Consider the following 57,671-nt stretch of genomic DNA (forward strand, 5'->3'; position numbering starts at 1 on the left):
AATGTATTAATGACATCGGGATTAATGAAATATTTTCAAGAAAAGAAATATTTTTTGACAGAGATTTGAGATATCGTCTTAGTCAATATGGTATCAAAATTAAAAAGATGTCAAAAACATTGAGTAAAAGCAAGGCACATGTTATAAAACCCGTCTTCGAAAAAGCGCTTGAAGACGCAAGTTTTTTAACAAAATTAAAGGTAGTGGAAGAAAAAAAAGCCAAGACTAAGAAAAAAAGAGAAAAATTCTTTTTCATTCCTGCTGGGCTATTTTTCTCTACAACGGAAGTGGTAGAGTTTGCGTTGGAGGAAATAGAATTAAACGGACAATATGGAACTTGTGTTTCCAAACTTCATTCCTTTGAGAAAAGGAGGCAGATAGTAAGGGAACAAGTTTTCAAAGCCCCTCTCCAAAACTAAATTTAATTTAAGTGTTTAATTTTAGGCACCGTCTATTTCTATTGACAGTGCCTCTTTTATTATTCTTTTATAAATTACTCATTTCCTTGACAACCCATCCCTTATTTTGCTACTCTTAAGGTAAATAATTTAAAATATCCCTATGACAGATTATTCACCGGCTGTTGATCAGTTAATTACCCGCTTAATGAAAGAACAGGGTATTGATGACACTGATTCATCGGCTAAAGAAAAGTTTCGCGAGGAAACTATGGATAGGATTAATAATTATATCCTAAACAGAATTCCAGACGATCGTTTAATTGAATTTGAAACTCTACTCCAAGAAAATGTTCCAGACCGTATTTCCGCTTTTTTGGAAGAAGTTTTATCTGGTTCAGAGTCCGAGTTGGGCTGGACCGCTTAGTTTAATTATTATTTAACCCCTCCTATATGTTTGAAAAAATCAATAACCTGTTCGGCAATAATAAGCAAGAGCAGGGATCTTTTGAAAGAGAAGCTGTAACTGAAAGAATTCTTAATAAACACGGAAAAGAGCTTTTTTCCAATTTTGCTGAAATGGATAAAAAACGTCGGGAAGCAATGGACAGTATTTAGTTGCCGTAATCTTAAAGCCTTTTTGATTTTTAAACATTAGAAATATTAAAATAAATGCGCCAAACGGTTGGCGCATTTATTTTTATTAATTTGTTTATTTTATCTGATTCTTGCCTTTACTTATACTTCTCATTAAAACCCTCTGTTTTAAGTTCAATCTTTTTAAAGAGAGGCTCAGCTTCTTTGATCTTTATCATTTTAACGATATTTTGTAATTCTCCTTCTTTAGGCCATTGTCTTTTTTCTTCGGTTTCTAGGCTAAGCATTGTACTTAAAAGATCTGCGGTTTTAGGTATAAGAGGAGCTATTAGGATATTAAGGGTTACTACAGCGGTTAAGGCACCAACCAGGACTTTATCTGCAGCTTTTGGATCGGTTTTCCTAAGTTGCCAGGGGGCGGTATCGCTTAAATATTTATTGGCATAAGCAGAGAGTTCAAGTACTTTTTCCCCATAAGCTTTAAATTTGCAATTAATCATGAGTTGTTTAGCTTCAATAAGGGTTTGTTCACAAAGCTTAACTACTTTTTCATCGGCTTGGGTTTCTTTTAGATCAAGATCTTGGGCTAATTTAAGAGAACGGAAGATAAAATTACCGAGGTTGGCAATTAAAAGATTATTGGTTTTGGCGATAAAGTCATCCCAGTTAAAGTCACTGTCTTTGTTTTCAGGCATAATAAGACAAAGATAAAAGCGGATAAGATCAAGATCAAAGTCAAGTAGCATTTTCTTGGGGTCCAAAGTAACTCCAAAACTTTTGGAAAAAGCTTGGTCATTAAGAGTTAAAAATTGGTTAATGGCTGGCATATCTGGTAAGTGTAATTTTTCGTCATAACTATGGAGTTGTCCTGGCCAAAAAAGAGCATGGAAAACTAAATTATCTTTACCGGCAAAGTAGTAGTGCTTAGCTTCCTGGTCATACCAAAAATCTTTCCACTTTTCACTGTTTCCGGTTTCTTCTTCACTCCATTTAATGGAAGCAGATAAATAACCAATTACCGCTTCAAACCAAACATAGATTCTTTTATGATCTGTGCCCGCTATTCTCAGCTCTTTGGGTAGTCTGTCTTTTGGAATAGGTACGCCCCAGTCTAAATCTCTGGTAATAGCCCTTGGTTTAAGACCTTCATTAAGCCATTGAGCTGCTTCGTTATATACCCAATCTCTCCAGGGAGCTTTTTTATCTTTTAGATAATCTTTTAAAAAGTCATTAAGTTTAGGCCAGTTAAAGAAATAATGTTCGGTGGTTTTCATCCCAACAGGTTGTTTAGTCATTTTACTTACCGGATTAATTAATTCGCCTTGTGATAAAACAGAACCGCATTCATCGCATTGATCGCTTCTGGCTTCTTTGTCTCCGCATTTGGGGCATTCTCCTTCTACGTAACGGTCTGGTAAGAATCTGTTTTCGCTTTCCGAATAATATTGCTCTGAAGATTCGGTATAGATAAAACCCTTTTTAGCCAAAGTAATAAAAACATCTTGAACAACCCTAAGATGAACCGGGTTGTCTGTTTTAGTGTAAAGATCAAAACTAAGGTTAAGTTCTTTAAAAAGCGCTTCATGTTTGGGGTGATATTCATTAACCACTTCTTCGGGCGTCATGTTTCTTTTATCTGCTTCAATGGTAATGGGTGTGCCAAAACAGTCTGAACCAGAGACCATTAAGACCTCCGCACCTGTTAGGCGATAGAAACGAGCCAAAAAGTCGGCTGGCAGAAGATAACCCGCCAAGTGTCCAAAGTGGATATTACCGTTAACATAAGGCCAAGCCACCCCGATAAAAACCTTTTTAGGTAAAGAAGGTACAGAAGGTAAAGAATCTTCAGTTTGATTATTATTCATAATTATTATTTATTGCTTAAAAGTCATTAACCACACACTCTCTTATACTCTATATAACACTCTATTAACACCTTATCATATACTGTTTGATTTTAGCTTGTTTTTGGAAAAAATTCAAGATTAAGGGTTTTGGTTTTTTAGTTTAGTTTTTTTAAGTTTTTTAATTTTTAAAAAAGTATGATACAGTAAATTTATATGAATCATTCACCTTGGCTTAAACAGCTTAATTCGAAAAGAAAATATGTTCGTTTAACCGGTAAGGCTAGGGCCGAGGCGGTAATTGTTGGAGCCGGTATTGCCGGTATTACCACTGCTTATTATCTTTTAACCAAGACAGATAAGCAAGTTATTATTTTAGAAGCGGATCGTTTAGCTCATGGCGCTACCGGACATAACGCCGGACAAGTAACCAGTTATCTTGAAAGACCTTTTGTGCAGCTGGTGGAAGACTTTGGTCTTAAGTTGGCTTGTGAAGGAGTTGCTTCTATTGAACATGCCTGGAATTTACTTGAAGAAATACTTGAAGAAACTTCTTTGCCAGTACCTTTTTATCATTGTCATGGTTATGCCGGTTACAGTACCCTAGAACAACTTCTTTTACGACTTGATGAAGAGTCTTTAAGACGAAAAGGAGGTCTGGCGGCTCGTGAATGGTTAATTATTGATGACCCCGCTATATTATTACGTATCCCGGATGACCTTTTAGCTTTTTGCCGAATAGTATCACGCCAAGACATTAAAGATGTTTTGGAAACCGATTCAGACCTTTATATAGCTGCCAAAGCTTCTCGTAAGGGTTGTCTTAATAGCGCTTTGTTCTGTGAGCAACTGGTGTCTTGGTTTGATCATCATTACCCTAATCGTTTTGCGCTATTTGAAAAGACTCCAGTTAACTCGGTTGATTTATCTCATAATGAAGCTATTTGCCAAACAGACCAAGGAGAAGTTATCGCCGAACGTGTTATTTTATGCACCAACGGTTTTGAAAATATTAAACTTAAGAATCATGACGGGCTGGATATAGACGGACGTTTTCATGAAAAGCTTTATGGTACTATTGGGTATATGGCCGGTTATCATACAAAGGAGAATAGACCACCGGCGGCTTTAAGTTATTTTGAAGAAAAATCACAAGAGGCTCTTGATCCTTATATATATTTAACCAGGCGCCCAACTGATTACAAGGAGCCAGGAGCTCGGGGAGAGAATTTAGTTTGTCTCGGGGGACCGGAGGTAAGCTTGGGAGAAAAGACTTCTTATAACAGGCATGAACATGGTTATCCAGAATGGGCAGCTAAAGAAATTGATGAGTTTATGAAAAGAACCTATCGTAATTATCCTAAAGACATGGATTTTGATTACATCTGGCACGGTTTAATGGGTTATACGGTTAACGGAGTAAGACTAGTTGGCTTTGAGCCTTGTAATCATCGTTTGCTTTATAATTTAGGTTGTAACGGAGTGGGTATTTTACCCTCTATTTTTGGGGCAGAAAGAATCTCTAAATTAATCAAAGGAGAAGTTCTCCCAATCTCAATTTTTGATCCCCAGGATCAAAGATGTTTATTGCCGGAGACTTAGTAAATTAATTTTTAGATTGATCGTGTTATAATAAATAAACACCTCAGAACGTTGAGGTGTTTATTTTTTATTTTACCCTTCTCCGTTTTGTTGTCTCCATAGAGCCGCGTAAAGATTTTTTTCTTGTAGTAGAGATTCATGATTACCGGCTTCGGCTAAATGACCTTTTTCAAGAACATAGATTCTATCTGAGTGTAGGATAGTGGAAAGCCTATGGGCTATTTGGATAATAATTAAATCAGGTCTGGCTTTGGCAATATCTTTAATGGTATCTATAATCGCTTGCTCTGTTATACTATCTAAGCTGGAAGTAGCTTCATCAAAGATTATTAGGCTAGGTTGTCTTAAAAGAGCTCTGGCAATGGCTAGGCGTTGTTTTTCTCCACCAGAGATCTTTAGCCCACCCTCACCGATACGGGTTTCAAGACCTTTGTCTCCACGTTCTGTTAGACTCATGGCGGAGGCTTGCTTTAAGGCAGCTAGACACTCTTGGTCTGAGGCTTCTGGGTTAACAAAGAGAAGGTTTTCTTTAATGGTGCCGGCAAAAAGTTGGGTGTCTTGTGAAACATAGCTAATCTTTTGTTTAAAAGATTCAAGCTTAATCGTTTGCATATCCAGGCCATTAATCATAATTTGCCCGCTACTGGGGTTATACAGACCCAAAAGGAGCTTAATTAAGCTTGTCTTCCCAGCACCTGATGGACCCACAAAAGAGATATTTTGGCCGGAGTTAATGGATAGGGAAATATCTGATAAAGCTTCTTCTTTGGCGGAGCTATATGAAAAACCGACATTTTTAAACTCCAAAGAGGAAATTTTATCTATCTCTTTATCTCTACCCTCGGTCTTTTCTGGCTCCATTTTTAAGATCTCATCTAAGACTTCGTTACTGGCTTTAGCTTCTTGATATTGCGAGGCTACGTTACTTAATTCATATAGGGGGTTAAAGATAAAGAAAGAGTAGAAGAGTAAGCTAAAGAATTGTCCTAAGCTGATAGACTCGGTAAACATCAGCCAAAGCATTAAAAAGAGTAGGCCGCTACGGCAAAGATTAATCAAACTACCCTGGATAAAGCTTAAGGTACGAACCAGTTTTATCTTTTTTAACTCCAACTCAAGAATCTCTAAATTAACTTTATTAAGTCTCTCGGTTTCTTGGTTCTCTAAGCCTAAACTTTTAACTAACTCCACGTTACGCAGAGTCTCAGTGGTGGAACCCGCTAAAGCGCCCATGTGTGAAACAATGGCTTGTTGGGCGGCTTTGATCTTTTTACTGATCAAAAAAGTTAAGCTACCCAAAGAGGGAAGTAGTAAAAAGAAAGCCAGAAAAATCGCCCAATGGACAATGGCGGAGTAAATAAGTACAAAGATTAATCCCACCATGGCTACAAAGACAATATTTATTGCCCCAGTAATAATCGCCTGATTATCTAATCTGGCTTTTTGTATTTTTTGCAGAATCTCTCCGGATTTTTGATCCTCAAAGACAAAGTATGGCAGTCCAAGAGAATGTTTAATGGCTCTAGCATACAAAGAGGTACCAATATGTTGGGTAACAAAACTTACGTAATAGTCCTGGAAGTTTTTGGCAATACGAGAAATTAAGGCTATAATGACAGAAGCTAAGAGTAAGAGCATTACGCCTTGTAAGAATTCAGCTCGGGATAGCTCGCCCACTCGGGTAGCGTAATTATCTATTAAGAGACGAAAGATTTGCGGATCCAATAAAGAAAATACCTGGTTGATGGTAGCTAAACCAAGAATCAGGACTAATTTCTTTTTATGCATCTTAAGGTAATTAAAGGTTAGTTTCATATAATAGTTGATGTAAAAATATTAAGAAAATAATAAAATTAAATGTTTAACAGGGTTTTTTATTAAACTTTTTTTATTAAATTTCGGATGAGGTAAATATAGGCTAAACCAGGATGTTTGTCCAGTATTTTTGTTCATCTGTTCATATATGGAAAATTGATATACTTTATGATATAATGATAATATGTAAAAGTTATTATTATATAAGGCTTAATCAGTTATCTTATGAAAATATTATCAATTAAAGCCCGAGAGATTTTGGATAGCCGAGGTTATCCCACAGTGGAAGCTGAGGTTATTTTGGAGAATGGTTTAAAGGCTAAGGCCTCGGTACCTTCCGGTGCCTCTACCGGTACCTATGAAGCCCTGGAGCTACGAGATGGTCGCCTTGAACGTTTTGCCGGCAGAGGCATCTTGAAGGCTATTAAGAACCTAGAAGGCCCAATAGCCCAAGCTCTTGCGGGCATGTCGGTCTTTGAACAGGAGAATCTGGATCAGGCTATGCTTGAATTAGACGGTACGGATAATAAAGAGAAATTGGGAGCTAACGCAATTTTAGCTGTCTCTTTAGCCTGTGCCAGAGCTGCTTCTTTAGCTAGACAACAACCTCTTTATCTTTATCTTTCTGAGCTTGCCGGACAAAGAGTAAAAAGAGAAGTTGAAATTATTCCCTTAATGAATGTTTTAAACGGTGGAGCTCATGCCGGTTGGACGACAGATATCCAAGAATATATGTTGGTGCCAAAGGGAGCAAAAACTTTTGCGGAAAAACTTCGTTCAGGAGTTGAAATCTATTATGCCTTAAAAGAAATTATTAAAGAAAACGGTTATGGCACTAACCTCGGGGATGAAGGTGGTTTTGCGCCAGAAGTTAAAGACAATGAAGAGCCTTTTAAGATGATATTATCTGCCATTGAAAAAGCTGGTTATAAGGCTGGGGAGGAAGTTAGTTTAGCTATTGATGCCGCTGCTTCAGAGTGGCATCGTAATGGACAGTATCATCTTAACAAGCAGGGGATAATGGACGCTGGTCGTTTAATGGATTGGTATGGTGATTTAATTAAAAAGTACCCGCTTATTTCTTTGGAAGATCCTTTTGGCGAAGACGATTGGAGCGCCTGGACTGAGTTTATGGAAAAAGTTAAAGATAAGGTTATGGTTGTTGGGGACGATCTTTATGTTACCAATGTTTCAAGAATTGAAAGAGGTTTGCAAGCCAAGGCCACTTCGGCGGTTTTAATTAAACCTAACCAAATAGGCACAGTAACTGAAACTCTTAAGGCTATAGCCCTTGCCAGACAAAGCGGACAAAAGATAGTTATTTCTCATCGTAGTGGAGAAACCAATGATGACTATATTGCCGACTTGGCGGTAGCTGTTCAGGCGGACTACCTTAAAGCCGGTGCTCCAGCCAGGGGAGAAAGAGTAGCTAAATATAACCGGTTGATGGAGATAGAAGAAGAGTTGGCTGAATAGGAATATATTATATAAGCACCTTAGTAAGAATATTAGTTATAATTATATTTTTAGCTAAGTTCTAGTCTAGATTTAACTTAGTAAAATCAATGTCATAAACCCGCCAAGCGCTTGGCGGGTTTATTGTTTTAAGACTTTAAGATACTTAAATTTTATTGATTTTTTTAAATATCCAAATTCTCCACCTTTTGGGCGTGAGTTTGGATAAAGTGTTTACGAGGAGCTACATCGCCACCCATTAAGGTTTCAAAAATTTCATTGGCCTTAACTCCGTCTTCAATGGTTACCACCTTAGTTAATCTAGTTTTTGGATCCATCGTAGTCTCCCAAAGCTGTCCCGGGTTCATTTCTCCAAGACCCTTATAGCGCTGGATACCAATCTTTTTAACAGTTGGAGTTTCTTTACCCTTTCCTTTACCTTTTGTTGTATCTTTTTCTTGAGCTTCTTCACCTTCTTCTGTTTTTTCCTCATCTTCTTTTTCTTTATCGCCATCATTATCTTCAGTATTTCCTTCAATCTCTTCAATGTTTTCTACAACTTCACCGCCCATTTCGGTTATAATGGAATTCTTTTCTTCATCAGAATAGGCATAGCGGATATTTGAGCCTTGTTTAAGTTGGTATAAAGGCGGTTGGGCGATATAAAGATGTCCGGCCATAATTAGATCATGAAAATGCCTAAAGAAGAGAGTTAACAATAGGGTACGAATATGGGCTCCGTCTACGTCGGCGTCGGTCATGATAATAATACGGTGATAGCGTAGCTTGGTAATATCAAACTGTTCTTGGATATTAGTACCTAAAGCGATAACCAAATTTTTTATTTCATTATTAGCTAACATTTTATCTAACCTAGCCCTTTCCACGTTAAGAATTTTACCACGCAATGGCAAAATTGCTTGGAAACTTCTATCTCGGCCTTGTTTAGCACTACCGCCGGCCGAGTCTCCCTCTACTATATATAGTTCGGAGTCTTCGGGATTACGACTTGAACAATCTGCTAGTTTACCGGGCAGAGTCATACCCTCCAAAGCACCTTTTCTTAAAATAGAAGCTCTGGCTGTGCGGGCGGCCATGCGGGCTTGGGCTGAGAGAAAACATTTAGCAATAATAGCTTCAGCTTCTTTAGGGTTTTCTTCCAAAAAGGTAGCTAAGGCTTCGCTCACCACTTGCTCAACATAGGTTTTCATTTCTGCGTTACCTAATTTGTCTTTAGTTTGTCCTTCAAATTGCGGATTAGGTAGTTTAACACTAATTACGGCGGTTAAACCTTCACGTACGTCCTCACCAGTTAGGTTCTCATCTTTTTCTTTTAAGAGATTTTTAGAGCGAGCATAGTTGTTCAGGGTACGAGTTAGGGCACCTCTAAAACCGATCAAATGTGAACCGCCACCTGGGTTGATAATATTATTGGCAAAAGTCAGAACATTTTCATTAAAGCCGTCATTATATTGCAGGGCTGTTTCTACTCGGCTATCATTAATGACTTTATCTACATAAAAAATAGTTTCATTTTTAACGCTATAGTTTCTATGCATAGAACGGATATAGGTTTGGATACCGCTTTCAAAATGAAAGGTGTGTTCTTTGGGGGTATGATCTTTACGATTATCATAAAGGCGAATGGTAATACCCTTGTTAAGATAAGCTTGTTGTCTTAGGCGATCCATAATTTTACCCCAATTATATTCAAGGTCTTCAAATATCTCGGAATCAGCCTGAAAGGTAATAGCTGTGCCGTTCTTTTTGGTTTTACCAACAGGCGCTACTTTTTTAACAGGTATACCTCTTTTATATTCTTGAACCCAAATTTGTCCGTCTTTATATACCTCGGCTTTAAGATAAGAGCTTAAGGCGTTAACTACGCTAGCTCCTACGCCATGTAAACCCCCTGAGACTTTATAGCCTCCACCACCGAATTTACCACCAGCGTGTAGAGTGGTCATAATGGTCTCTAAAGCAGAGACCTTGGTGGCCTTATGAATATCTACAGGAATACCTCGTCCGTTGTCGTTCACCCTTACCATATTGTCTGGCAAAAGCTCAACGGTTATTTCGCTAGCGTGTCCAGCCATGGCTTCGTCGATACCATTATCAACGATTTCCCAAATCAAATGGTGCAGTCCACTTGAAGAAGTGGAACCAATATACATACCCGGTCTTTTACGAACCGGATCAAGACCTTCCAAAACGGTAATGGAAGTGGCGTCATAAGCTTGAGGATTTTTCTTAGGAGTTTTGGCCATAGGAAATTTATTTGGTTAATTATTTTTTCTTTATTTTTCTTTAACACTAGATGAGATAAAATTTAATCTAAGATTTAATGATTAAACTCTTTTGGCGAAAAATAAAGGAGGCGGCAGAAAGCTTAAGCCTCAGCTTTATTTTAGCAAAGATTTTTGCTTTAAGCAAGCTTTTAAGTAGCCTTGTATGGCTCTTTTTAAGAGCTTTTTACTTGCTCCAATCGGCCTATTGTGGTATATTGGAGGTATGTTTATAGAGAAAAAAACCGAACATGAACTTCGTCCGGAAGGGGGACTGCCTTCTTATTCGGCCAAAGATCCTTGGTACGGTAAGAGAAAGAAAATTCTAATTTTTGGTATAGCTATTTTGGCTGTCATGCTAATGGCTGGTTTTTGGTTAATGGCTTTAATGAAAAACGACTCGGAAGATCTTTTACCGAGTGATGCTGAAGAGCAGGGTGTTTTACCCGGCACCCTTGAGCCTTCTGAAGACTCCCAAAATAATAATGGGCAGGGTAATTCAGATATTAAAGCTGAAAGTATTTTATTTGGAGATTATTACGAGCCTTTTGATGAACCGCTTGAGCTTAACTTAAATCCAGTAGAATTACCGCTTAATGTTAAGACTGATGTGGCTAATTATCATGAAGTAGCTAGACGGATTAATCTTGATCCAGTGATTGATAACCTTAATAGGGACGGTTTTGCGGTTTTGGATAATCAATTACCAGGTGATGATTTTTTTGCGCTATACAGGGAATTAGGTTCTCGTTCTTTACCTTATCTTATTACTTCTGACTTCTTAGTTTATTACCATCAAAATGTTTTAAAAAATACCTATAAACAAGTGGAAGCTTTTTTCTTTTATGAAACCCTTTGGTCTTTTAATAAAACCTTATTTGATCAAGCTAATGCTCGTTATCTGGCTCGTTTAAATCAGGTTGGACAAGTTAATGATCCGCTTTTAGAAGCTGCTAGACTGGAAGCCGCTTATTTTGCCACTGCTTTATCTGTGCTATCTCCCAAGGAAGGACAAATTAATCCCAATGAAGACCTTAATGATAATCGGACTTTTCGTCCCAGCGAAGTTCGTCGTTTTACTTTTGAGATTCCGGCTTATTTGGAAGGCGATGTTAGACAGGAATTGTCTTTAATCGCTTCTGCTTCTTCTTCTGAAAAATCTCCGGTTTTACTTTACCAAAGAAATTATCGTGATTTTATTGTTCCTCCTCAGTATTCGTCTAATGCTAAATTACGTAATGCCTATTTGGCTATTCGTTGGCAAGCTTCTTTGTTCCCAATGTTTTATCAAGATGAAGATTGCAGTGAGTGTCTTTTAGATAGAGATGATTGGGTGATTAATCAGACGGCGGCTTATTTGCTTTCGGCTGATATTGCATCCGACCAATTTTTAAAAAACGAGTGGGCCAAGATTTACAAGGTAGTGGCTTGGTTTGGTGGACTGCGTAGTGATTTGACTTATTTGCATTATGAAGAAGCTCGCCATAAACTTTTTCCAGAAGAAACACCAGAGGATATTTTTGCTGAAGATGTTTTTTCCAAACTACTCTCTTTAAGAGAAGAGCTTAAAGCTAAACAATTTGGCCGGGCTGAAGGCTCTTTATCCCGAAGTGGAGTTGATCAGTTGGGTATGCGTCTTTTACAAAGCGCTTATTGGCCGAGTGAATATCTTTTTAGTCGCTTAACTTTTGCTGAAGTAGGCGAACATTTAACCACTGACCCTAGTAAAGCTAATTTTTTAACGGCCTGTCGGTTAGCAGAATCACTTTTTCGTTGTCGCGGTATAGGTTATGATTTACTAGCCTTAGTGGCTGAGAAAGATTTGGAGAGCGCTTGGTTAAAAGACAATATGTCTTATCGTTTATATTCTCAAAGACAAAATGAGCTTAAAAATGAACTTTCTTTGTTTAATAAATATAGTTGGTATGGTAATAATTTTTGGACAACCCTTTCTTTGGCTGGTTCATTAGTTAATGGAGAAGAGCTTTTCCCTTACCAAAAAAATATTCGCTGGCATGAAAGATTAGCTTCTAGCGCCTTAGCTTCCTTATCTAACCTTGCCTCTTCGGCCGATCTTTGGCAAGTAGATAGAGAAGCTGTGGGTGGATTGGAGATTGTCGGAGGTCAAGATGATTGGCTTTATGTTGAGACTAATCTTGATTTTATAGAAGAGCTGGCGGCTACCACTAAGATGGTTCATCGGGCGTTGGTTGATCTTGGGGTAGTTAGGGAAAATGATCCCGAACTTAGTGAGCTTTATAATCAATTAATGACAGTTAGAAGAGTGGCCAGGGCACAGATGAGCGGTGAAGAGCCTGAGGTCGGAGATTTACAGGCCTTAGCTGATTTGGTTAGCAAGTATAGAGTAACGGAAAGTCGCAGTGGTTTAGTTAAACAAGAATTTATTAATCCTTCGGATAGTAGTGTGCATGTTGTTAACCAAAATATAAAACCCTTGCGCCTGCTTTTATCTTTGCATAAAAGGGATGATAGAATAATTTTAAATGTCGGGCCAATTTTCTCTTATAGAGAAATAGTGCCTTAGAGTTTTAATTATTTGATTTAATTTATGAGTTTTAATAAATCATCAATTAGGGAGTCTCCTGAAAAAAAGCAAGATTCTGACCATTCTTTAGGTAGTGAGGTTTCGGATAGACAGCTTAATTTCAGTCTATGGTTTATCCGTCATCAAGCTCGCTTATGGATGGGAGTTTTAGTTATTTTATTAGTCGTTGGAGCTTCTACTTTGGGTTATTCTTTATTTAAATTCGGTCATTATCTTATTTTTGGGCTAGGAGAAGATCAGCGCTTACAATTTGAGTTGTCTTCTTCTCCTAATCCATCGTTTGATAGACAAAATTTTTTTGATAACTTTTATTATTCTCCGGTAACAGTAATTGCCTTTGATTCAGAAAAATCTGATCTGGTGGCCTCAGTCGGTAATGAAAACAGTCGCTCGGTGGCTCGTTTTAATTATCGTTTTGAATATAACGGAGAAAGATTAGATGGAGGAGAGAGCTTTGTCTTACCAGGAGAAACAAAATATTTAATTTCCCTAGCTCAGCCCCTTAGTAGCTTGGCGGGAGTTGAGTTGATTATTGAAGATCTTCGTTTTCAAAATTTAAGCCCAAGACTTATTCCTGATTGGCAACAATATCGTCTTGACAGACTTGATTTTTTAATTGAAAAACCAACTTTTGTACCTGGTTCGGCTAATCCTTTATCTGAAAGAGTTAATTTAAGCGAGGTTCGTTTTAATATCAGTAACCAAACAGCTTACGGTTATCGCAATGTACCTTTATTGATAGTTTTAAAAAGGCAAGGTGAAACAGTGGGGGTTAACAGGCATTATTTAAGTGATTTTTATTCCGGGCAATCAAGAGCTGTTACTTTGGTTTGGCCAGGTAGACTTACGGCAGTTGATCAGATTGAGGTTTTGCCTGATCTTGATATTTTTGATGAGAATGTTTATTTGCGTTATTTTGCCCGTTAAATATGCGACGTTTACTACTTTTTTTTCGTAAGATAGATTGGCTCTTTATCGGGCCGATTGTTATATTGATCAGTTTCGGTTTATCTGAGATTTACAGCATGGGCCTGGGACAAGGACAGGGTTCTTTTATTGAAAGACAGTTAATCTTTGCCGGTTTTGGTTTACTGGTATTTTTTATTTTGGCTGGTTTGGATTATCATCATGTTTCTTCTTATCATGGTTATCTTTATCTGGGAGCGCTTTTTCTTTTACTAGCGGTTTTATTTTTTGGGCAGACAATTAGCGGAACTAAGGGTTGGTTTGGTTTTTTCGGTTTAGGAATCCAGCCAGTGGAGTTTGCCAAACTGGCTTTATTGATTTTCTTGGCTCGTTATTTTTCTAAAGTTTCTCCAAACAACAGACCGCTTAAGCATTTATTTATTACCGGTGGAGCTGCGGCTTCTTTGATTTTTCTGGTTCTTTTACAGCCTGATTTTGGTTCAGCCATGGTTTTATTCTTCCTGTGGTTTTTGATGATTATAGCGGCTGGTTTTAAATTTAAATACATTTTAAGTCTTATTTTAATCGGACTTTTGCTTTTTAGCATAGCTTGGCAGTTTTCTTTTAAAGATTATCAGAAACAAAGAGTTATGACTTTTTTAAGCCCAGCTTCCTCTTCGGCTGATTATAATGTTAGGCAAGCAATTATTGCGGTGGGTGCCGGTGGTCTTTATGGCAGGGGACTGGGTTTTGGTTCACAGTCTCAGTTACGTTTCTTACCAGAGGCTAATACTGACTTTATTTTTGCGGTTATTGCCGAAGAATTGGGCTTTATTGGAGTGTTAGTGGTTTTAGCTTGTTTTGGCCTTATTTTCTATCGTTTAGCTTCATCTGTTCCTAGAATACGTAGTTATTTCGGCTCTTTGGTAATTGTTGGTGGGGCTGGCTTGATTTTTTTACAAATGTTTGTTAATATAGGCATGAACATGGGAATTTTGCCAGTGGTTGGTTTACCCCTGCCGTTTGTCAGCTACGGAGGCAGTTCCTTGATTACTGGTTTGGCTATGGCCGGCATTATGCAAAGTATCATGATGCGAGCCACCACCAAACGCTAGGGCTTTGTCCCTTATTTTATTTATTAGAAAAATATATATGTCAGAGGCTATTGTTTTATCCGCCGAATTAAGAAAAGAGCGGGTTACTGATAAGAAAGATTTTATTCCGGCCGTAGTCTACGGTTCAGGTATGGAAAATACTTCTTTAGTTCTTAAGAGAAATGATTTTGAAAAAGTTTTTGCCCAAAGTGGAGAATCCGGACTTTTATCTTTGCAGATAGAAGGTGGTAAAACCGTACCGGTGATTGTTAAAGATTTTCAAGCTGATCCGGTTAAGCACCGTATTATGCATGTGGACTTTTTCATGGTTAACATGAAAGAAAAAGTTATAGCTGAAGTAAATTTGGATTTTGTTGGAGAAGCACCAGCCGCCAAAACTTATGGAGGTATTGTGATTAAAAGTCGCGATACGGTGGAAATTGAATGTTTACCAAATGATTTAATGCAGAAAATGGAAGTTGATTTATCTGTTTTGGAAAATCTTGGAGATGCCATTTATCTTAAAGATCTTAAGTTACCAGACGGAGTTAATATTATTGGTGAAGCTGAGGAGGTTATTGCTAACGTTGTAGAGCCTCGTAAGATTGTTGAAACAGCTGAGGTTACGGAAACTACTACATCTGAGAAAGAAGAGAAAGAGGAAGGTGATAAAAAAGAGGAAGAGACTAAGGAATAACAAGATAATAAGACAGTGTTGTATAATAAAAAACCCGCTTTAGCGGGTTTTTTGTTTAAAACTCTATTTTTACCAATCTAATTTTTCCAGCCAGATCTTTTTTCCATTCTATCTTTTTAGAGCCTTCTTCTTTGGCTATTTTAATAAGAGGATTTTTTTGTCTGGGATTTATTTCACATAAGACAATAATCTTCTGATTATTTTCTTCTTTATTCTTTTTAATTATTTTAACTTTTTTTGGCTCTTTTAACTTTTTAAATTCTTTAAAATCTTTAAGCTCTTTGATCTCTTTAAAGAGTCGGCGGTAAATATCCAATCCATTGTAACCTCCGTCCAGGGCAATTACCGGCTCTTTTTTAATACTTGGCTCTTTGGCTATTTCTTTGGGCGTTAGGTAAGGCAAGTTAGCGGTAATAATGAGATTTTTTTGCAATAAACTTTTTGGTAGTTTTTTTAAAAGATCACTTTTTATGAAGGTGATATTTTTTACTTTGTTTAATTTGGCGTTTTTTTTGGCAACAGACAAAGCCTTAGTTGAGATATCTAAAGCAAGGGTTGTTATTTTAGCGTATTTACAAAGCGATATAGCCAGGCAACCAGAGCCAGTGCCTATGTCAATTAAGTATAAGGGGTGTTTTGGTTGTTCTTTTTTTAGGTTTTTAATTTCTTGCCAAGCTTCTTCTACTAACAATTCACTCTCCGGACGGGGAACTAGAACGTTAGAGTTAACTAAAAATTTCAGCCCATAGAATTCTTTTTCTCCGCTTAAATAAGCTAAGGGAGTATGCTCTTTTCTTTTTTTAACTAATTTAAAAAAAGATTGTAGCTGCCTTGCGCTTATTCTTTTTTCGGGATAAGAGATAATTTTTATTCTGTTTGTTTTAAGAGTTAAGGCCATTAACAACTCGGCTTCCCAAAAGGGTTTTTCCAGCCCGGCATTTTTAAGGTCTAGGGAAGCTTTCTGGAGAGCTTCTTTAACAGTTAGGGCTATGGAGAATTTTTTAAGCCTTGGCATTGCTTTGATCAAAATATTCTCTAAGCGAGATAATGATATCATCTAAATTTCCCTCTAAAAGCGAGTTAATGGAGTGCCAGCTTTGTTTAATGCGATGATCGGTGATACGGTCTTGGGGGAAGTTATAGGTGCGGATTTTATCGCTTCTGTCGCCTGAACCGACTTGTTCTTTACGAGAGGCGGATTCTTCGGCTCTTTTTTTATCTTCAGCTTGTTGTAGTAACCTTGAACGAAGAACCTGCATGGCTTTTTCCTTATTTTGGTGTTGGGATTTTTGGTCTTGGCAAGAAACTATTAGGCCGGTGGGGATATGTAATATTCGGATAGCCGAATAAGTGGTATTAACGCTTTGCCCCCCTGGTCCTGAAGAACAAAAAGTATCTATGCGGATATCGCTTGCTTTAATTTCAATATCCACTTCTTCAGCTTCCGGGAGTACCGCGACGGTAACGGTGGAGGTGTGTACTCGGCCAGCCTTTTCGGTTTCCGGAACTCTTTGGACGCGGTGGGTGCCACCTTCGTATTTAAGTCTTCCATAGACGCCGGAGCCTTCTACCGAGAAAATAATTTCTTTATAACCCCCTAAACCTATTTGGCTGGAATCTAAAATATCTACTTTCCAGTTTTGTTTTTCAGCATATCTTGAGTACATACGAAAAAGTTCAGCCGCAAAGAGAGCAGATTCATCACCACCTGTACCGGCCCTAATTTCCATAATGGCGCTTTTTTTATCCAAAGGGTTAGCTGGAAAGAGTTCTTCTTTAATTTCGGTCTTTAAGCGATTAATATCTTTTTCTAGCTCAAGATTTTCTTTTTCGGCCATTAAGCCAAGCTCTTCGTCTTGGCCTTCTTTAATCATTAGTTGGTTAGCTGCTAAATCTTTTTCCGCTTTTTGGAGTTTATCAATAAGGTTAATGGCATACTTAAGAGAAGCGTGCTTTTTGGCCGCTGCGTTAAGCTTAGAACGATCTGCCTGAACTTCGGGCTTAATCATTTCCTCTTCAAGCTCTTTAAGTTGTTGTTTAATCTCTTCGTACATAATGGTTATATTATAGCAGTAAAAACAAAAACCCGACACCTTTTAGTTCGGCGACCTAAAGTCGCCCAACAGGATGTCGGGTTTTAGAAAAGCTACTTTTTGTCCTTAGTGTCCGTGTTTTCAGCTTTAGTCGCTTTAACGGCTTTAGCTTTGGTATCAGGAGACTTTTTAACGGCCTTGGCAGCCCGTTTAGCGGTTTTACCGCGGACGGATTTAAGATCAGACTTGGCCTTAACCTTAGCTTCAAATTTTTCAACACGACGAGCCGTATCAACAAATTTTTGTTTACCAGTATAAAAAGGGTGGCAACTTGAACAAAGTTCAACTTGCAGTTCCGGCATGGTTGAACCAGCCATAACAACAGCTCCGCAAGCACAGGTAATCTTAACTTCCGGATGATAAGTTGGATGAATGTCTTGTTTCATAAAGAAAATCACAATAATAATAACTTAGTTGATTTTATCATAAGAGGGTGGGGATGTCAATAGTTTGTATTAGTCCAGGTAATCTTCGCGATTCATTTTTATTTTTCTTGTATAATACTTTTAAATTGTTTAATTATTATGTCCTCGCCCTTTTTGTTAACAATTTTTAGGGCCTTTTGATAATCAGGGTGCTTGGGATTTAATAAAGATTTAGATTTTTCCTTAGATAGTATTTCCGGCAAAATAACTTTAAGTAAGGCATAAACTATTATATGATTCTGGGTTAGCCTACTTTCTTCTTTATATTCTTTTCTTATAGTCTTCCAGTATTTTTCTATATTTTTATTATTTTCTTTGTCCGCTACAAATCTATGAATAATTTCATGAATGATTATTTCAATGAATTCATCATCACTTAATTTTTTACCATTCTTTTTGGTGGTTGATATTATTAAAGGGTATGACATTGCGTTAAGTCCTCCACCAAAAACACAGGCCTCAAGATCTCTTGGAATATTTATACCAGTATTTTTTATTACTAGTTTAAAGATTTTGTTGTTTTTATTATTTTTATTCCAGAGTTTTTCCCAGTTTTTTATTTTATTCTTAACCTCTTTAATTGAAGGATATTTTGTTAGTTTTTTATCAGCAAAAAGTTGTCGCCTTTCTTGGTCTAAGGGATAAGCGTATTTAAAGTATAGTTTTGGTATTTTCATATTAGTAGTATCTTGAGGAAGACTTGAGTTTTATCTGCTTTTAAATATAATAATATATAATAATAAAAAATAATGTAATTGTCAAAGAATTTTCAGTCTAAATGTTATAAAGTCAGTAATAATTAAAAAATAAAAAACAGACCCAGGGGTCTGTTATGAATATCTTAAGGTTAACTTTTTAAACTCTCAATTCTCTGGATTTTCATTTCCTCCAAGGATATTAAATATCTTTGGAGCTCTTTTTCAAGTTTAATTAATTTTTTTCCCGTAAATTCTTTTAAGGCTTCGATCCCTCCGTGGTAATATTCTCTTTCCAGTTGATCTATATGAAGTTGGGGAATCCTGGCGTAGTCTTCCTTCATTTTGTTAAAACTATCATCAATTTTTTTCACCTTATTCATTAGATGTTCATTATTTTGGTTTTTGTAAAAATCTTTTAATTCTTGTAGTTTTTCTTTAAGTTCTTTTTTTCTTTGATCTTCCAATGTTGGAAAAATCTTAAGATTTGAATCTGTCATTTTTCTATTTTTAAGGTTTTAGTGCCTCGGGAGAGACTCGAACTCTCATGGATTGCTCCGTACGATTTTGAGTCGTATGCGTATACCAATTCCGCCACCGAGGCTTATTGTCTTTAACTTTAATCTTTATCCGCTCCTCAACATAATAATAAAAAATATCGTAATTGTCAAAGGGTGTTTTTTGCGGTATAATATTAACCTATGGGTTTAATTATTTCCATTGTTAATCAGAAAGGGGGAGTGGGTAAGACCACTACCGCCGTTAACCTGGCCGCTTATTTGGCTCAGGCGGGTAAACATGTGCTTTTGGTGGATATTGATCCCCAGGCTAATGCTACTTCTGGTATTGGTATTGATCACAAGAACCTGGAAGCTGGTGTTTATGAAGCTTTAATAGGTTTAACGGATATTTCTTCGGTTTTAAAAAGAACTTCGCATGATCGTTTAAGTATTGCACCAGCTACTATGGCTTTAGCCGGAGCCGGCATAGAACTTATTCAGGTAGATAATCGCGAACATCGTCTTTTTGATATCCTTAGTTTTGTACGTAATGATTTTGATTATATTATCATTGATGGTCCACCCTCTTTGGGACTTTTAACAGTTAATAGCTTAGTAGCGGCTGATCAGATACTGATTCCGGTACAAAGCGAATATTACGCTTTAGAAGGACTTGGACAATTACTTAATACTATTAGTCTTGTTCAAAACAATCTTAAACCAGAGTTGGGTATTATGGGGGCGGTAGTTACCATGTATGATAAGCGTACTCGTTTATCTGATGCTGTTTTAAATGAACTTTACCAGTACTTTCCGAACCGTATTTTTAGAAGTGTTATCCCTCGGTCTGTTAAATTAGCTGAATCTCCCAGTTACGGTAAATCTATTTTACATTATGATCCACAAAGCAAGGGTGGAAGAGCTTATGAAAAACTAGCAGCTGAGATTATCCATGTAACTTCTTCTCGTTATTATTAAGTATTTTTAAGCTTAAGGTGTTTTATAGACCCTTCTTGTTGGTTATGTTATAATTTTAGGTATTAAGTTATCTTTTAATTCTTTTCTTTTTAATTTAATTTTTCTTTATTCATTAACTCTAAACCCTATGACTTCTTCAGGACTTGGTCGCGGTCTTGGCTCTCTTATTCCCAATAAGCAAGACCCGCAACCCATTAATAATCTTCAGGCTGATCTACCGGCTAATGGGAATATTAATAAAGCACCTCTTGATTTAATTAAAACCAATCCTCGTCAACCTAGGAGTAGTTTTAATGAAGCTAATCTTGAGGAGTTGGTTTCTTCAATTAAAGAATATGGTATTATCCAACCTTTAGTGGTTAATAAGACGGCGGAGGGTTATGAGTTAATTGCTGGTGAAAGAAGATTGCGGGCGGCTAAGTTAGCCGGACTTAGAGAAGTGCCGATTGTGGTAAGGGAAGCAGGGGAACAAAAGAAATTAGAACTGGCTTTAATTGAGAACATCCAAAGACAAGACCTTAATCCAGTAGAACTAGCTATTGCTTATAAACAATTAGCTGATGAATTTAGTCTTAGTCAAGAACAGTTAGCTAAACGCCTTGGTAAGTCTCGTCCGGCAGTGGCTAATACTCTGAGAATTCTTAATTTGCCCGGTGAAATACAACTCGCTTTGGTTAACGGAGAAATTACCGAAGGTCATGCTAAAATTTTAGTTGGACTTGATTCTGAGGAAAAACAGTTTGAACTTTTTAGAAGAATTAAGGCTCGCAGATTAAAAGTAGATGAAACTATTCTTGAATCTAGACGTATGGGTGGTACTAAACAGGCGAGGGTGATGATTAATCGCGAGGATCAAGATAAGGAGTTGGTTTTAAGTCATTTTTTTGGCACTAAGGCAACGATCAGACGAGGCAGAAGAGGCGGACAGGTTATTGTGAATTTTTATAATGAAGAAGAGCTTGATGGTCTTCTTGATAAATTAAATTAATATAATTAAATTAAACATATGGATTATCATGAAAATCCTTCAAAGTGGGGAGTGATTACCGTAACTTCCCTAATAACGCTAGTTGTTGTCCTAATCGTTGCCTATGGTTTTGGTTTGGGTTTTAATCAAAGAGTGGTTTCACCGACCATTGATCCTTCAGCTATAAATTCCACTTTGCCGGATTATGAATTACCAGAGAGAGAAGTAGGAGAAGTATCTAAAGATGAAAAAGATAAGAAAATGAAAGAAATTAATCAACAAGGTTCTTCTGAAAAAATTCTTTTTACGGATGACTCAGCAAGTTACACCCTTTATTATCCAAAAAATATAACCCTAAACAGTCTTGATGAGAATGTTTTAAGATTAAACCCCTTAAGTGAATCTATTGGTTTAATGAATGAAGCTTTTGCTCAGACGGCTAGACAAAATAAGGAAAAATTAAGCCAAGGACTATTGGGTAGTGCTACTTGGGCGGTTAAGGGTTCTCACAAATTGGTTCGTTTAAATAATGGTCAATATGCTCAGCGCTATATTTCTTTTTCCGCTTTTGATGTTTGCTCTGTTCAGTTTAGGGCGGTTTTAGAGTTTTATGATAATTTTGAACAAAGGGTAATGATTAGTCTTGAAGGACCCAGTAGCCTAAAGTCTTATTTGTCCGATTACTTCACAACCGGCAGTTGCGGTGCTAATTTCAGCCATTGGATTCATGATAATCTACCAAGTCTTTACCAAAGACTTGAAGCCGGTTCAGCACCGTATGAAGTCCAAAATTGGTATGATTCTTTTAACGAGATTGTTGATTCAGTAAAGGTGAGTTATTAAACATTATGTTTTTTCAGCCAAGAAAATTAAAAGGTTTTACTTTAGTGGAGCTTTTAGTGGTTATCGCTATTATTGGTCTTCTTTCCACTTTGGTTATTGTGTCTCTTGGTAATACCAGGCTTAAAGCCAGAGATTCAAAAAGAGTGGCTGATACAAAAAATATAGTTAATGCCTTGGAGTTGTATTATGCCAACAATAACGCTTATCCAAGCTCTTTAACCCCAGGTCAGCCTTTGGTTGATCCTGGTGGAGAGGTTTTTTTAAGTGTTGTGCCTCATAACCCTTCTCCTAGATCAGATGGAGATTGTCCTGATAAAGATTATTATTATAGTTACCTTCCGACCTTGTCCGCTAATTACGCTTTATCTTTTTGTTTAGGTGAGGGTAGTGGTAATTTATCTTCTGGGGTTAATATTATTTCCAATGAAGCGGTTGTTAATAATGGGTTAATCGGTCGGTGGAAGCTTAATGAAGGAAGTGGTTCGGTAGTTAATAACTTTGGAAGTTATTCTCATCAGGGAACCTTGGTAAACAGTCCGGTTTGGACAAGTCCGGGGCCTTCTGGTAGTGGCAGTGCTTTAAGTTTTAATGGGACTAATCATTCGGTTAATGTAGGTAATGTAAGTGATTATGATCTTAGTGGACCGGCTACAGTAATGGGCTGGTTTTATATACCAAGCCCCTGGACTGGTGGGGCTCATCCTAACCTTATAAGTAAAGGAGCTAGTGCCGGGTGGGATACAAATGGTTGGAGCTTATTTGCTTTTTCCACTAATAGCATAGGAGTTGGTATGAGAAATAATTCAAATAGCCCTGTTAATAGAGTTGTTTCTTTTACAAATTCTATTTTTAATCAATGGACGCATTTAGCCGGTACTTGGGACGGTTCTTTTATAAGGGTCTACCAGAACGGAGTACAAAGAGTTTTTGCGACTCAATTTAACAGTAATGGCGAGTTAATTTGGCCGGCCCCAAATAGTACAAATCTTTTTATAGGTAGAAGTCCCGGTGCGGGTCATTTTGGAGGAACGATTAGTGATGTGAGAATTTATAACAGAGCTTTGTCTTTAGCTGAAATTAGAGCTATTTATGAAGCCGGATACTAATTGATATTTTCTCTGGTTGTTGTTTTTGGTTTAATACCATGTAGCTTATTGTATTTGTTCTGTTTAATTCTTCTTTGTTTGGTTATATCAAGAGCTTTTTTCATGGCTGGGGTTATTTTATCTCCATAGAGAATTACTTGGCCCTCTTGGTGTCTGGCGGCGCGACCAATGGTCTGGATAAGTGAGGTTTCGGTGCGTAAGAAGCCGGACATATCTGCGTCCAAAATAGCCACTAAAGAAACTTCGGGTAGGTCAAGGCCTTCTCTTAAAAGATTAATACCAACTAAAACATCATGGTCTCCTCGTCGTAGAGCCTTAAGAATTTCCACTCTCTCTAAAGTGTCTATTTCACTGTGTAGATAAGTTACTTTAATTCCTTCGTTTGACAGGTAATCTGTTAATTCTTCGGCCATTCTTTTGGTTAGGGTAGTGACCAGTGTTCTTTGTCCTTTACGAGTTCTTATTTCTATTTCAGTAATTAAATCTTTAATTTGGTTTTCTCTGGGCCTTACTTCAACCGCTGGATCAAGTAGTCCGGTTGGCCTAATTATTTGTTCCACCACTTGTTTAGATTCTTTTATTTCATATTCGGTTGGTGTAGCACTAACATAAATTACCTGATTAATATTTTTTTCAAATTCAAGGTAATTAAGTGGGCGGTTGTCTTTAGCACTGGGTAAGCGAAAGCCAAAGTCTATTAGAGTGTCTTTACGGGAGGCATCGCCGGCGTGCATACCGCGGATTTGTGGGAGGGTAACATGAGATTCGTCTATGAATAGTAGGTAGTCTTTAGGGAAGAAGTCCATTAAAGTTTCCGGAGGTGAGCCTGGGGTGCGGCCAGATAAATGGCGTGAGTAGTTTTCAATACCAGTGCAATAGCCCGCTTGTTTAATCATCTCCAAATCATAATTGGTTTTTCTTTCCAGTCTATCTGCTTCCCCAATCCGACTATTGGTTCTTAAAATAGCTAGACGTTCTTTTAGTTCTTGTTCAATAGCTAAAATAGCTGATTCAAGTTTTGGTTCGGTGGTCATATAATGCTTAGCCGGCAGAATACTTACCTTGGACATTTTTTCGCCGTGCTTGTCGTTAAGGGTCATTAACCAGGCGGCTTCACTGTCCGGCTGGATATTAAAGATCACTATGCTTTCTATTTCATCCCCAAACAAATTAAGCCTAACAATATTTTCTCCGGTGGCCAGATGAATATCTACTCTGTCTCCTCGGACTCTAAATTGTCCGCGTTGAAGTTCTTTATCGTTTCTTTCATACTGGATACGGATAAGTTTTCTGAGTATATCGTTTCTTTTAATTTTTTGTCCAACAAAAAAAGCTTGACTTAAAGCCAGGTAATCTACTTTTTCTCCCAGTCCGTAAATACAGGAAACACTGGCTACGATAATGACGTCTTCGCGGTTGATTAAGGATTGGGTGGCAGCGTGGCGCAGCCGGTCTATTTCTTCGTTAATGGTGGCTTCTTTTTCAATATAGGTATCTGTTTGGGGGATATAGGCTTCAGGTTGGTAGTAGTCATAATAAGAGACAAAATAATGGACAGCCGCTTCCGGAAAGAATTGTTTAAATTCTCCATAGAGCTGAGCAGCCAGGGTTTTATTATGGGAAATTACTAGAGTTGGACGCTTAGTTTTGGCAATAATATTAGCCATAGTAAAGGTCTTACCAGAGCCGGTAACACCCAAAAGAGTCTGTTTTTTATAGCCTTTACCAAGGCCTTTAACTAAAGAGTTAATTGCCTCCGGTTGATCACCGGTTGGTTTAAAAGGGGAGTGGAGGTTTAGCATGTACTTGACAGATTAAGTTAAGTATGTTATTTTTTTAATTCAAGTTAAATATTTAAATTAAAACAATAAAAAAAGATGATAAAAATGTTGGGTTCGAGGGGGTATCTTCATCGCAAGCTCCCGTCTGTTGATTACAGAGATTTAAATCTCAACAAAAGGACAAGAGATAGTTTAGATAAGAGCCTAGGGCAAGATACCAATCTGAGTTCTTATACCATGGCTGAACTTATTAAGAAATGCGATCTTAGTGCCTTCTCAATTATGGAGCTAGAAGAAACATTAGGTATTGTGGAGAATTAATTTATAAGGGATGTTTTTATACACATCCCTTTTTTTTATAATTCGGGTATATCAAATTTTTGTGATAATCTTTGTATTAAAAGTTTAATCCCATTTGTCATTCTTGCTGTTTTTTGATTTTTTTCTGCGAGAATTTTTTTGGCTATATCTTTATATCCTCTATAAATTTTTTCCTTATCTCCATGACAGTTATATCCGTAAATTGCTGATTGCAGTTCAATGGAACCTATAATTTCATTCTGAACTGAGTGATAGTTTAACTCCTTTTTTTCCCCATTAAGATAAATTTCAATTAATTCATCGGTTGTTTTTCTATCTAAAACAATTAAGAAGCGAGGAATGTTCTTAAGTTTTCCGGGCTTAATGTTCTTAGATCTAATATATTCTATTTCCGCTAAGACTCCTGCATCTATTTCTTTTTTATTTCTAGCTATTTTCCGGTCGAGATCTTGAGAGAAAGTAACATCAATCGCCATACCTGCATTTATAAAATTCCTGATGCTTTTCTCCGAGTTATCAAATTCAGCAACTAAGTCAATGTGATTGAAGTAATCGTCATATTTTGCTGTTTTTATTACATTTGTTTTTTCACCCAGCCAATCAGCCATTACCGATTGTTCAAAAATTATCTCTTCAATTACCGTAGATCTTTTTTTGTCTTCTAGTCTTTGGGGGTCGGTATCTCTTTTAATTATTTTCTCCTGATTAAAAACATCTTTTTCGTCTTTTTTTACTTTGTCTGCACCATATATTCCAATAAAATCTTTTTCTCTCATAATGTTTTGTAGCATTTTTTCATCATGATACATTTCAAGTTCTTCCTCTTCTTTGTTTCTTGAGCTACTAACATCTTTTATTCCTTGGAGTTTTTTGTTTCTTATTTCGTTTATTTTAAGTACTTTTTCATAGGCCTCCGTAATTAACTTATTTTCGGTATATTCAGCCTGGCCAGAGAAGCCGTGGTCATATAGTTTTTCCATATGTTTTTATCTAAAGATTAATGATTACTCTATATTTTATTATATTTTTTAACTTTAGTCAATGTTAGCAAACAATGGTTAAAAATATTTTTTATCTAATATTAAACAAATTTTTTTAAAAAAAGTTTATTTTTTTTGACATTCTTACCCTTTATGCCATACAATTAAAATACTTTGTTTATTTTTAATGATTATCAAAATGTCAGAACAAACAGTTAAACAGCCTTTTTTGGAGTCCGAAGAAAGAGTTCGGCTTTTTTGGGAAGAAGCTGAAACTTTTAAGGCTTCAGTTGAAAAAGCAGCTCCTTTGGGTGAATACACCTTTTATGATGGTCCACCTTTTGCTACCGGTACTCCGCATTACGGACATATTGTTTCTACGGTTATAAAAGACGTTGTTCCTCGTTTTTGGACCATGCGTGGGTATAGTGTTGAACGTCGTTGGGGTTGGGATTGCCATGGTTTACCGATTGAGAACATTGTGGAAAAAGAATTGGGTATTGTTAATAAGAGACAGATTGAAGAAATGGGAGTGGGAAAATTCAATGAGCTTTGTCGCTCTAAGGTTTTAAGTTATGTAGATGAATGGAAAAAAGCCGTTAGACAGATCGGTCGTTGGGTAGACATGGAGAATGATTATAAAACCATGGATCTTGATTATATGGAATCTGTTTGGTGGGTCTTTAAACAACTTTGGGATAAAGATCTTATCTATGAGGGTTATCGCTCCATGCATGTTTGTCCTCGTTGTGAAACAACTTTAGCTCAGGCTGAGGTAAGCGAGAATTATAAAGATGTAAAGGATTTATCGGTGGTGGTTAAATTTGAATTAGTAGATGAAGAAAAAACCCATCTCTTAGCTTGGACTACCACACCCTGGACCTTGCCTGGCAATGTGGCTCTGGCTGTTAAAACTGATTTGGATTATCTTAAAGTAAAAGTTTTAAATTTAAAGAAAAAGGAAGAATCAGGTGTTATTGAATATGATTATTATATTATAGCTAAAGACATCTATAATTCTTTGTTACTAAAAGATAATCAAGATAGTTTTAAGTCAGCTTTTAATTTAACTTATGCTGATGATAAAAATGAAGACGGATCAGCTGTTGAGTTTTTTTCTGTTATAGAGGAATTTAAAGGTTCGGTTTTGGTTGGTAAAAAATACAAACCTCTTTTTGCTGATTACGCTTTACGTGATGACTTAGCTAATAAAGATAACGGCTGGAAAGTTTACGCCGCGGACTTTGTAAACAATGAGGAAGGTACCGGTATTGTTCATATTGCTCCGGGGTTTGGTGAGGATGATCTTAATTTAAGTAAGGAATTTAGTTTACCCTTTGTTCAACACGTTGGCATGGACGGAGTAATTAAAGAAGAAATTAAAGAACTGGCTGGCTTACATGTTAAGCCTATTGATAATGTATCTGAGACTGATATTGAAGTTATTAAATATTTAGCTAAACAGGGTGTATTGTTTAGTAAAGTAAAATATGAGCACAGTTATCCGCATTGTTGGCGTTGTGATACTCCTTTAATTAATTACGCTACCACTTCTTGGTTTGTGGCGGTTAGTAAAATTAAGGAGCAAGCTTTATCGGCGGCGCAAACAATTAATTGGTCTCCGGACTATATTAAAGAAGGACGTTTTGGTAACTGGCTTGAAGGGGCTAGAGACTGGTCTGTTTCCCGACAAAGATTCTGGGCCTCGGTTATGCCTATTTGGCGTAGTGAAGATAAAAGCGAGACCATGGTCTTTGGTTCTGTTAAGGAGCTAGAAGAAGCTTCCGGACAAAAAGTTACTGATCTTCATAAGCATGAGGTGGATAAAATAACGTTTCTTTCACCAAGCGGTAAATTAATGAAAAGAGTACCTGATGTCTTAGATACTTGGTTTGATTCAGGTTCCATGCCTTATGCTTATGCGCATTATCCTTTTGCTGATAAGGAGAGTTTTGATAATAATTTTCCGGCTGAATTTATTGCCGAAGGTATAGATCAAACCAGAACTTGGTTTTATTACCTACATGTTATTGCCACTGGCTTGTTTAACAAGGCGGCCTTTAAGAACGTTATCGTTAATGGTACGGTTTTAGCTGAAGATGGAAAGAAAATGAGTAAGAGACTGCAAAATTACCCTGATCCAATAATTTTAATGAATCAATACGGAGCTGATGCCCTGCGTCTTTATCTACTAGCTTCGCCAGTAGTTCTAGCCGAGAATCTTATCTTTTTTGAAAAAGGTGTGGGTGAGGCTTTACGGAAAAACATTATGCTTCTTTGGAATATTTATTCTTTTTATGAAATGTATGCCGAAGAAAATACGGAAGCTAACTCTTCTTCAGAAAATGTTTTGGATCTTTGGCTTTTAGCTAGACTAGGAGAAACCAGAAACAATATTACCGAAGCTATGGAAAACTATCATTTACCACGGGCGGTTCGTTCTTTAACTTCTTTAATAGACGATTTTTCCACTTGGTATCTTCGTCGCTCGCGAGAACGTTTTAAGGGAGAGGATCAAGAAGACAAAAAAAGAGTATTATCTGTTACTAAATACGCTCTTTTGGAATTAAGTAAGTTATTAGCGCCTTTTGCCCCTTTTGCGGCGGAAGCGGTTTGGCAAAAAGTTATTGGTTTTAATTTCCAAGACAAAGCTAAAAGCGTACATCTTGAAAAATGGCCTGAGGAGATTATTTTCTCTCAAAAGATTCTTGAGGATATGTCTGGGGTAAAAAAGATTGTTGAGGGAGGATTGGCTAAAAGAGATGAAGCTAAGATTAAGATCAGACAACCCCTTAAATCTTTAACAGTCAAAGAGGCAAAGCCTTCTTTGGATCAAAATGATCCGCAAAGCGGAGATTTAATTAACTTAATTAAAGATGAATTAAACGTTAAAGAAGTTATTTTTGTAGAGGGGGATAATGAATTTATCCTAGATACTGTAATTAATGAAGAACTGCAAAAAGAAGGGCTAAAAAGAGAGCTGGTGCGTCTACTTAATACAGAAAGAAAGAAGTTGGGATTAACCATTAAGGATAAAATTGTTGTCACTTGGTTTTCTGGTGATTCTGTGCTACAATCAATTATTAAGGAATATCAAGCGGAAATCGCTAAAGATACTTTAGCTGAGGCTTTTAAAATGTCAGAAGAAGCCCAAGCTGGAGAAAAGCTTAAATTAAGCGATGAGCTTTTCGTTTGGGTTATTTTAGAGAAAATATAATAAAATTCCTTTTATTTAATTAATTTAATAATATAATTAATAATTAAAATTAAATATATGACTACATGGATTATTTTGGGCATTATTGTCCTTTTAGCCCTGATCCTTATCGGGCTATATAACGGTTTAATTAGGCTTAAGAATCGTGTTGATGAAGCTTGGGCTGATATTGACGTACAACTTAAGCGTCGTCATGACCTTATCCCTAACTTAGTGGAAACAGTTAAGGGTTATGCTGCTCACGAGAAAGAAACTTTTGATCGCGTGGTTAGAGCTAGAACTGCCGCTATGGAAGCTCAGGCCGGTGGTGATCCTGCTAAATTGGATCAGGCAGAGAATATGTTATCCTCAACACTTAAGTCAATTTTTGCTTTAGCTGAAGCTTACCCTGACTTAAAGGCCAATACGAATTTTCTTGAATTGCAAAGAGAGTTGTCTGACACTGAGAATAAAATACAGGCCAGTCGTCGTTTTTACAACACTAATGTTAGAGACTTTAATACCAAGTTGGAAGTTTTCCCAACCAATATGATTGCCGGTATGCTTGGTTTCACCAAAAGAATCTTCTTTGAAGCTGCTGAAGCCGAGAAGGAGAATGTGAAGGTGGAGTTTTAGTCCTATTACCCAGGGTCTAACTATTGAATTTTTGATTAAGGTTTTAAGGTGAATAAAATTTTTTATGAAAGAAAACTTTAGAGATGAGTATCTGAGCAAAAAGCTCGAACCCCCAAGAAATAACCTCCTCGATAAGGTTAATGTAGAAAATACTCAAATTTCTGATTATGAAGAGTTTGGGGAGCATAGTTATACCTTAGAGAGAGGGAGGTTTGAATTCAAAATCGGAGATACAAAAATTATTTTAGATTATGATCAACCTCCCCTTGAAGATATAATAGGCACAGAAGATAGTCTGTTGGGATTTGATCAATCAGTGCCTCTTGAAGATTTTGAGTCAAGTGAGGAATTTAAGCCGTATTTAAAAATGTTAACTGATATTAGAATCATTAAAAAATTAGTGCTAGATAATGGAAAAGAATGTTTAGACACAAGTGAAGTATTTGCTGATGAAAATCAAAGAGGAAAAATTTATTTTAATTTTCATGAACAGTTGGGAGCGTTTTCTAATATTGATATAGAAAATTTAAAAATTTGTATAAAGATGGATCCCTTGACTCCTATGGGATTGGCTCATATATTACATGAGATCGGTCACTATCAGGATTCTCAAACTTATGACAGGCAAGAGTATATTTTAAGAAATAAAATAAGTTATCCAGCTCGTAATTTTATAAATGATCCCCTTGCTCCGGTGGATACAGAGAGTGCCAGCCTGGCCTTAGAAGACGAAAGGAAGGCATGGGCATTTGCTCTTAATAATTTAAGACCTTTTTCGAAAGATTTAAAGTTAAAACTAGATGGACTAGATAGCCTTATTCATGGCCACTGTCTGCAAAGTTACTCAGACTCAATTCGTCTTGCTCTGGAGAATCAAGATATATTAACTTTACTTAGAAATGCTATTTCCAAGAAAATATCTAGAACTGAGTTATGACATTACCATGCATTTGCAATACGCCAGTGAGTTCAATTCTTATAAAAAATATATAATTTGGATTGGTGTCATATAAAATTCAATAATGAAATTTAAATTACTTAAGAAAATATTAAACTAATTATGCCTTCACTCTACACTCACATAGATTCCAATAAGCGGAAAACCTGGCTTTTAATGTCGGTGTTTTTCGTGGTGGTTATGTTGGTTGGTTTTGTTTTTAGCCAAGCCATGGAGACTCCGGTTATTCTATATTTTGCTGTTGCTTTTAGTCTAGTCTCCAGTTTTGTTAGTTACTGGTGGAGTGACAAGATTGTTTTATCCATGAGTAATGCTAAACCAGTAACCTTTGAGAATAATAGAGAGCTGTATCGTTTAGTTGAGAATCTTTGTATTACTGCCGGTTTACCTATTCCTAAAATATATATTATTCATGATGCTTCACCTAATGCTTTTGCCACTGGTCGAGACCCGGAGCATGCGGCCATTGCCATGACCACCGGTTTACTTGATAAATTAGATAAAAGCGAACTTGAAGGAGTTATCGCTCATGAACTTTCTCATATTGGTAATAGAGATATTTTAATCGCTACTATTGCTACAGTTATGGTTGGTATTATAGTTTTACTGGCTGACTGGTTTATGCGTTGGAGTATTTTTGGTGGTCGCAGTAGTCGTAGCAGTGGAAAAGAATCTGGTCAGGCGCAGTTAATTATTACCATTGCAGCTATTGTCTTGGCTATTTTAGCCCCGCTTTTTGCCTACATGTTACAATTTGCCATTTCTCGCAAAAGAGAGTTTCTAGCTGACGCCGATGCTGCTATGCTTACTCGTTACCCTGAGGGTTTAGCGAGAGCCCTTGAAAAAATCGCTGGTGATCCAAAGCCCATGGATAATGCCAGTAAAGCTACGGCTCATTTATATATTTCTTCTCCCTTTAAAAACGATCGAAGGGGTGCAAAAAAACCTGGATTTTTTGCCAAGGCTTTAATGACTCATCCTCCGGTGGAAGAAAGAATTGCCGCCCTAAGAGGACAGAACATTTAATTTTCTAAAATTTTTATGACTTTAAAACAAATTCAGGCTTTGGCTATTGAGCTGGGTATTAAAAACGATTTGCGCGGGGAAGCTCGTGTTAAAAAGATTATGGAGAGGGTTAAAGAAAAATATTCGCGTTTAAGTCCAGGGCAAAAAGAATCTTTTGATCAGATAAAGTTGACTAATCCTTATTCTGACTTTCGTATTTTGGTTGATCAAAACCGCAAAACCATTAAAAAGGTCATGGCTGGTATTGATATTGGTGGAGCGGAATTATTATTAGCTAAACAGCTTGGTGATATTGATTTGGTAATTGCTCATCATCCAGAAGGTAGAGCCTTAGCTGACTTACACGATGTTATGTCTTTACAGGCTGAAGTGTTATCACAATACGGTGTGCCTATTAATGTAGCGGAAGCGGTTATTAAGCCGCGTATTTCTGAGGTAAGTCGGGGTGTTTCTCCAATTAATCATTATCGTTCGGTTGATATGGCGCAACTTTTAGGACTTGATTTTATGTGTTGTCACACTATTCAGGATAATTTAGCCGCTTCTTTTATTATTAAGCTTTTAGCAAAGAACAAGTCTAAGTTGGAAACAGTTGGTGATTTGTTAAAATTACTTAAAACAGTACCTGAGTATAAAGAAGCAATTAAGAGGGGAGCAGGTCCGCGACTTTTTACGGGTCACGAAGATTCCAGTTTGGGTAAAATTGTAGTCACTGAATTTACTGGAGGCACTAACGGCTCAAAAGATATTTACGAAAAAATGGCTCAGGCTGGTATTGGTACGATTGTTGGGATGCATATGGCTGAAGAACACCGTAAAGAGGCGGAAAAATACCATCTTAATGTGGTGATTGCTGGACATATGTCTTCGGACTCAATTGGCATGAATTTGTTTTTAGATCAATTAGAAAAGCGGGGTATTAAGGTGGTGCCGATTTCTGGATTAATTAGGGTTAAGAGAAAATAATTTTAAATAATTTTTATGTTGGCCTATCTTAACGGCAAAATTCTTATTAAGGGAGAAGATTATATTATAATTGAAGTTCATAACTTGGGTTATAAGGTTTTTATTGTCACCGGACTTAAAGATAAGGTTTCAGTTGGGGAGAGTCTGGAGTTGTATCTTTATCAGGTGGTTAGGGAAGACGCTAATGATTTATACGGCTTTAGGGATCCGGCTGAACTGAAATTCTTTGAAAAACTTTTATCTGTTTCCGGTATTGGACCAAAATCAGCCTTGGGAATTATTGGTGTGGCGCCGGTAGAGGAATTATTAAAAGCCATTGCTTCAGGTAATGAAACTGTCTTTACCAATGTATCTGGTATTGGTGGCAAGAGTGCACAAAGAATTATTCTTGAGTTGCGCGGCAAGCTTGATAATATTTCCTCAGAACAAACCGGCTTAAATGAAGAGATTGAGGCGCTGGTTAGTCTGGGCTATTCATCTGCTCAGGCAAGGGATGCTCTCCGCCAGGTTGATTCTTCAATCACCGATACAGGGGAGAGAATTAAGCTAGCTTTGAAAAATATATAATATATGATAATTGAAAAGAAAACATGGCCCGAGCAGTTTGAAGCATTAGTGAGTGGAATAAAAAAGTTTGATTGTCGTTTAGCTGATTTTAATTGCCAGGTAGGAGATACTTTGGTATTAAAGGAATGGGATCCTATTACTGCTCAATATACGGGTCGTCAGCTTGAAAAACATATAACCTATATTTTACGAACTAAAGAAGCTCCTTTCTGGAACAAAGAGGAAATCGAAGAATTCGGTCTCCAAATAATCTCACTTGAATAATATGACCATACAAGAGGAAGATATTTCTAAAGATAACTTAGTTAAGTTCGACGCCTCTACGGCGTCTTTTTCTCCTGGCGAGCTTTTGCAGTCATCTCGGTGGTTACTGTTTCAGCAGTTTCTTGGCAGGAAGGTACAGCTATTTTCTTGGCGTAAAGATACTGAGACGGGTTGGTTCTTTGGTTATATCATCAAAGCCCCTTTTGGTTTCTCTTATTTTTATATTCCGCGCGGGCCATTAGTTAAAAAAAGTGTGTTGTGGCCTGATTTTTTAATTGAACTAAAAAAAGTATGTAAAGCTCACTCAGTTACCTTTATTCGTTTTGAACCAAACGCTACCTGGCCTAATAATTTTTCACGTGATTCTTTTGTGAGCGTTTACAAAATTGCTGATACACAACCTGCCCTAAGTTTTCACTCAAACCTTGCACTACCTGAGGCCGATTTACTAACTGGTATGCATCAAAAGACGCGTTATAATATTCGCCTGTCTTTGAAAAAAGATTTGCTTTTTACGGCTAATGATAAACATTATGATGATTTTTTAGCTCTTATGAAAGAAACTGCCGAACGAGATGGATTTGGTGCTCATGATAAGGATTATTATATAGCTATGCTTAAATCAGGTACGGCATTTTTGGCGACTGTTCGTAATGCTAGTGGTGAAATACTGGCTGCTGGATTATTTGCCGGGTTTGGTTCAATTATAACATACCTACATGGTGCTTCTTCTTCTGAGCATAGAGACTTAATGGCGCCTTACTTCTTGCACTGGAATATTATGCTCTGGGCTAAAACTCAGTCTTATCTCTATTATGACTGGTATGGTATTGATGAGCACAAATGGCCGGGCGTAACTCGCTTTAAAAAGGGTTTTGGTGGAGAAGAAGTTGTCTATCCTGGTACATATGATATTCCTCTTGATACTTTATCTTATAGCGGTTATACTTTAGGGCGCGGGGCGCAAAGACTAATGACCCGACTTTTTAAATAAGAATTAAAGATTTCTAACTATGGATATTTTTCTACAAAAAATTAAGAGATTTATTCCCAAGAAGCTTTTTGGTCTTCTTTGGCCTTTGTATCATTTCTTTTTGGGTGTTATTGGTAATGTTTTATACCGTTGGCCTAGTCATAAATTAATTGTTATTGGAGTAACCGGTACGACCGGTAAAACGACTACGGTTTATTTAATAGCCAAACTGTTACAGGCAGCTGGTTATAAAACAGGGTATACTTCAACCGCTATGTTTGGCGACGGTGAAAAAGAATGGTTGAATAATAAGAAGATGACTATGGTGGGTAGGTTGTTTACTCATAAGCTTTTAAGAACCATGGTTAAAAACGGTTGTCGTTTTGCGGTTATAGAAACTTCTTCAGAAGGTATTATTCAGTATCGTCACAGGTTTATTAACTATGATACTTTGCTTTTTACCTGTCTTTATCCCGAGCATATTGAAGCGCACGGCAGTTTTGAAAATTACAAAGAGGCTAAGGGTATGCTTTTTGCTCATTTAAAAGATTGTAAAACTAAGTATCAAGATGATGAATATTTTGTTAAGCGTACTTCTTCTAATTTACAAAAACTTAATTTAAACAGAGTCAAGAAAACCATCATTGCTAATGGTGATGACTCTCATGCTCAATACTTTTTGGATTTTTGGGCAGAAAGAAAAATTATTTACGGGCGAGAGGAAAAGAGAGATGAGGAAAATAAAATTTTTAGTGACAAGACAATTGAAAAAATTGAAGCAGAGAAGCTTATTAAAGACGAGAAAACCTTTTTAAGAATTGGTGATTTTGATTTCCCGGTTAACTTAACAGGCGATTTTAATCTAACCAATGCCCTAGCGGCTGTTAGTGTTTGTTTAGCTCATGGTATTAGTCAGGAAAAGATAGTTGCCGGACTTTCTTTAGTAAGTGGAGTACCCGGTCGTTTGGAGAACATAGAGGAGGGTCAAGATTTTACGGTCTTGGTTGATTATGCTTTTGAACCTGGAGCAGTGGAAAAATTATATGAAACCGTTAAGGCTATGCCCCACCGAAGAATTATCCATTTACTTGGCTCCGCTGGCGGAGGTAGGGACGTCGCCAGACGCTCTGTTTTAGGTGATTTGGCTGGCAGGTTGGCGGATATTGTCATAGTCACCGATGAAGATCCTTATGATGAAGAACCCTTATCCATTATCGCTCAAGTGGCTGCTGGGGCAGAAAAGGCGGGTAAAGTACCAAATAAAGATCTGTTTACGATTTTAGATCGTCGCCAAGCTATTACTAAAGCTTTTTCCTTGGCTGGTATTGAAGATGTTGTCTTAATTACAGGTAAGGGTAGCGAACAGGCTATTTGTCGCAAAGGAGGCTTAAAAGAACCATGGGACGATCGAGAAGTCTCAAGAGAAGAACTTAGGAAGATTCTTAAATAGTTACTGTGGATAACTTTTATATATTTTTAATATTAAAAAACTGTTTTTTTGATAAAAAGGCTAATATTAAATAAAATAACTAGGTATTGACAATTTCTATAATTACCTCAAATGTTTGTTGACATAGTTTAAAATAATTGTTAGTCTAAAAGAAGTCGTTTACGACCTATTTTTAATATTTTAAGTTGTGTTTTTATTGACGGTCAAAATAGTTATTGGTCAACCTTGATCCACTTATCTTCGGACCGTTTTTTGTTTTTTCGGGTTTTTAATTATTTATTTAAAGACACGTGTCCCAAACCCTTCAAAAAATTTAATATTTCCCCATAAATTAATCTCAATTGTCAATTGAGAATTTTTTCATATTCATATTTAAAAAACTTTTAATTTTGCGCTTATGTCAAAAAGTAAGACCAATGTTCAGGTTGTCGCCGATAAGAGACTCTTTTTTACCGAGCGGGAGCCGGTAATTCCGATGCCTGACTTAATTGAAGTCCAGAAAGATTCTTATGCCTGGTTTCTTAAAGAAGGTTTAGCCGATCTTTTTGATGAAATTTCTCCAATTACCGATTTTATTGGGCGAGAATTGGAGTTGCATTTCGGCAAGTATCAGTTTGATGAGCCAAAGTTTAATGAAGCGGAAAGTAAGGCTAAAAATATTACTTACGAAGCTTCTTTGCGAGTTGAAACAACTTTGGAGAATAAAAAAACCGGTAAAAAAATTACTCAAGAGGTTTTCTTGGGAGATTTCCCGGTTATGACTCAAAACGGCACCTTTATCATTAATGGTATTGAAAGAGCTATTGTTTCTCAGTTAATCAGAAGTGCTGGTGTTATCTTTACAGCCGAGATGATTAGGGGCAGAAAATACTATGGGGCAAAAATTATTCCTAACCGTGGTGCTTGGATTGAATTGGAAACCGACTCAGCCGGTGTTATTTGGGCTAGAATAGATCGCAAAAGAAAAGTTGCCGTTACTTCCTTACTTAGAGCTTTTGGTTTTGGCAGTAATGACGAAATTAAAGCTTTGTTTGATGAAGTTGATCAGGGTGAAGTAAGTTATGTTGATTCTACTTTAGCTAAAGACATCGCTAATGACGAAGCTGAGGGACTTATTGAAGTTTATAAGCGTATTCGTCCGGGTGATATGGCCACAGCTGATAACGCTAGACAGTTGATCCATTCCATGTTCTTCCGTTTTGATCGTTATGATTTTGATCGTGTTGGTCGTTATAAGCTAAACAAGCGCTTTGGTTTTGATATACCAAATAACAAGAGTACCAGAATTTTAAGAAGAGAAGATTTGGTAGCTATTATCAAAGAAATTATTCGTTTAAATATTACCCAAGAAAAAGAAGATGATATAGACCATTTAGGTAATCGTCGTGTCCGTGCGATTGGCGAATTGATTCAAAATAAGACTCGTGTTGGTTTATCAAGAATGGAAAGAATTATTAGGGATAAAATGAGTATCCTTGATTTAGATTCTTTAAATCCCAATAAATTGGTTAACGCCAGGCCGGTTATGAGTGTAGTTAAAGAGTTCTTTATGTCCTCTCAGCTTTCTCAGTTCATGGACCAGACCAACCCCTTGGCTGAACTTGAGCATAAAAGACGTTTGTCAGCTATGGGTCCTGGTGGTTTAACTCGTGAAAGAGCTGGTTTTGAGGTTCGTGACGTACACGCCACCCACTATAGTCGTATTTGTCCGATCGCTACACCTGAAGGTCCAAATATTGGTTTAGTTGGACACTTTGCCAGCTATGCTCGCTTAAACAGCTATGGTTTTATTGAAGCTCCATACAGAAAAGTTGTTAAAGATTCTAATGGTAAGCCTAAGGTGACTGATGAAATTATTTATCTTGACGCTTTTGAAGAAGAAAAATATATTTCTGCTGCTTTTACTGTGCCAATGGATAGCGATGGTTATTTTTTGGTTGATAAAGTTGAAGTAAGAAAGTACGGAGAGCCTTCAGTAGAAAGTGTGGAGAATGTTGATTTAGTTGGTGTAGCTGCTAATCAGATTGTTTCCGTAGCTACTTCACTGATTCCCTTTCTTGAACATGATGACGGAATTCGTGCTTTAATGGGTACTAACATGCAAAGACAGGCTGTACCTTTAATTGCCGCTAAGTCACCGATTGTTGGTACAGGCGTAGAAGCCAGGGCAGCGGTTGACTCAGGTCATGTTATTTTAGCTGAAGAGGAAGGTGAGGTTACTAAAGTTGATGGTGCACAAATTATAGTTCGAGATAAAACAGGCAAAGACAGAGTTTATCTTTTAAGTAAATTTTTACGATCTAACGCTTCTACTTGTATTAATCAAAGACCGATTGTTGAACGAGGCCAGAAAGTTAAAAAAGGACAAGTTATGACCGATGCTTCGGCTATTGATAACGGAGAATTGGCTTTGGGTAATAATGTTTTAGTCGCCTTTATGACTTGGGAAGGTTATAACTACGAAGACGCTGTTATTATTTCAGAGAGATTGGTTAAAGAAGATCTTTATTCTTCAGTGCACATTGAACACTACACTATTGATGTTCGTGACACCAAGCTTGGTCCAGAAATGATTACTAATGATATCCCGAATATCTCAGAAGAAAAATTAAAAAATTTGGACGAAAGAGGAATTATTCGCATCGGAGCAGAAGTTTCTTCCGGTGATATTTTGGTTGGTAAGATTACTCCTAAAGGAGAAACCGAGTTATCGGCTGAAGAAAAATTATTAAGAGCAATTTTTGGAGATAAAGCCAAAGATGTCAGAGACTCTTCTCTTTATCTTGAGCATGGTGAACATGGTAAGGTGGTTGATGTTAAGATTTTCTCTCGTGAACAGGGTGATAAATTATCAGCTGGAGTTATTCAATCCATTCAGGTAACTGTTGCTAACCTACGTAAAATTAGAGCTGGTGATAAAATGGCTGGTCGTCATGGTAACAAAGGTGTTATTTCAAAAATTGTACCAGCAGAAGACATGCCTTATCTTGATGATGGTACCCCGATTGATATTATGTTGTCTCCTTTGGGGGTTGTTTCCCGTATGAACATGGGACAGCTTTTGGAAACTCACCTTGGTTTGGCTGCTAAAAAGTTAAATTACAAAGTTGCCACCCCGCCTTTAAACGGTATTAATGAAGACCAGATTAGAGCTGAATTAACTAAAGCCGGTTTACCGACTGATGGTAAATTATCCCTAATTGATGGTAAGACAGGTGAGAGATTTGATAACAAAACTACCGTTGGTTATAAGTATATGCTTAAACTTAACCACATGGTAGAAGATAAGATTCACCAACGCTCTATTGGTCCTTACTCTTTGATTACTCAGCAACCTTTGGGTGGTAAAGCTCAGTTTGGAGGACAACGTTTCGGAGAAATGGAAGTTTGGGCTCTGGAAGCCTATGGTGCAGCTCATACCTTGCAAGAAATTTTAACTATTAAATCCGATGACGTAGCTGGTCGTTCTAAGGCTTATGAATCAATTATTAAAGGTGAAGCTATTCATAAATTAAATGTACCTGAATCATTTAATGTTTTAGTTAGAGAATTAAAGGGTCTTGGACTTGATGTTGAACTTTTGGACGATAATGATAAACCTATAAATTTGGAAAAAAGCGGTGATGAAGTCGGATCACCGAGAAACTACAGAAATGAAGAGAACACCGAGGGAACGGTTGAAGCTTAATTAATATCATCTAAATTTGCCCATATGATTAATCCAATAAAAACCAGCGAATTTGAAGCCATTAAGCTTAAACTGGCTTCGCCGGAGACAATTTCCAATTGGTCTTACGGAGAAGTAATCCGTCCGGAAACCATTAACTACAGAACCCAAAAGCCGGAAAAAGACGGTTTGTTTTGTGAGAAAATTTTTGGTCCCTCTAAAGACTGGGAATGTTACTGTGGTAAATACAAGAAAATACGTTACAAAGGTATTGTTTGTGATAAATGTGGCGTGGAAGTTACCAGAAGTTTGGTGCGTCGTGAGCGTATGGGACATATTAAATTAGAAACTCCGGTTACTCATATTTGGTTCTTGCGTGGTGTTTCCTCTAAAATCGGTTTAGCTCTTGATTTATCTGTCCAGGCTTTGGAAAAGGTGGTTTATTTTGCCAGCTTTATCATTACTGACGTTAATGAAGAACTTAGACAAGCTACAATTGAACAAATTAAACAAGAATATAAAGCCAAGAAAAGAACCATGGAAGCTGAGCATAACGATCAGGTTAGTAAACTAAAATCTTCTCGCAAAGAGGCTTTAAACAAGGAAGGGAAAACTCAACTGGAGATTACCGAGGTGGTTGAAAAAGAAATTGGAGCTTTGGAAAAAATCAGAGATGAAAAACTAGCAGGTCTTGAAGAAGCTTTTACTCAGGCACAAAAAGAGCTTAAGGATATTAAGCCCTTAACTATCATCTCGGAAAATATTTATCAAAATCTTAGCTTGAAATACGGTCATATTTTTACGGCGGGTATTGGTGCTGAAGCTGTTCGTAAGCTTTTACAAAGAATTGATTTAGCTAAAGAAATTAAAAATATTGAGAGTAATTTGGGTGAAGTAGTGGAATCTCGTAAGGATAAAATGATTAAGCGTCTTAAATTGTTTAAGAGTTTAAAAGCCAATGATATTGACCCGGCTTGGATGGTCATGGCGGTAGTACCAGTTATTCCTCCGGATTTACGTCCCATGGTGGCCCTGGATGGAGGACGTTTTGCCACTTCCGATTTAAACGATTTATACCGCCGTATTATTAACCGTAATAATCGCTTAAAACAGTTAATGAGTTTGAGTGCGCCGGAAGTTATTTGTCGTAACGAAAAGAGAATGCTTCAGGAAGCGGTCGATGCTTTAATAGATAACTCTATTAGGCACGGCAAGACAGTAGTAGCTTCTACCGGACAAAAGAGAACACTTAAGTCTTTAGCTGATTCACTTAAAGGTAAGCAGGGACGTTTCCGTCAAAACTTACTTGGTAAGCGTATCGATTATTCTGGACGTAGCGTTATTGTGGTTAATCCTCATCTTAAGTTAGATCAATGCGGTTTACCTAAGCGTATGGCCATTGAGTTATTTAAGCCTTTTATTATTTCTAAGTTAATTCAAAGAGAAATTGTTCATAATGTTAGAAGCGCTTCCCGTTATATTGAAGCTGGTCATGACGTGGTCTGGGATATTTTGGAAGAAATTATTAAGGGAGCTTTTATTCTCTTAAACCGTGCTCCAACTTTACACCGTTTAGGTATTCAAGCTTTTCGTCCAGTTTTAATTGAAGGTTTAGCTTTGCAAATTCATCCTTTGGTTTGTACGGCCTTTAACGCTGACTTTGATGGTGACCAAATGGCAGTGCATGTACCTTTAACAGAAGAAGCTAAGACTGAAGCCAGAGAAACCATGTTGGCTTCCCACAACTTACTTAAACCAGCTACTGGTGATCCGATTGTTGCTCCAGATAAAGATATTGCTTGGGGAACTTTCTATATGACGGATATTGATGAGCAACCAGAAGATAAGGTTAAAAGTTATTCTTCACCAGCTGAAGCTAAGCAGGCTTATTATCTTAAGAGAATTGGTTTAAGAGATTCTATTAAGGTGGTTATGGGAGAAGAGGGCTTGGTTAAGACTTCGGTGGGTAGAATAATCTTTAATGATATTTTGCCTGAAGATTTAAAATTTGTTAATGAAATTGTTGGCAAGGGTATTTTAAAAAGCTTGGTTAAAAGTTGTTTACGTGCCCATGGCGAAGAAAGAACAGTTCGCTTGCTTGATGAAATGAAGAGTCTGGCTTTTGGCTATGTTACTAAGAGTGGACTATCCTGGGGCATGGAAGACCTGACCGTCTTTAAAGAAATTGAAGCTTTGGTGGAAAAAACAGAAGAAGCAGCTGAAGAAATTCGTGGCTATTATGAAGAGGGTCTTTTAACCGATTCTGAGAGGTATAGTAAAATCATTGAAGTTTGGACAAAGGCCAAGGAAGAAGTTACTGCTATTTGTGTGAGTGAATTGGATAAAAAGGGCCCTGTTTATTCTATGATTGAATCTGGTGCTAGAGGTTCTTGGGCCCAGTTGACCCAGATTTTAGGTATGAAGGGCTTGGTAACTTCTCCGTCCGGTAAGATTATTGAATTGCCGGTTAAAGGTAACTTTAAAAAAGGTTTTGACGTTTTAGAATACTTTATCGCCACTCACGGTGTTCGTAAAGGGTTGTCTGATACTGCCTTAAGAACCGCTAATGCCGGTTATCTTACTCGTCGTTTAGTTGATGTAGCGCAAGATGTTGTAATAAGTGAAAAAGATTGCGGCACGGATGAAGGCATTGAAATGACCAAAGCTGAGAGTGATTCAATGGGTAGACCGCTTATTCGTAGATTGACTGGTCGTTATTTGGCTGCTACTTTAAAAAATTCCGAAGGTAAGACTCTTTTAAAGAAGGGACACTTGGTAACCGAGGATGACTCTGATGCTTTAGTTGATGAAGTTATTGAAAGCGCAGTAGTTCGTTCAATCGCCAGGTGTGAGCTTTTACGAGGAGTTTGTCAGACCTGTTACGGTTATGATTTGGCCTATAATAGACTTGTTGAGCTTGGTACGGCAGTTGGTATTATTGCCGCCCAATCTATTGGAGAGCCTGGTACACAGTTAACCATGAGAACTTTCCATACCGGTGGTGTGGCTTCGGCCGATGACATTACTCAGGGTCTACCGAGAGTTGAAGAAATCTTTGAAGCTCGTTCGCCTAAGCGTAAAGCCTATATTGCCGATGTTGAAGGACAAGTAAAAATCACTGAACAGCGTACTGAAGGAGGTTCAGCTCACAACAGACTTGTGGCGATTACTCACCAAGGGGAAGAAACTGATAAGTATTTTTATGCTGAGGCTTCTTTGTCATCTAGGAAAAGCAAAAATAATTCTGAGGATAAAGAAGAAAAGAGTAAGGTTAAATCTAAGAAAGAAAAAGTTGAAGTTCTCGTTGAGGATGGAGCCAAGGTTAAAAAAGGAGATCCTCTCTTTAAAGCCGGTTTAGCAGTTATTGAAGCCAATAGGCCTGGTAAGGTTACTTTAAAAGAAAAATACTTAACCATTAAGACTGAAGTTGAACAGGTTCGTGAGTATTTGGTACCTAGAACTTTTAATGTCTTAGTTAAGGACGGAGACAGAGTTTCTATTGGCGACCAATTAACGGACGGCAGCCTTGATCTTCAGCAGCTTTATGAATTACGAGGCATTGCTGAGGCACAAAGATATATTGTAAAAGAAATTCAATATGTTTATTCTTCACAAGGTCAACCCTTAAACGATAAGCACATTGAGGCTATTTGTAGACAGATGTTTTCTCGTGTTTATATTATTGATCCAGGAGACACTGAGTTTATGGTTGGTGAAGTTATTGAAAAATCAGTTTTGGAACGCGCTAACGCAGCCACAGAAGAAGCAGGTAAGAGACCAGCCAAGATTAAGCAATTGTTAATGGGTATGACTAAAGCCTCCTTGACCACTAACAGTTTCCTTTCGGCGGCTTCTTTCCAGGAAACAGCTAAAGTTTTGATTGATGCAGCTATTACGGGTAAAGTTGATCGACTTGAGGGACTTAAAGAAAACGTTATTATCGGACGACCTATTCCAGCTGGTACTGGTTTTAAGAAAAAAGAAGAATAATTTAAAGATTAAAAGCTAAGTAGCTATTTTCTCTATTAATCTGAAAATCCGTCATTTTGGCGGATTTTTGGGTTTTTTGAGCCAACATTGCCCAATTTTTTGTTTTGATGTATAATGAATTTAGACAAGTGGCTTAGGCTACTACTTATTATTTAATCAAGTAAAAATATGTCAGAAGAAATGAACAATCAAACCTCTACGGAGGGCCAAGGAGGGGATGCCGCTAATAAGGGTAATTCCGCCATGGCTATTATTTTAATCATTATCGTAGTGGCCTTGGGTGCTTACATGCTCATGAATCGCGCAGACAATGATTCTGAAGTAATGCCAGCTCAAGATGGTGATGTTATTAATATAGATCTTCAAGACTCTAATATGATAGAAGAAGAAGTTATGATGGACGAAGAAGGGGACGAAGAGGCTAATGTCAGAACTATTATGATTAGTGCTACTGACTTTGCTTTCTCACCTTCAGATATATCTGTTAATTTGGGAGACACAGTTAGGATTATTCTTGACAATGAACAAGGTTTTCATGACTTTGTAATTGATGAATACAATGTCGCTACTTCTCAATTTATGGGACCTGGTACCGAGGAAATTGAATTTGTAGCTGATAAAGCAGGTGAATTTGAATTCTACTGCTCAGTCGGAGAACATCGCGAGATGGGCATGAAAGGTACTTTAATTGTTGAGTAAACAAGTAAAAATAAGTCTTTGAATATTTAAATATTCTTATCCAATTATAAAAGCGGCTAAAAGCCGCTTTTATAAAACCTTATATGTCAAAAATAATTCGTCTTGTCCGTGTGAGCGATAAAATGCAGTCTCGTTATGAATATGAATTAATTGAGCCGATGGGTAAAAACTTTCATCCGGATTTTAAGCCGGAGCTCACACCTAAACAAATGCTTAAACTTGGAGTTTTTGGAGGTAAGTATCTTAACGATTGTCGTCTTGAGTTTCCATTAGATTGGTTTAAGGAAGCTAAGCTTAGTCCGGATAAAAAAAATATAGACCTTAACTTTTTTAAAGTTGACGCGAGTCAATCTTTAGCCGAGTGGAGGAAGAAGGGTTGGATTTTTGAAGAAGACCCGAGAGGTTGGTTTCAGTGGTATTGTAGATACTACATGGGTAGGAGGCTCCAAGTTGAGGATCAAAGACAAATTAAACGTTGGGCGGCTATTACCAGACATATTGCGGCCGTTAAAAAGAATTGTAGAGTAGGAGATTATAGTTGCCGACCTAAACAAAGGCAGGCTATCCTACATTGGGCCTATGATAGTCGTAAGATCTGATTTTAATGGGGTTAATTTTTATTATTTTTCTTCTTGTTTACTTTTTTGTTTTTTTAGGTTATACTGATTTTACGGTTTTTGTTAGCCGTAATTATTTAATTTAAATTATTTTTACATATGAGTTATAATGCTATTCCCTTGGGTAATAAGGCCCCTGAAGTTATTAATGCGGTGATTGAAATACCAAAAGGTTCTACCAATAAATACGAGCTTGATGAAAAGATTGACGCTCTGGTTTTAGATCGTGTTATGCATTCTCCGATGTTTTATCCGGTGGATTATGGTTTTATTCCCGAGACTCGTTCAGGGGACGGTGATCATCTTGATGTTATGGTAGTCACTAACAGTCCAGTTTTTCCTGGTTGTGTAGTGCCTGTTCGTCCGCTGGGTCTATTGCGTATGACCGATGATAAGGGAGTGGATAATAAGATTTTAGCCGTACCTCTTGGTAATCCCTATTTTGTTAATGTTACTGATATTTCACAACTAGATCCTCATATTCTTAAAGAGATAGTACACTTTTTTGAACAATATAAGGCTCTGGAAAACAAAAGTGTTGTCTTAGATGGCTGGGGAACGAAAGAAGAGGCTTTAGCTATGATCATGGATGATCATAAAAGTTTTAAGAACGAATCTTAGATAAAGCTTTGAGAAACTCAAGAGTAGTATTTTTTTCTTGTATAGTTTTATTAACTACTTGTTTAAGATTCTCTAATAGATCCATAAAATAATTTTTATCTTTAAGATCCTTGATTTCGATCAGGGATCTTTCGGCTTGTTTAAGGTGTTCGGTAATTAAAAAACATATTCCGTTCAATCGGTCTTGCCAAAATATTTTTTTTAGATTCTCTCTAGCTTCTTCAATAGTTCTATTATTTTCTCCAAGTTTTTGTTCGCTCGCTAAAATATCTTCCACTACCGGGGTTATTATTTTTTCATCAAGATCTTCTAGCCAGTCATGGGCATCATCCATCGTTTGTTTGGCAGCTAGATAGTTAATGAAAAATATTTTCAAGCAACTTATTGTTTGACTTGTTTGTTTATAGCCAGCTAAGTATAACACAGCTAAGGCTGAGAAAGCGTGTGGCATTGATTGAGCGGCTCTAGCTATAGTTGAACTTGCGTTAATTTTTTTATAAAGTCTATTTTGAAATTTTTTATCAATATCGTATCTTTTATCTTGTTCTTTAATTAAGGATAATTCTGAGTCTTCAAGTATTTCATATAATTCATCTAGCGCGTGAGGTGGCAAGATTGAAGTATAGATTTTTTGCATATTGAGTAGTCCATGAAAGATAGCTGGTAATAGATTACCACCTTCTTGGTGGTCAATAATTTTATCTTTAAGACCATAAACCAACCAACCCAAAGTGTTAGCTAAAGATATTTTAGCTAAGATTTTATTATTAATATTTTTAAGATTAAAAGATTTAAAACAATAGATCGGTAAAAGAGTTATATTCTTAACTTGTGAAGATTTTTCCAGTTTATTTATTTGTTTATGTATCAAGCAGTTTTCTGTTTGGGAAAATTTTTGGTAAATAATCCTTATTTGTTCAAAAGTCTTTAGTATATAATCATCAGTTTCATTTAGGGTAAAAGTATTTGGTACTTTTTGTTTGTTGGCTAATTCATATCTTTGATAAGCTAGAGCGGTTTGGGCTGCTACCAGACATGGTGAGGCGGCATAGAGCTTATGACGGCCGCTTTGTTCAAGATAAAGCTTTTCAAGTGGCCAACGGCGGTTTTCTAAACAACTTTTAAGTCTTCTTATCGGCTCTCTTACCAAGGCTGGATTAACCTCGTTTTTTAAGAGAGAAGATACTAGGAGAGAAGTTTTAAAAATTGAACTTTTAACTTTTGGGTTGTTTAGATCGGTTTTTAGATTATTTAATAATAAATCTTTGTTTACTGTATTGCAATATTCGGCCATTAAAGACCTAACAGTGAAATAGTCATAATATAATGATTTATATGATCGTTTTTTTATAATATTTTCTAGATAACTTTTCAGGTTGGTATTATGTATTTTGTGATATTCTAAAAAAGAATGGATATTGGCATTAACTATTGGATCAAGATCATGCCATTTACCCACTGGGTTTTTTATCAGCCATGTCTGATAAGGTCCTCCTGGTTGTGTTTCTGATTTAATTAAAAGTTTTGTTAGTTTAGCCCAAGCTGTGGGAGTTAATTGGTTTGGTCTAATTTTTGATATTACACTCCAGGCTAAGAAAGTATCATCAAGGTCATTGGGGTATAAGTTTTTATTATTTTTATTTTTATCTTTATCTTTATCTTCTTTAAAATAGTTAAAAGAGTAGTCTTCTTTTCTTTGTTTAATTAGAAAATTAACGGCTTTTTGGCATATTTCTTGGGCGGTTATTTCTTTAATTTCTGTTAAGCAGCGAGCTATCCAGGCAGTTATAAAGACGGTTTCTTGTGTTTTATTAATTTTACCATTTATTTCCACTGAGTATGACAAGAATCCACCATCTTTATTTTGGTGGCGTTTTAGGTATTCCAGTGTATTGGCTAAGAGCTTTTGGCTTTCTTTGTTCATGTGAGATGGGTATTTTTATAATAAAGGAGGTTGATTGGTCCGGGATAACTTTTACCTCAATCGTGCCTTGAAGATAGCGACTAATTAGTGATTTAACAGTTGGTAGCCCCAGACCCAATCCACCAGTTTTTCTTTTGGTGGTAAAAAACGGTTTAAAAATATTTTTAATAATTTCTTGATCAATACCTCCGGCATAGTCTTTAAATTCTAGAATAAGTAAATCGTTTTCTTTAAAATATTTTATCTCTATTTTTCTTGGTTTTTCTTCGCTTAATGTTTTTTCTTTATAGGCATCAAGAGCGTTAGCTATCAGGTTAGTGATTATCTGGTGTAGATGTATGGGGTTAGCAAAAATTTCTACGTCCTCCTCGCTTGAAATTTTAATTTCAACGTTCAGTTTTTTGGCTGAATGGGTAAAAAGCAAAAAAGACTCTTCAAGGGTTTTTTTGATGGAGAAAAAGATATTAAGATCATTCATGTCAATTTGTCTTTGTATGGCTTGTATCAGGACGGTCATGCGTTGGCCGGCTGCTACTGCTCTTTTTGTTTCCTCCTTGGCACTGATAATAGCTGGTTGGTTATCTTTGGTCATTTCCAAGTTAAGAGCTATGGCTGAGAGGGGATTAATTAGGTCGTGAAAAAGTCCTGAAGATAATTTACCTAATTCAGCAAAACGATATAGTTGGCCTATTTTGTCTGCTTGGGCTTCTGCTAATTGTTTGGTTCTTTTTTCTATAATTTCTTCCAGTTCTTCTTGGTGTTTAAGTAAGGCTTTTTCGGATTTCTCGGCTCTTTTAAGGGAATTTTCCATATCTCTTCTAGCTAGCCAAGAGATAATGGTTATACAGATTAAAAGGATTGAATAAACATTAACGTCAATTAAACCAACCATTTCACTTTTCCACTCAGGTAAAAGACCGCTTTTTATTTCCCTGTAGCCTATAAAATTTTGTACAATTAGAATAAGGCCGGCAATAATTAAGCCACAACGGTGCCCGATCACTACACTGGCGATGCCTATGGTTAAAGCGTAAGTCAATAGCACCGCTGGCAAACTTACTCCCCATTTCCATGATCCATAAAAAGAACCAGCTAAAAATGTAAAAACTAAAAGATAGCGAGCTATTTTATAGTGCCCCAGGCGTGATAAGAGATAGACAATTAAAAACCACAGAGTTATTAACTCTAACGTATTAATAGCTAAAGAAGCAGGAACATTGTTCTTAAGTGAGTTAAGTAAATTAGCGGCGGTTAGGGCAATAAGTAAAGCACTGGAAGTTATCAGGGCTATATTTAATAAAAACTCTTGCTGACGGTCTCTTTGCTCGAAACTTTTTGGTTCAAGAAGGATTTTATATAAAACTTTTAAAAATCCTTTAAGTCTATGTAAGACGTTTTTAACGGAGGGCATAAGGCTATTCAATTAACCAAGGTTCAAAAGCTTCGGTTGTTTCCGCTAAGCTTAGGTCAGGATCAAGTCTAGCTGTTGGTTCATTAAGTATAAGTTCAATTAAGTTATTCATAGGTTTAGTTGATTATTTTTATTAAGCCGTCTTTTCGACCCTAAGACGTCTGGATATTTTATCATTAAGCTCTTCAAGAAAAAGTAAAGATTTTATAAAGATTTATTCAAGTTAACGTATAACATAGCCTCTACCTGAAACGCTTTTAATTAAGCTTTGGTCTGGTTTGCCCAACTTCTTTCTTAAATTAAGAATATGGGTCTCAATTGTTTTGGAAAAAGGGTCAGCGTCAATTTCCCAGACATGTTCAAGAATCATGGCCCGAGAAACTATTTGTCCTTTGTTTTTTAAAAAGAGTTCCAATAAGCCAAATTCCTTACGGGTTAGCTTGATAACTGTTTTGCCCTTTTTTACTTCACCTGAGCGGCTGTTAAGGGTAATCTCTCCGACTGATAAAACAACTGGTATGGTTTGTTTTGGTCGGCGAGTTAAGGCTCTTACTCTGGCCATTAGTTCAAGATGAGAACAGGGTTTAGCTAGATAATCATCAGCCCCTTCATTTAGAAGGTTGGCCTTTTCTTCCGCATTGTTTTTAATCGAGATAATCATAATGGGGGTATGCTTACCATCTTCTCTAATAGCTCGGCAAATTTCAGGGGCGTTTTTATGGGGCAAGATATTATCTAGTAGAATCAGATCATAGTTATTGGTTAGAGCCATGAATAAGCCCTTTTGTCCTTCTTCGGCGGTATCAACAATTAAACCTTCAGACAATAAAGAAGCTTTAAGTGTTTCTCGGAATTCACAGTTGTCTTCAATAATTAGAACTCTCATATTTTTGTTAGATAATTTAATATCTTTAATTATAGCAGATTAGCCTTTATTAGGGCTATTTTTTCTTGAACAAAACTTTACTTTTTCTTGATTTTTCTTTGAAAGCCTTTATGTTAATTTATATTCAGTAAGGGGAGAGTAACCGCTTGGCCACTTCGACCCCGACCATCTTTGGAGGGGGATAGGTCGAGGTCGGAACAGCTCGGCGGTTACTTAATCCTTACTAAAAAAGCCTCGTCTTGTAACGATGGCTTTTTTAATGCAAAGACTTTAGGTTTTTAATTTAAATCTTTTCTTTATTTTTAGAATTGATTTTTTACTTCTGTCAATTAGTTTATGCGTCTTGATAATATAATAAATCCACCAAACTTGAAGGGCAGTTAGAATGGCTGGTAAAATAATAGAGGTTTCACGAAGGGTGGGGTGGGGTAATGAGTAGGCACAAGTTACGCACATAAGTTTATCTTTAATTATAAGCGAGGGTTAGGAGGTATTGTTATTTTATCATTTTCACCTCAATAAGCAAGTCCATTTAATTTATTTGGGTATTTTTACTTGGTAGATTCCGTTAGCCTTGGAGGCTTGTGAGCAATCGTCAAACCAAATATCAAAACGTCTACCCTTAATGATTCCTCCTTTATCTGTTACTAGGTAATCGTTATCATTTAAGGTAATGGTGGTATTTGGCGCAAAACAATTCCAGTCTGCGGCTATGTGCCCTGCTTCCGGTTCAACGGTTGAGGCTGTTTGGTGGCAGTAATCCACAGAGGTTTCGTCAAAATCAAGACAACCGGCCCAACTTAAGCTTCTTGAAGAGCAGTTTTTAAGAGCTTCTCGACCGTTTGGACAAGAACAGTTAAGAGCTACGGCACATAGGAAATCTGAACGTTTAGCAAAGTCTTCAAGTTTTGGTTGACAATAACCAGTGACAAAAGCTTCAAAATAACCCCTAGATTTTTCTTCTTCGGAGAATTGATCACATTCTTTTTTAGTATAATCATCACGTATTTCTTCAAGGTTTTTGGTTAAAAGCAGACGATAAATTTTAGTACGTGTTGAAAAAGCCCCGTCTTCGGTGGCGAGGTGAAAAAAGGCGAAAGCAAAAATTATTAAGATTAATATTTTTAAGTATTTTATTGTCATTTTATGGGTAAGTTATTCCATATTTTTGATGATTACTTTTCACCGATTGTCCAAAATCATATCTACCTGAAGCTCCACACTCAGCTCCGTTACGACAAGTTGGGACTGAGAAGTGCATATAATCTTTAAAACTTTTCCAATCTCCTCCCCAACACCAACCGTTTCTTTTAAATATATCAACCAGTTCTTTTGTAAAAGAATTTTTGTCGACTGTGTAATCTTTTCCTGCACCTACACCTGTTGGTCTGTAATATTTTCCGACCAGTGCTCCTTTTTTACTATAACAATCAATACAATAATTTTCGTCAACGTTAACATCTATAGCTAAGCCACGACCATGACAATATTTTGACTCTCGGTAACCGCCAACTTCGTAAATCGGGAAACCCGCATCTTTTACTTCTTTAAAAGTTTTTTTCATTAGTTCGGCAATTGTTTCATCAACTTGTACGGTTTTAGTTCCAGTGGTTGTTTCAATTTGTACCTTTACAATATTAGTTGGAGCAACTTTTAGTTCAGAAATCGATTCATTATTAATAAAAACATCGTACTCTGTTTTATCGGGTAGATCTTCTTTTATTAAAGTTGTTATTTTAAGGGGGGACAACTCCGTTAAAGCGGGATTAATAATATTTAAAATTATATAGGAACTAAAAGCTATTACTAAACCCGTTAAGCTACTGCCGATCCACTTTTTAGCTTCACTTACTTTTTGCGAATTCCCGCCGGCTGTTAACCAAATTACACCAGCTATCATCATAGCAACTACCGCTAGAATTGATATTAGGCTTATGCCGTAAACATAAAGACCTTGTATGTAGTCTGCTACCCAGGGGACATAACAATTTTCTCCTCCTTCAGTCTCTTCACAGTGTACCTTCCTAAAATTAAGCCCCGGTATTTTAACGGCCAAATTAGGATTCTTAAAGGGGTCGCTTATCTTGGGAGTTGAAGAACCGGTTTCATCGCCTGTTTTAGGAGTTGAAGTACCTGTTACATCTTGTGCTAATACCAAAGAAGAGCTTGTTAGAAGCACAGAGAAAATTAACAGGCATATAGATAGGGCGAAGGTTTTTTTAGTTATATTTTTCATTGTTTCTTATTAAAAGTATCATAGTTGTTATTATAGCAAAAAAACCGATGACTGATAAAGAGAGTATGGTTTTTGGCTTCATTCTTTCTTTTTCTTCAACTTTTGGTCCGCAGCAGCATTCATTTAGAGATTCTCTTGTCATTGGTCCACATTTTGCATTATCCGCTTTATACCAATTAATATCACCCATTTCGGTACTGCAATAAAGTCCGGGTCTCACATTAAGCCACAAACATTCTTCTTCGGCTTTTAAATTTTCTGTAGCAAATAAAGCAAATATTGAAAAAAAGATAAAAACAAAAAAGATTTTTTTTATTCTGGTGTTTTTCATATTATAATTTATCCCTTGGGACAAGTTCCATTGTCTGAGCTATTGTTTAGTGAGGTTACTCCTTGGGCTAAAATAGTTTCTACTGTTTGGACGACATATTTTCTTGGCGCTCCATTAAACGGTGGTTTACTGTCTGGCCAACTGCCTATGTTACAACCGTATTTTTTTATATTATTAGTGAGAGCCCCACCTCCACTGGAGTGTGCGTAATATATTAGGAATATTTTTGCACTATCGCTAATACTTGAACAGTATTTATTAATATTTCCCAGGTTGACTTTCATCATGCCAGTAGCTACGGCCGTGTTAACTGCCGGATCTTTAACTCCAGCTCGACAAAAACTTGAGCTTAATCCGATGTGCCTGACAGAATCCGCACAATATTTATCTTTGGTTTGAAAGAGCCCGGTAAAGCCGTATTTATTAACCACCGTTGGTCTTAGAGTTGATTCTTTATACGCTATACCTTTAAGGACACGCCAGTCCACATTTATACAAGCTGCAAAGTTTTTAAAAGTTTCGTCAAAAGTCGTATCAGTAATTGGTTTACCGTTGGCCGGGTCAAATTGCGGGTCATGTTCATTAATGACCATAGTTTCAATATCTATTTTTTCAATAAAGGGCATCCTGATATTTTTTAAAATTGTCAGATCAGGGTTAATCGTATACAAGATTAAATATGATGACATGATAATTATTACACCCGTTACTCCGCCTGTTATCATTTTTTTTGCTTCAGCTACGCGATTTGGATTACCGCCGGCGGCTATCCAAACAAGACCTCCCAACATTATAATTACTACCGCCAGGATAGATATAAAGCTAATGGCGTAATTTGTTAAAGAAGCTATGTATTCACCAACCCAGGGAATATAACAAACCCCGGTTTCACAATCTACTTTTTCAAGACCAGTCATTCCTGGGATAGAGACTTTAACAGTGGGTGGATCAAGAGTTATGCCATCCGGGGTAGTGGTGTTGGCAGAGGTGTTATCTGTTATTAAGAAAAATACAAAAGTTACAGCTAGTATAATAATTGATTTTTGGAATAATTTTTTCCTAAACATATTGATTATTTATATATAGCTATAACACCAGCATTTATTTTGCAACATTTATTAACTTCAGACATTTGGATTTTATCTGTTCCTCTTTTTAAGTTTCCTTCATTTGGGTCATTAGTGTAAAGAACTCCGTTGCTATGACCTGTAATAACTATGTAGTGAGCACCGCCTGTAAAGGCACATCTGCATTTCCCATTACCTGTAACACTGGCTATAACAGGACCATGTTGCAATAGGTTAATTGCATCATTAAAACTCCCACCTGTTTTATGTTTTAGATTATATTGACTAGCTATTTTACTAAAACCTGGCATTCCTCCTCTCCAACCACCACAGCTAGTGTTTGTTCCCCCTTGCCAGCTACCGTTATTTTTAGCTGTTCGGGCTATTTCCGGAGCTGTAACTTTTACGCCATGGTAATTAAGAACCATAGCTAAAGAAGTCGGGCCACATCCGCATTTACCCATACCCATGTCAAGGCTTTGAAATCTTCCTTGGTATAAGATGGGAATATTGTATTGTCCTTTTCCGGTGCCAAGATTTTCAGTTGGTAAACTAGGGTCTGTATATTCACTAACAAGATCTTCTGGTGGAAGAAATTCTTCAATATCAACTTTTGTTATGTAATTTACACTAATTGGCTTTAAAATAGTCAGATTGGGATTTATTAAAAATAGAATAAGGTAAGAGCAGAAAGCTAAAATCGCTCCCACGGTACCGCTTTTGATCAGTGAATTTCCTTGGCCTATTTGTGAGCGATTACCGGCGGCTGTTAAACGAACAACTCCGCCTAACATAATTACCACTACCGCTAGTAGGGTAATAATCGTTAGGCTGTATTTGTATAAAGCGCCTATATATTCGGCAATCCAAGGTATTTCACATTTTTGGTTGTCTTCATCACATTTTATTTCTGAAAATTTACCAAAACCCGGTATAGAGACTTGTAATTGCGGTAGTATCGGATCTCTAGTAGGTTCAATTTTTCTCTTTTCTTCTTCAACCGTTGTTCTGTCTACACAGCTTTTATTATCAATACCGACTTTTTTGTTAATATAAAAGTTAACATTTTTGGTATCAGATATATAGTTATAACATTGTTCTTCGGTAGTGTTTTGATAAGTCTTCCCGCCCAAGCTCATCGTTCCTCCTACTCCAATATTTCCTGATTGTATAATCTCACAACAACCCATGCCTTCCAGTTCTTCTTCTCCTTTAATTGATTTATCTGGTACAAAGAAAAATATTAAAAAACTTAAAGCCAAGATAGGCAAAATTTTGTTTTTTATAAATAATTTTTTCATAGTTATTAACTACTGAGCCATTCTACCGGGAATGATTTGAATGGGATTTTCTGCTGTCCCGCGACACTTACTCCAGTTGGTGCATTTACCGAACTGGAACTCGGTTGCTATATCTCCTGTAGCCTCACCGTAAAGCCAACTTCCGACAGCGGCTAATCCGCCACCGATGACTCCTCCAAGTATTGAGCCCAAGCCACCGGATATTACTGATCTAAGATCGTTTGAAAAAGTGTCTTTGTCTTCACATTGGGATTTTGGATAGTCTTCAACACACATGCCTGCGTATTTTTTATCTCCGACTACCATGTCTCCATCTCTGTCTTTTACAAAGCAGCAACCATGCGTTAGGATACATTTATTATCTTGGGCCATATGGTTAATCATAAACTCAACGGAGTTATAGCCATTTGGCCCTATATCTTCTTTGGCTTTTTCACAAACCGAGTTGGTGGTTGTTTCCGCGGTGGTAACCAATTGGCTCACATTATCTTTAGTTTCCCAGGCCTTTTTAAGACAACAGCCCACGCCCATTTTATCAAGATCTATCTTGGCTATTTTAGGTACAGGGGTTATTTTCAGCTCGGTTAAATTAGTGTTAATTGCCGACAATATAACAAATGAACCTAAGGTTAAAACAATACCAACTAAAGATGAGGCAATCATGGATTTAGCTTTACTAACCTTTTCACTGTTACCGGCTGAGGTTAACCAGATTGTGCCGGCTAGCATCATAACAACGACCGATATAATAGCAATAACTCCTATGGAGTATTTTAAAATAGCCACGATATAATTTGCTATATTGCCAGTATCATCTTGCATTTGGACGGCTTTACCAGACTGATACTCTGAATCTGGAATACCCACTGCCGGAACGAAATTAAGCGGTTGACCTATCGGCCTCTCATTAAAATTACTCGGTAGGCCAACACATTTATTAGCATCAGCTGTTTGTCTCGGAAACCACTTAGTGGTATGGGTGTTTATTTCTTTACAAGCTTTTTGTGTTAAATTTTCAGTTGTTATTACATTATCTGTTCCCGTCTTTTGGCAGCAACCTATCATCTCTTGGGCTCCGGCTATTGGTGCTTGTAAAATAAAAAAAGAAACAGCGATAAGCTTGATTAGTAAAATTGAGGTTGTCTTCATATTTTCGTATTTATTATTATAAAGAATTTTCAATCAGCTTGGTTAAATCTTGGATGGTCAGAGCGCCCTCTACTTTTCTTCCGTTAATAAACCAAGTTGGCGTACCCACGACACCTAAAGTTTTTGAATCAAGGTAGTTTTGTCTGATTTGTTGTAAATATTTTTTTTCATCAAAACAGGTTTGGAACTTTTCATTATAGACTCCTAATCGTTCCGCCAAAATAGCTAAATTATTTTTGTCTTTTCCGAGAGCGTCGGAATAGTTTTGAAAAATCATATCATGCATTTCCCAAAACTTACCTTGTTCACCGGCGCAGTAGGCGGCCATGGCCAAGTCAATGGATTCGTCATGCCCTGGCCAGTCCCGAAAGATTATTTTTACATCTTCGGCGTATTTAATGCTTATTTCTCTTAAAACCGGAAAAGACACTCGGCAAAAAGGACAGGCAAAGTCGGAAAACTGTACAATCGTTACCTTGGGATTATCACTGCCGATTGAATGATTATCTATTCCTTCTATGAGTCTTTTTTCAACTTCCGTATAGCCAGAAATCTTTAATCCATTTGCCGGTTTTTTTTCCGCTATCTGTAAATATGAGCCGTCGGCAATTTGGCGGTTTTGTTCAAGTAGGTAGCCTGCGTAAAGTAAAATAATTAAAACTAAGAATATGGCTATGGGAGTAAGGATAACCCCGATAATTATTTTTACCGCACTGTGCTTGTGTTCTTTTTTTTCTTCAGACATATATTTGTCCAATTACCTTATCTTATGATAATATATCATATAGTATAACATAGATGGTTTATTTTGGACAAGTCCAAAAAATTAAAAAACTTAATTATCTAAACAAGTTATTTATGAAACTTATTTCTTGGAATGTTAACGGTATCAGAGCCTGTGTTAGGAACGGTTTTAGTCAAACTCTAAGAGAGCTAAAGCCAGATATTTTGGCTGTTCAGGAGATAAAGATTGATGACGTGAGTCGTCTTAAAATGGAGTTTGATTTTGCTGGTTATGAAGAATATTGGTGTCCGGCTAAAAAAGCTGGCTATAGTGGTACGGCAATTTTCAGTAAAAAACCTTTAAAAGTTAAAAGCGGACTTGGCATTAAAGAATTTGATGATGAAGGACGCACCCAAACTGTCGAGTTACCCAAGTTTTATTTGGTAAATATGTATTTTCCTAATTCTCAGCCCACTTTGGCTAGGTTGGCTTATAAGGAAAAATTTAATCAAGCCGCCCTAGTTTATGTTAAGAAATTAGCCAAGAAAAAACCGGTTATTTGGTGTGGTGATTTTAACGTAGCTAGACAAGAAATTGATTTAGCCAGACCCAAAGAAAATGTTAACACCGCGGGTTTTACCAAAGAAGAAAGAGCTTGGGCAGATCGTTTTATTAAAGAAGGTTTTACTGACACTTTTCGTTCGGCTCATCCGGACAAAGTTCAATATTCTTGGTGGACTTATCGTTTTGGCGCCCGCTCTCGTAATGTCGGTTGGCGGATTGACTATTTCCTGGTTTCCGCTAAGATAGCCAAACAGGTTAAAAAAGCTTTTATCCTAGATCAAATAATGGGTTCAGACCATTGTCCGGTGGGGATAGAGCTAAATTAAAGAGTTAAATTAATTAAATTAAGAAATATTAAGTTAATAATATATAAGTTATAATGTATTATAGATATAATGTATGAAATACGACCATAAACAAATAGAAAAACACTGGCAAGAACTTTGGGAAAAGAATAAAGTTAACGTTACGCGAGAAAAAAAGGAAAATCCCAAGTTTTA

General features: G+C 36.8%; 50 protein-coding genes and 1 tRNA gene (2 of these 51 only partly in view). 30 read left to right on the plus strand and 21 right to left on the minus strand.

Going from position 1 to position 57,671, the window contains the following annotated elements; genetic code table 11:
* The 3 genes from QY321_01150 to QY321_01160 all read left to right on the plus strand — a co-directional run.
* A protein-coding gene (locus tag QY321_01150; GenBank protein WKZ25022.1) for a hypothetical protein crosses the window boundary here: on the plus strand, nt 1-419 show its 3' portion. 121 nt of this gene lie to the left of the window's left edge; the window shows 419 of its 540 coding nt (coding positions 122-540); the start codon falls outside the window, past its left edge; its stop codon occupies nt 417-419.
* Nucleotides 420-561: 142 nt separating this feature from the next.
* Nucleotides 562-825: a hypothetical protein gene (locus tag QY321_01155; GenBank protein WKZ25023.1), complete on the plus strand. Its 264-nt coding sequence runs from the start codon at nt 562-564 to the stop codon at nt 823-825.
* 26 nt (nt 826-851) lie between these two features.
* Entirely contained in the window at nt 852-1,016 is a 165-nt protein-coding gene (locus QY321_01160; GenBank protein ID WKZ25024.1) for a hypothetical protein, read from the plus strand.
* A 116-nt stretch (nt 1,017-1,132) separates the two neighbouring features.
* Here QY321_01160 and metG read toward each other — a convergent pair whose 3' ends face one another.
* Nucleotides 1,133-2,860, minus strand: a complete 1,728-nt coding sequence (metG, locus tag QY321_01165) for a methionine--tRNA ligase (GenBank protein WKZ25025.1) — start codon at nt 2,858-2,860, stop codon at nt 1,133-1,135.
* 195 nt (nt 2,861-3,055) lie between these two features.
* Between metG and QY321_01170 the strand changes: the two genes are divergently transcribed.
* Entirely contained in the window at nt 3,056-4,441 is a 1,386-nt protein-coding gene (locus QY321_01170) for an FAD-binding oxidoreductase (GenBank protein ID WKZ25026.1), read from the plus strand.
* 72 nt (nt 4,442-4,513) lie between these two features.
* On the opposite strand, the gene QY321_01175 is transcribed toward QY321_01170, so the two are convergent.
* Nucleotides 4,514-6,256 carry an ABC transporter ATP-binding protein gene (locus QY321_01175; protein ID WKZ25027.1) on the minus strand — a complete coding sequence of 581 codons (1,743 nt, stop codon included), beginning with the start codon at nt 6,254-6,256 and terminating at the stop codon, nt 4,514-4,516.
* A 225-nt stretch (nt 6,257-6,481) separates the two neighbouring features.
* On the opposite strand from QY321_01175, the gene eno reads away from it, so the two are divergent.
* Nucleotides 6,482-7,732: a phosphopyruvate hydratase gene (eno, locus tag QY321_01180; protein ID WKZ25028.1), complete on the plus strand. Its 1,251-nt coding sequence runs from the start codon at nt 6,482-6,484 to the stop codon at nt 7,730-7,732.
* Nucleotides 7,733-7,896: 164 nt separating this feature from the next.
* On the opposite strand, the gene gyrB is transcribed toward eno, so the two are convergent.
* On the minus strand, nt 7,897-9,978 hold the full coding sequence (gyrB, locus tag QY321_01185) for a DNA topoisomerase (ATP-hydrolyzing) subunit B (GenBank protein WKZ25029.1): 2,082 nt from the start codon (nt 9,976-9,978) through the stop codon (nt 7,897-7,899).
* 184 nt (nt 9,979-10,162) lie between these two features.
* Here gyrB and QY321_01190 point away from each other — a divergent pair, with 184 nt between their 5' ends.
* Genes QY321_01190 through QY321_01205 form a run of 4 tightly spaced genes read left to right on the plus strand, consistent with a single transcriptional unit; the run spans nt 10,163 to nt 15,259 of the window.
* Nucleotides 10,163-12,541, plus strand: coding sequence for a DUF3160 domain-containing protein (locus QY321_01190; protein ID WKZ25030.1), 2,379 nt, complete (start codon nt 10,163-10,165; stop codon nt 12,539-12,541).
* A 24-nt stretch (nt 12,542-12,565) separates the two neighbouring features.
* On the plus strand, nt 12,566-13,489 hold the full coding sequence (locus QY321_01195; GenBank protein ID WKZ25031.1) for a hypothetical protein: 924 nt from the start codon (nt 12,566-12,568) through the stop codon (nt 13,487-13,489).
* A gap of 2 nt (nt 13,490-13,491) precedes the next feature.
* Entirely contained in the window at nt 13,492-14,583 is a 1,092-nt protein-coding gene (locus tag QY321_01200; GenBank protein WKZ25032.1) for an FtsW/RodA/SpoVE family cell cycle protein, read from the plus strand.
* Nucleotides 14,584-14,620: 37 nt separating this feature from the next.
* Complete coding sequence (locus QY321_01205; protein ID WKZ25033.1) at nt 14,621-15,259, plus strand: 50S ribosomal protein L25; 639 nt, start codon at nt 14,621-14,623, stop codon at nt 15,257-15,259.
* 55 nt (nt 15,260-15,314) lie between these two features.
* On the opposite strand, the gene QY321_01210 is transcribed toward QY321_01205, so the two are convergent.
* The 6 genes from QY321_01210 to QY321_01235 form a co-directional block, all read right to left on the minus strand.
* Entirely contained in the window at nt 15,315-16,274 is a 960-nt protein-coding gene (locus QY321_01210) for a HemK/PrmC family methyltransferase (protein ID WKZ25034.1), read from the minus strand.
* Nucleotides 16,261-17,313 carry a peptide chain release factor 1 gene (gene prfA, locus QY321_01215; GenBank protein ID WKZ25035.1) on the minus strand — a complete coding sequence of 351 codons (1,053 nt, stop codon included), beginning with the start codon at nt 17,311-17,313 and terminating at the stop codon, nt 16,261-16,263. The genes QY321_01210 and prfA overlap by 14 nt, the downstream gene beginning before the upstream one ends.
* A gap of 92 nt (nt 17,314-17,405) precedes the next feature.
* Nucleotides 17,406-17,738, minus strand: coding sequence for a 50S ribosomal protein L31 (rpmE, locus tag QY321_01220; GenBank protein ID WKZ25036.1), 333 nt, complete (start codon nt 17,736-17,738; stop codon nt 17,406-17,408).
* 98 nt (nt 17,739-17,836) lie between these two features.
* On the minus strand, nt 17,837-18,454 hold the full coding sequence (locus QY321_01225) for a hypothetical protein (protein WKZ25037.1): 618 nt from the start codon (nt 18,452-18,454) through the stop codon (nt 17,837-17,839).
* Between the two features lie 170 nt (nt 18,455-18,624).
* Complete coding sequence (locus tag QY321_01230; GenBank protein ID WKZ25038.1) at nt 18,625-18,972, minus strand: hypothetical protein; 348 nt, start codon at nt 18,970-18,972, stop codon at nt 18,625-18,627.
* Between the two features lie 22 nt (nt 18,973-18,994).
* Nucleotides 18,995-19,076: transfer RNA gene (locus QY321_01235), tRNA-Leu, on the minus strand.
* Between the two features lie 97 nt (nt 19,077-19,173).
* On the opposite strand from QY321_01235, the gene QY321_01240 reads away from it, so the two are divergent.
* From QY321_01240 to QY321_01255, 4 genes are all read left to right on the plus strand, one after another.
* The gene (locus QY321_01240; GenBank protein WKZ25039.1) at nt 19,174-19,950 is read left to right on the plus strand and encodes an AAA family ATPase; all 777 of its coding nucleotides are present in this window, start codon (nt 19,174-19,176) and stop codon (nt 19,948-19,950) included.
* A gap of 127 nt (nt 19,951-20,077) precedes the next feature.
* Nucleotides 20,078-20,938 carry a ParB/RepB/Spo0J family partition protein gene (locus QY321_01245; GenBank protein ID WKZ25040.1) on the plus strand — a complete coding sequence of 287 codons (861 nt, stop codon included), beginning with the start codon at nt 20,078-20,080 and terminating at the stop codon, nt 20,936-20,938.
* A gap of 18 nt (nt 20,939-20,956) precedes the next feature.
* Complete coding sequence (locus QY321_01250; GenBank protein WKZ25041.1) at nt 20,957-21,760, plus strand: hypothetical protein; 804 nt, start codon at nt 20,957-20,959, stop codon at nt 21,758-21,760.
* Between the two features lie 5 nt (nt 21,761-21,765).
* Entirely contained in the window at nt 21,766-22,866 is a 1,101-nt protein-coding gene (locus QY321_01255; GenBank protein ID WKZ25042.1) for a prepilin-type N-terminal cleavage/methylation domain-containing protein, read from the plus strand.
* On the opposite strand, the gene uvrB is transcribed toward QY321_01255, so the two are convergent.
* Nucleotides 22,863-24,668: an excinuclease ABC subunit UvrB gene (uvrB, locus tag QY321_01260; GenBank protein ID WKZ25043.1), complete on the minus strand. Its 1,806-nt coding sequence runs from the start codon at nt 24,666-24,668 to the stop codon at nt 22,863-22,865. The two genes, QY321_01255 and uvrB, sit on opposite strands and share 4 nt — an antisense overlap.
* 84 nt (nt 24,669-24,752) lie before the next feature.
* Between uvrB and QY321_01265 the strand changes: the two genes are divergently transcribed.
* Complete coding sequence (locus tag QY321_01265) at nt 24,753-24,968, plus strand: hypothetical protein (protein ID WKZ25044.1); 216 nt, start codon at nt 24,753-24,755, stop codon at nt 24,966-24,968.
* A 35-nt stretch (nt 24,969-25,003) separates the two neighbouring features.
* On the opposite strand, the gene QY321_01270 is transcribed toward QY321_01265, so the two are convergent.
* Nucleotides 25,004-25,948 (minus strand): hypothetical protein, encoded by a 945-nt coding sequence (locus QY321_01270; protein WKZ25045.1) that lies wholly within the window; start codon nt 25,946-25,948, stop codon nt 25,004-25,006.
* Between the two features lie 199 nt (nt 25,949-26,147).
* On the opposite strand from QY321_01270, the gene ileS reads away from it, so the two are divergent.
* From ileS to QY321_01340, 14 genes are all read left to right on the plus strand, one after another.
* Nucleotides 26,148-29,165, plus strand: coding sequence for an isoleucine--tRNA ligase (ileS, locus tag QY321_01275; GenBank protein WKZ25046.1), 3,018 nt, complete (start codon nt 26,148-26,150; stop codon nt 29,163-29,165).
* A gap of 57 nt (nt 29,166-29,222) precedes the next feature.
* Nucleotides 29,223-29,780, plus strand: a complete 558-nt coding sequence (locus tag QY321_01280) for a LemA family protein (protein ID WKZ25047.1) — start codon at nt 29,223-29,225, stop codon at nt 29,778-29,780.
* 64 nt (nt 29,781-29,844) lie between these two features.
* The gene (locus tag QY321_01285) at nt 29,845-30,717 is read left to right on the plus strand and encodes a hypothetical protein (protein ID WKZ25048.1); all 873 of its coding nucleotides are present in this window, start codon (nt 29,845-29,847) and stop codon (nt 30,715-30,717) included.
* A 123-nt stretch (nt 30,718-30,840) separates the two neighbouring features.
* Nucleotides 30,841-31,764 carry a M48 family metallopeptidase gene (locus QY321_01290; GenBank protein ID WKZ25049.1) on the plus strand — a complete coding sequence of 308 codons (924 nt, stop codon included), beginning with the start codon at nt 30,841-30,843 and terminating at the stop codon, nt 31,762-31,764.
* A gap of 15 nt (nt 31,765-31,779) precedes the next feature.
* Nucleotides 31,780-32,730, plus strand: a complete 951-nt coding sequence (locus tag QY321_01295) for an NGG1p interacting factor NIF3 (GenBank protein WKZ25050.1) — start codon at nt 31,780-31,782, stop codon at nt 32,728-32,730.
* Between the two features lie 15 nt (nt 32,731-32,745).
* On the plus strand, nt 32,746-33,297 hold the full coding sequence (gene ruvA / locus QY321_01300) for a Holliday junction branch migration protein RuvA (GenBank protein WKZ25051.1): 552 nt from the start codon (nt 32,746-32,748) through the stop codon (nt 33,295-33,297).
* Nucleotides 33,298-33,300: 3 nt separating this feature from the next.
* On the plus strand, nt 33,301-33,561 hold the full coding sequence (locus tag QY321_01305) for a DUF3850 domain-containing protein (GenBank protein ID WKZ25052.1): 261 nt from the start codon (nt 33,301-33,303) through the stop codon (nt 33,559-33,561).
* A gap of 1 nt (nt 33,562) precedes the next feature.
* Nucleotides 33,563-34,555 (plus strand): peptidoglycan bridge formation glycyltransferase FemA/FemB family protein, encoded by a 993-nt coding sequence (locus QY321_01310; protein ID WKZ25053.1) that lies wholly within the window; start codon nt 33,563-33,565, stop codon nt 34,553-34,555.
* A gap of 19 nt (nt 34,556-34,574) precedes the next feature.
* The gene (gene murE / locus QY321_01315; protein WKZ25054.1) at nt 34,575-35,984 is read left to right on the plus strand and encodes a UDP-N-acetylmuramyl-tripeptide synthetase; all 1,410 of its coding nucleotides are present in this window, start codon (nt 34,575-34,577) and stop codon (nt 35,982-35,984) included.
* Nucleotides 35,985-36,381: 397 nt separating this feature from the next.
* Nucleotides 36,382-39,672, plus strand: a complete 3,291-nt coding sequence (gene rpoB, locus QY321_01320) for a DNA-directed RNA polymerase subunit beta (GenBank protein ID WKZ25055.1) — start codon at nt 36,382-36,384, stop codon at nt 39,670-39,672.
* 24 nt (nt 39,673-39,696) lie between these two features.
* A complete protein-coding gene (gene rpoC / locus QY321_01325; protein WKZ25056.1) occupies nt 39,697-43,641 on the plus strand; it encodes a DNA-directed RNA polymerase subunit beta' in 3,945 nt (1,314 codons plus the stop codon).
* A gap of 168 nt (nt 43,642-43,809) precedes the next feature.
* Nucleotides 43,810-44,340 (plus strand): cupredoxin domain-containing protein, encoded by a 531-nt coding sequence (locus QY321_01330; protein WKZ25057.1) that lies wholly within the window; start codon nt 43,810-43,812, stop codon nt 44,338-44,340.
* Between the two features lie 83 nt (nt 44,341-44,423).
* On the plus strand, nt 44,424-44,939 hold the full coding sequence (locus QY321_01335; protein WKZ25058.1) for a hypothetical protein: 516 nt from the start codon (nt 44,424-44,426) through the stop codon (nt 44,937-44,939).
* A 117-nt stretch (nt 44,940-45,056) separates the two neighbouring features.
* Complete coding sequence (locus QY321_01340; GenBank protein ID WKZ25059.1) at nt 45,057-45,578, plus strand: inorganic diphosphatase; 522 nt, start codon at nt 45,057-45,059, stop codon at nt 45,576-45,578.
* On the opposite strand, the gene QY321_01345 is transcribed toward QY321_01340, so the two are convergent.
* The 10 genes from QY321_01345 to QY321_01390 form a co-directional block, all read right to left on the minus strand.
* A complete protein-coding gene (locus tag QY321_01345; GenBank protein WKZ25060.1) occupies nt 45,562-47,502 on the minus strand; it encodes a terpene cyclase/mutase family protein in 1,941 nt (646 codons plus the stop codon). The genes QY321_01340 and QY321_01345 overlap by 17 nt on opposite strands.
* The gene (locus QY321_01350) at nt 47,438-48,913 is read right to left on the minus strand and encodes a HAMP domain-containing sensor histidine kinase (protein ID WKZ25061.1); all 1,476 of its coding nucleotides are present in this window, start codon (nt 48,911-48,913) and stop codon (nt 47,438-47,440) included. Before QY321_01350 ends, QY321_01345 begins: the two co-directional genes overlap by 65 nt.
* A gap of 223 nt (nt 48,914-49,136) precedes the next feature.
* Nucleotides 49,137-49,799, minus strand: coding sequence for a response regulator transcription factor (locus tag QY321_01355; protein WKZ25062.1), 663 nt, complete (start codon nt 49,797-49,799; stop codon nt 49,137-49,139).
* 537 nt (nt 49,800-50,336) lie between these two features.
* Nucleotides 50,337-50,942 (minus strand): hypothetical protein, encoded by a 606-nt coding sequence (locus QY321_01360; protein ID WKZ25063.1) that lies wholly within the window; start codon nt 50,940-50,942, stop codon nt 50,337-50,339.
* 1 nt (nt 50,943) lies between these two features.
* A complete protein-coding gene (locus QY321_01365; protein ID WKZ25064.1) occupies nt 50,944-52,035 on the minus strand; it encodes a M15 family metallopeptidase in 1,092 nt (363 codons plus the stop codon).
* The gene (locus tag QY321_01370) at nt 52,019-52,366 is read right to left on the minus strand and encodes a hypothetical protein (protein WKZ25065.1); all 348 of its coding nucleotides are present in this window, start codon (nt 52,364-52,366) and stop codon (nt 52,019-52,021) included. Before QY321_01370 ends, QY321_01365 begins: the two co-directional genes overlap by 17 nt.
* Nucleotides 52,367-52,374: 8 nt before the next feature.
* Nucleotides 52,375-53,433 (minus strand): transglycosylase SLT domain-containing protein, encoded by a 1,059-nt coding sequence (locus tag QY321_01375; GenBank protein ID WKZ25066.1) that lies wholly within the window; start codon nt 53,431-53,433, stop codon nt 52,375-52,377.
* A 5-nt stretch (nt 53,434-53,438) separates the two neighbouring features.
* Nucleotides 53,439-54,734, minus strand: a complete 1,296-nt coding sequence (locus QY321_01380) for a C39 family peptidase (GenBank protein ID WKZ25067.1) — start codon at nt 54,732-54,734, stop codon at nt 53,439-53,441.
* Between the two features lie 9 nt (nt 54,735-54,743).
* Complete coding sequence (locus QY321_01385) at nt 54,744-55,883, minus strand: pilin (GenBank protein ID WKZ25068.1); 1,140 nt, start codon at nt 55,881-55,883, stop codon at nt 54,744-54,746.
* A gap of 16 nt (nt 55,884-55,899) precedes the next feature.
* Nucleotides 55,900-56,628, minus strand: coding sequence for a thioredoxin domain-containing protein (locus tag QY321_01390; protein ID WKZ25069.1), 729 nt, complete (start codon nt 56,626-56,628; stop codon nt 55,900-55,902).
* Between the two features lie 113 nt (nt 56,629-56,741).
* On the opposite strand from QY321_01390, the gene QY321_01395 reads away from it, so the two are divergent.
* Nucleotides 56,742-57,497 (plus strand): exodeoxyribonuclease III, encoded by a 756-nt coding sequence (locus QY321_01395; protein ID WKZ25070.1) that lies wholly within the window; start codon nt 56,742-56,744, stop codon nt 57,495-57,497.
* Nucleotides 57,498-57,570: 73 nt separating this feature from the next.
* A protein-coding gene (locus tag QY321_01400; protein WKZ25071.1) for a class I tRNA ligase family protein crosses the window boundary here: on the plus strand, nt 57,571-57,671 show its beginning. It continues 2,770 nt past the right edge of the window; the window shows 101 of its 2,871 coding nt (coding positions 1-101); its start codon is at nt 57,571-57,573; the stop codon falls past the right edge of the window.

It is taken from the genome of Patescibacteria group bacterium, from assembly GCA_030583705.1.
GTDB lineage: Bacteria > Patescibacteriota > Patescibacteriia > Patescibacteriales > Patescibacteriaceae > Patescibacterium.

Excerpts from the sequence above, each read along its gene's own strand:
- rpoC (WKZ25056.1), top strand. The coding sequence starts at position 39,697 with ATGATTAATCCAATAAAAACCAGCGAATTTGAAGCCATTAAGCTTAAA.
- QY321_01395 (WKZ25070.1), top strand. The coding sequence starts at position 56,742 with ATGAAACTTATTTCTTGGAATGTTAACGGTATCAGAGCCTGTGTTAGG.
- QY321_01160 (WKZ25024.1), top strand. The coding sequence starts at position 852 with ATGTTTGAAAAAATCAATAACCTGTTCGGCAATAATAAGCAAGAGCAG.
- rpoB (WKZ25055.1), top strand. The coding sequence starts at position 36,382 with ATGTCAAAAAGTAAGACCAATGTTCAGGTTGTCGCCGATAAGAGACTC.
- QY321_01310 (WKZ25053.1), top strand. The coding sequence starts at position 33,563 with ATGACCATACAAGAGGAAGATATTTCTAAAGATAACTTAGTTAAGTTC.
- QY321_01330 (WKZ25057.1), top strand. The coding sequence starts at position 43,810 with ATGTCAGAAGAAATGAACAATCAAACCTCTACGGAGGGCCAAGGAGGG.
- eno (WKZ25028.1), top strand. The coding sequence starts at position 6,482 with ATGAAAATATTATCAATTAAAGCCCGAGAGATTTTGGATAGCCGAGGT.
- QY321_01155 (WKZ25023.1), top strand. The coding sequence starts at position 562 with ATGACAGATTATTCACCGGCTGTTGATCAGTTAATTACCCGCTTAATG.
- QY321_01290 (WKZ25049.1), top strand. The coding sequence starts at position 30,841 with ATGCCTTCACTCTACACTCACATAGATTCCAATAAGCGGAAAACCTGG.
- QY321_01285 (WKZ25048.1), top strand. The coding sequence starts at position 29,845 with ATGAAAGAAAACTTTAGAGATGAGTATCTGAGCAAAAAGCTCGAACCC.
- QY321_01170 (WKZ25026.1), top strand. The coding sequence starts at position 3,056 with ATGAATCATTCACCTTGGCTTAAACAGCTTAATTCGAAAAGAAAATAT.
- QY321_01390 (WKZ25069.1), bottom strand. The coding sequence starts at position 56,628 with ATGTCTGAAGAAAAAAAAGAACACAAGCACAGTGCGGTAAAAATAATT.
- QY321_01240 (WKZ25039.1), top strand. The coding sequence starts at position 19,174 with ATGGGTTTAATTATTTCCATTGTTAATCAGAAAGGGGGAGTGGGTAAG.
- murE (WKZ25054.1), top strand. The coding sequence starts at position 34,575 with ATGGATATTTTTCTACAAAAAATTAAGAGATTTATTCCCAAGAAGCTT.
- gyrB (WKZ25029.1), bottom strand. The coding sequence starts at position 9,978 with ATGGCCAAAACTCCTAAGAAAAATCCTCAAGCTTATGACGCCACTTCC.
- QY321_01190 (WKZ25030.1), top strand. The coding sequence starts at position 10,163 with ATGGCTCTTTTTAAGAGCTTTTTACTTGCTCCAATCGGCCTATTGTGG.
- QY321_01370 (WKZ25065.1), bottom strand. The coding sequence starts at position 52,366 with ATGAAAAACACCAGAATAAAAAAAATCTTTTTTGTTTTTATCTTTTTT.
- QY321_01225 (WKZ25037.1), bottom strand. The coding sequence starts at position 18,454 with ATGAAAATACCAAAACTATACTTTAAATACGCTTATCCCTTAGACCAA.
- QY321_01350 (WKZ25061.1), bottom strand. The coding sequence starts at position 48,913 with ATGCCCTCCGTTAAAAACGTCTTACATAGACTTAAAGGATTTTTAAAA.
- QY321_01345 (WKZ25060.1), bottom strand. The coding sequence starts at position 47,502 with ATGAACAAAGAAAGCCAAAAGCTCTTAGCCAATACACTGGAATACCTA.
- QY321_01255 (WKZ25042.1), top strand. The coding sequence starts at position 21,766 with ATGTTTTTTCAGCCAAGAAAATTAAAAGGTTTTACTTTAGTGGAGCTT.
- QY321_01335 (WKZ25058.1), top strand. The coding sequence starts at position 44,424 with ATGTCAAAAATAATTCGTCTTGTCCGTGTGAGCGATAAAATGCAGTCT.
- QY321_01250 (WKZ25041.1), top strand. The coding sequence starts at position 20,957 with ATGGATTATCATGAAAATCCTTCAAAGTGGGGAGTGATTACCGTAACT.
- QY321_01270 (WKZ25045.1), bottom strand. The coding sequence starts at position 25,948 with ATGGAAAAACTATATGACCACGGCTTCTCTGGCCAGGCTGAATATACC.
- QY321_01265 (WKZ25044.1), top strand. The coding sequence starts at position 24,753 with ATGTTGGGTTCGAGGGGGTATCTTCATCGCAAGCTCCCGTCTGTTGAT.
- QY321_01385 (WKZ25068.1), bottom strand. The coding sequence starts at position 55,883 with ATGAAGACAACCTCAATTTTACTAATCAAGCTTATCGCTGTTTCTTTT.
- QY321_01360 (WKZ25063.1), bottom strand. The coding sequence starts at position 50,942 with ATGACAATAAAATACTTAAAAATATTAATCTTAATAATTTTTGCTTTC.
- QY321_01230 (WKZ25038.1), bottom strand. The coding sequence starts at position 18,972 with ATGACAGATTCAAATCTTAAGATTTTTCCAACATTGGAAGATCAAAGA.
- QY321_01375 (WKZ25066.1), bottom strand. The coding sequence starts at position 53,433 with ATGTTTAGGAAAAAATTATTCCAAAAATCAATTATTATACTAGCTGTA.
- QY321_01365 (WKZ25064.1), bottom strand. The coding sequence starts at position 52,035 with ATGAAAAATATAACTAAAAAAACCTTCGCCCTATCTATATGCCTGTTA.
- uvrB (WKZ25043.1), bottom strand. The coding sequence starts at position 24,668 with ATGCTAAACCTCCACTCCCCTTTTAAACCAACCGGTGATCAACCGGAG.
- ruvA (WKZ25051.1), top strand. The coding sequence starts at position 32,746 with ATGTTGGCCTATCTTAACGGCAAAATTCTTATTAAGGGAGAAGATTAT.
- rpmE (WKZ25036.1), bottom strand. The coding sequence starts at position 17,738 with ATGAAACAAGACATTCATCCAACTTATCATCCGGAAGTTAAGATTACC.
- metG (WKZ25025.1), bottom strand. The coding sequence starts at position 2,860 with ATGAATAATAATCAAACTGAAGATTCTTTACCTTCTGTACCTTCTTTA.
- QY321_01245 (WKZ25040.1), top strand. The coding sequence starts at position 20,078 with ATGACTTCTTCAGGACTTGGTCGCGGTCTTGGCTCTCTTATTCCCAAT.
- QY321_01205 (WKZ25033.1), top strand. The coding sequence starts at position 14,621 with ATGTCAGAGGCTATTGTTTTATCCGCCGAATTAAGAAAAGAGCGGGTT.
- QY321_01305 (WKZ25052.1), top strand. The coding sequence starts at position 33,301 with ATGATAATTGAAAAGAAAACATGGCCCGAGCAGTTTGAAGCATTAGTG.
- QY321_01355 (WKZ25062.1), bottom strand. The coding sequence starts at position 49,799 with ATGAGAGTTCTAATTATTGAAGACAACTGTGAATTCCGAGAAACACTT.
- QY321_01280 (WKZ25047.1), top strand. The coding sequence starts at position 29,223 with ATGACTACATGGATTATTTTGGGCATTATTGTCCTTTTAGCCCTGATC.
- QY321_01175 (WKZ25027.1), bottom strand. The coding sequence starts at position 6,256 with ATGAAACTAACCTTTAATTACCTTAAGATGCATAAAAAGAAATTAGTC.
- QY321_01195 (WKZ25031.1), top strand. The coding sequence starts at position 12,566 with ATGAGTTTTAATAAATCATCAATTAGGGAGTCTCCTGAAAAAAAGCAA.
- QY321_01200 (WKZ25032.1), top strand. The coding sequence starts at position 13,492 with ATGCGACGTTTACTACTTTTTTTTCGTAAGATAGATTGGCTCTTTATC.
- ileS (WKZ25046.1), top strand. The coding sequence starts at position 26,148 with ATGTCAGAACAAACAGTTAAACAGCCTTTTTTGGAGTCCGAAGAAAGA.
- QY321_01380 (WKZ25067.1), bottom strand. The coding sequence starts at position 54,734 with ATGAAAAAATTATTTATAAAAAACAAAATTTTGCCTATCTTGGCTTTA.
- prfA (WKZ25035.1), bottom strand. The coding sequence starts at position 17,313 with ATGTACGAAGAGATTAAACAACAACTTAAAGAGCTTGAAGAGGAAATG.
- QY321_01340 (WKZ25059.1), top strand. The coding sequence starts at position 45,057 with ATGAGTTATAATGCTATTCCCTTGGGTAATAAGGCCCCTGAAGTTATT.
- QY321_01295 (WKZ25050.1), top strand. The coding sequence starts at position 31,780 with ATGACTTTAAAACAAATTCAGGCTTTGGCTATTGAGCTGGGTATTAAA.
- QY321_01210 (WKZ25034.1), bottom strand. The coding sequence starts at position 16,274 with ATGCCAAGGCTTAAAAAATTCTCCATAGCCCTAACTGTTAAAGAAGCT.